Annotated in this window: 57 protein-coding genes, 2 tRNA genes and 2 pseudogenes; 20 read left to right on the top strand and 41 right to left on the bottom strand. The window is 63.2% G+C overall.

Annotated features, from left to right (window positions below; all coding sequences use genetic code 11):
• A pseudogene (locus tag AC3WK8_RS02025) lies at positions 1-188 on the top strand (LysR substrate-binding domain-containing protein); the annotation flags it as partial.
• 3 nt (positions 189-191) lie between these two features.
• Here the strand turns inward: AC3WK8_RS02025 and AC3WK8_RS02030 are convergent.
• The 5 genes from AC3WK8_RS02030 to AC3WK8_RS02050 all read right to left on the bottom strand — a co-directional run bounded on the left by AC3WK8_RS02030 (position 192) and on the right by AC3WK8_RS02050 (position 4,980).
• Positions 192-2,426, bottom strand: a complete 2,235-nt coding sequence (locus tag AC3WK8_RS02030) for an ATP-binding protein (protein WP_103324087.1) — start codon at positions 2,424-2,426, stop codon at positions 192-194.
• Positions 2,423-3,037: a biliverdin-producing heme oxygenase gene (locus AC3WK8_RS02035; RefSeq protein WP_085594690.1), complete on the bottom strand. Its 615-nt coding sequence runs from the start codon at positions 3,035-3,037 to the stop codon at positions 2,423-2,425. The genes AC3WK8_RS02030 and AC3WK8_RS02035 overlap by 4 nt, the downstream gene beginning before the upstream one ends.
• Before the next feature lie 252 nt (positions 3,038-3,289).
• The gene (locus AC3WK8_RS02040) at positions 3,290-3,685 is read right to left on the bottom strand and encodes a cupin domain-containing protein (RefSeq protein ID WP_085594692.1); all 396 of its coding nucleotides are present in this window, start codon (positions 3,683-3,685) and stop codon (positions 3,290-3,292) included.
• A 79-nt stretch (positions 3,686-3,764) separates the two neighbouring features.
• Positions 3,765-4,571: an AraC family transcriptional regulator gene (locus AC3WK8_RS02045; protein WP_085594694.1), complete on the bottom strand. Its 807-nt coding sequence runs from the start codon at positions 4,569-4,571 to the stop codon at positions 3,765-3,767.
• 73 nt (positions 4,572-4,644) lie between these two features.
• Entirely contained in the window at positions 4,645-4,980 is a 336-nt protein-coding gene (locus AC3WK8_RS02050) for a DUF190 domain-containing protein (protein ID WP_085594696.1), read from the bottom strand.
• Positions 4,981-5,159: 179 nt separating this feature from the next.
• Here AC3WK8_RS02050 and AC3WK8_RS02055 point away from each other — a divergent pair, with 179 nt between their 5' ends.
• Genes AC3WK8_RS02055 through AC3WK8_RS02065 form a run of 3 tightly spaced genes read left to right on the top strand, consistent with a single transcriptional unit; the run spans position 5,160 to position 7,154 of the window.
• The gene (locus tag AC3WK8_RS02055) at positions 5,160-5,639 is read left to right on the top strand and encodes a GNAT family N-acetyltransferase (RefSeq protein ID WP_053132067.1); all 480 of its coding nucleotides are present in this window, start codon (positions 5,160-5,162) and stop codon (positions 5,637-5,639) included.
• A gap of 34 nt (positions 5,640-5,673) precedes the next feature.
• Positions 5,674-6,768 (top strand): D-alanine--D-alanine ligase, encoded by a 1,095-nt coding sequence (gene ddlA / locus AC3WK8_RS02060; RefSeq protein WP_103324086.1) that lies wholly within the window; start codon positions 5,674-5,676, stop codon positions 6,766-6,768.
• Positions 6,769-6,800: 32 nt separating this feature from the next.
• Positions 6,801-7,154, top strand: a complete 354-nt coding sequence (locus AC3WK8_RS02065) for a gamma-glutamylcyclotransferase family protein (RefSeq protein ID WP_103324085.1) — start codon at positions 6,801-6,803, stop codon at positions 7,152-7,154.
• 2 nt (positions 7,155-7,156) lie between these two features.
• Here the strand turns inward: AC3WK8_RS02065 and AC3WK8_RS02070 are convergent, their stop codons facing one another.
• The 8 genes from AC3WK8_RS02070 to ggt all read right to left on the bottom strand — a co-directional run bounded on the left by AC3WK8_RS02070 (position 7,157) and on the right by ggt (position 13,500).
• Positions 7,157-7,738 (bottom strand): hypothetical protein, encoded by a 582-nt coding sequence (locus AC3WK8_RS02070; protein ID WP_103324084.1) that lies wholly within the window; start codon positions 7,736-7,738, stop codon positions 7,157-7,159.
• A gap of 96 nt (positions 7,739-7,834) precedes the next feature.
• A complete protein-coding gene (locus AC3WK8_RS02075) occupies positions 7,835-8,290 on the bottom strand; it encodes a GNAT family N-acetyltransferase (protein ID WP_103324083.1) in 456 nt (151 codons plus the stop codon).
• On the bottom strand, positions 8,287-9,003 hold the full coding sequence (locus AC3WK8_RS02080; protein WP_103324082.1) for a purine nucleoside phosphorylase YfiH/LACC1 family protein: 717 nt from the start codon (positions 9,001-9,003) through the stop codon (positions 8,287-8,289). Before AC3WK8_RS02080 ends, AC3WK8_RS02075 begins: the two co-directional genes overlap by 4 nt.
• Before the next feature lie 121 nt (positions 9,004-9,124).
• The gene (locus AC3WK8_RS02085; RefSeq protein ID WP_085594708.1) at positions 9,125-9,937 is read right to left on the bottom strand and encodes a MerR family transcriptional regulator; all 813 of its coding nucleotides are present in this window, start codon (positions 9,935-9,937) and stop codon (positions 9,125-9,127) included.
• A 78-nt stretch (positions 9,938-10,015) separates the two neighbouring features.
• Positions 10,016-10,387, bottom strand: a complete 372-nt coding sequence (locus tag AC3WK8_RS02090; RefSeq protein WP_085594710.1) for a helix-turn-helix domain-containing protein — start codon at positions 10,385-10,387, stop codon at positions 10,016-10,018.
• 5 nt (positions 10,388-10,392) lie between these two features.
• Positions 10,393-10,695, bottom strand: coding sequence for a type II toxin-antitoxin system HigB family toxin (locus AC3WK8_RS02095; protein ID WP_085594712.1), 303 nt, complete (start codon positions 10,693-10,695; stop codon positions 10,393-10,395).
• A gap of 328 nt (positions 10,696-11,023) precedes the next feature.
• Positions 11,024-11,524, bottom strand: coding sequence for a GNAT family N-acetyltransferase (locus tag AC3WK8_RS02100; protein ID WP_085594714.1), 501 nt, complete (start codon positions 11,522-11,524; stop codon positions 11,024-11,026).
• A 140-nt stretch (positions 11,525-11,664) separates the two neighbouring features.
• Entirely contained in the window at positions 11,665-13,500 is a 1,836-nt protein-coding gene (gene ggt / locus AC3WK8_RS02105) for a gamma-glutamyltransferase (protein ID WP_103324081.1), read from the bottom strand.
• Between the two features lie 231 nt (positions 13,501-13,731).
• On the opposite strand from ggt, the gene AC3WK8_RS02110 reads away from it, so the two are divergent.
• Positions 13,732-14,706 (top strand): cytochrome-c peroxidase, encoded by a 975-nt coding sequence (locus AC3WK8_RS02110; RefSeq protein ID WP_272482545.1) that lies wholly within the window; start codon positions 13,732-13,734, stop codon positions 14,704-14,706.
• A gap of 66 nt (positions 14,707-14,772) precedes the next feature.
• On the opposite strand, the gene rimJ is transcribed toward AC3WK8_RS02110, so the two are convergent.
• From rimJ to AC3WK8_RS02125, 3 genes are all read right to left on the bottom strand, one after another.
• A complete protein-coding gene (rimJ, locus tag AC3WK8_RS02115) occupies positions 14,773-15,345 on the bottom strand; it encodes a ribosomal protein S5-alanine N-acetyltransferase (RefSeq protein WP_103324079.1) in 573 nt (190 codons plus the stop codon).
• A 71-nt stretch (positions 15,346-15,416) separates the two neighbouring features.
• Entirely contained in the window at positions 15,417-16,265 is an 849-nt protein-coding gene (locus tag AC3WK8_RS02120; protein ID WP_103324078.1) for a 5'-nucleotidase, lipoprotein e(P4) family, read from the bottom strand.
• Between the two features lie 181 nt (positions 16,266-16,446).
• Positions 16,447-16,523: transfer RNA gene (locus AC3WK8_RS02125), tRNA-Met, on the bottom strand.
• A 255-nt stretch (positions 16,524-16,778) separates the two neighbouring features.
• Between AC3WK8_RS02125 and AC3WK8_RS02130 the strand changes: the two genes are divergently transcribed.
• Positions 16,779-17,996: an MFS transporter gene (locus AC3WK8_RS02130; protein WP_085594725.1), complete on the top strand. Its 1,218-nt coding sequence runs from the start codon at positions 16,779-16,781 to the stop codon at positions 17,994-17,996.
• Positions 17,997-18,050: 54 nt separating this feature from the next.
• Here AC3WK8_RS02130 and AC3WK8_RS02135 read toward each other — a convergent pair whose 3' ends face one another.
• Positions 18,051-18,944, bottom strand: a complete 894-nt coding sequence (locus AC3WK8_RS02135; protein WP_103324077.1) for a helix-turn-helix domain-containing protein — start codon at positions 18,942-18,944, stop codon at positions 18,051-18,053.
• 192 nt (positions 18,945-19,136) lie between these two features.
• Between AC3WK8_RS02135 and pobA the strand changes: the two genes are divergently transcribed.
• Both pobA and AC3WK8_RS02145 read left to right on the top strand, forming a co-directional pair.
• Positions 19,137-20,324: a 4-hydroxybenzoate 3-monooxygenase gene (gene pobA / locus AC3WK8_RS02140; RefSeq protein WP_103324076.1), complete on the top strand. Its 1,188-nt coding sequence runs from the start codon at positions 19,137-19,139 to the stop codon at positions 20,322-20,324.
• Positions 20,325-20,489: 165 nt separating this feature from the next.
• Positions 20,490-22,544: a TonB-dependent receptor domain-containing protein gene (locus AC3WK8_RS02145; RefSeq protein ID WP_103324075.1), complete on the top strand. Its 2,055-nt coding sequence runs from the start codon at positions 20,490-20,492 to the stop codon at positions 22,542-22,544.
• A 172-nt stretch (positions 22,545-22,716) separates the two neighbouring features.
• Here the strand turns inward: AC3WK8_RS02145 and ychF are convergent, their stop codons facing one another.
• The 8 genes from ychF to AC3WK8_RS02185 form a co-directional block, all read right to left on the bottom strand.
• Positions 22,717-23,817, bottom strand: a complete 1,101-nt coding sequence (gene ychF, locus AC3WK8_RS02150; protein ID WP_022640901.1) for a redox-regulated ATPase YchF — start codon at positions 23,815-23,817, stop codon at positions 22,717-22,719.
• Positions 23,818-23,839: 22 nt separating this feature from the next.
• Positions 23,840-24,424 carry an aminoacyl-tRNA hydrolase gene (gene pth, locus AC3WK8_RS02155; RefSeq protein ID WP_103324074.1) on the bottom strand — a complete coding sequence of 195 codons (585 nt, stop codon included), beginning with the start codon at positions 24,422-24,424 and terminating at the stop codon, positions 23,840-23,842.
• A 169-nt stretch (positions 24,425-24,593) separates the two neighbouring features.
• Entirely contained in the window at positions 24,594-25,193 is a 600-nt protein-coding gene (locus tag AC3WK8_RS02160) for a 50S ribosomal protein L25/general stress protein Ctc (protein WP_085594735.1), read from the bottom strand.
• Positions 25,194-25,332: 139 nt separating this feature from the next.
• Positions 25,333-26,274 (bottom strand): ribose-phosphate pyrophosphokinase, encoded by a 942-nt coding sequence (locus tag AC3WK8_RS02165; protein WP_003171603.1) that lies wholly within the window; start codon positions 26,272-26,274, stop codon positions 25,333-25,335.
• Positions 26,275-26,322: 48 nt separating this feature from the next.
• Positions 26,323-26,397: transfer RNA gene (locus tag AC3WK8_RS02170), tRNA-Gln, on the bottom strand.
• A gap of 36 nt (positions 26,398-26,433) precedes the next feature.
• Positions 26,434-27,285: a 4-(cytidine 5'-diphospho)-2-C-methyl-D-erythritol kinase gene (gene ispE / locus AC3WK8_RS02175; protein WP_085594737.1), complete on the bottom strand. Its 852-nt coding sequence runs from the start codon at positions 27,283-27,285 to the stop codon at positions 26,434-26,436.
• A gap of 1 nt (position 27,286) precedes the next feature.
• A complete protein-coding gene (gene lolB / locus AC3WK8_RS02180) occupies positions 27,287-27,904 on the bottom strand; it encodes a lipoprotein insertase outer membrane protein LolB (protein WP_085594739.1) in 618 nt (205 codons plus the stop codon).
• A gap of 4 nt (positions 27,905-27,908) precedes the next feature.
• Positions 27,909-29,633, bottom strand: coding sequence for a tetratricopeptide repeat protein (locus AC3WK8_RS02185; protein ID WP_103324073.1), 1,725 nt, complete (start codon positions 29,631-29,633; stop codon positions 27,909-27,911).
• A gap of 183 nt (positions 29,634-29,816) precedes the next feature.
• On the opposite strand from AC3WK8_RS02185, the gene hemA reads away from it, so the two are divergent.
• The 6 genes from hemA (at position 29,817) to AC3WK8_RS02215 (ending at position 35,172) form a co-directional block, all read left to right on the top strand.
• Positions 29,817-31,094: a glutamyl-tRNA reductase gene (gene hemA / locus AC3WK8_RS02190; RefSeq protein WP_031320508.1), complete on the top strand. Its 1,278-nt coding sequence runs from the start codon at positions 29,817-29,819 to the stop codon at positions 31,092-31,094.
• Complete coding sequence (prfA, locus tag AC3WK8_RS02195) at positions 31,091-32,173, top strand: peptide chain release factor 1 (RefSeq protein WP_022640893.1); 1,083 nt, start codon at positions 31,091-31,093, stop codon at positions 32,171-32,173. The genes hemA and prfA overlap by 4 nt, the downstream gene beginning before the upstream one ends.
• On the top strand, positions 32,174-33,004 hold the full coding sequence (gene prmC, locus AC3WK8_RS02200; protein WP_103324072.1) for a peptide chain release factor N(5)-glutamine methyltransferase: 831 nt from the start codon (positions 32,174-32,176) through the stop codon (positions 33,002-33,004).
• Positions 32,998-33,753, top strand: coding sequence for a molybdopterin-synthase adenylyltransferase MoeB (locus tag AC3WK8_RS02205; RefSeq protein WP_103324071.1), 756 nt, complete (start codon positions 32,998-33,000; stop codon positions 33,751-33,753). The genes prmC and AC3WK8_RS02205 overlap by 7 nt, the downstream gene beginning before the upstream one ends.
• The gene (gene murI, locus AC3WK8_RS02210; RefSeq protein ID WP_085594747.1) at positions 33,746-34,537 is read left to right on the top strand and encodes a glutamate racemase; all 792 of its coding nucleotides are present in this window, start codon (positions 33,746-33,748) and stop codon (positions 34,535-34,537) included. The genes AC3WK8_RS02205 and murI overlap by 8 nt, the downstream gene beginning before the upstream one ends.
• A 116-nt stretch (positions 34,538-34,653) precedes the next feature.
• Positions 34,654-35,172 carry an acyloxyacyl hydrolase gene (locus AC3WK8_RS02215; RefSeq protein WP_085594750.1) on the top strand — a complete coding sequence of 173 codons (519 nt, stop codon included), beginning with the start codon at positions 34,654-34,656 and terminating at the stop codon, positions 35,170-35,172.
• Positions 35,173-35,181: 9 nt separating this feature from the next.
• On the opposite strand, the pseudogene AC3WK8_RS02220 reads toward AC3WK8_RS02215, so the two are convergent.
• The 12 genes and pseudogenes from AC3WK8_RS02220 to AC3WK8_RS02275 all read right to left on the bottom strand — a co-directional run.
• Positions 35,182-35,484 (bottom strand): annotated as a pseudogene (locus AC3WK8_RS02220) (YkgJ family cysteine cluster protein); the annotation flags it as partial.
• A gap of 54 nt (positions 35,485-35,538) precedes the next feature.
• Complete coding sequence (locus tag AC3WK8_RS02225; protein WP_085594752.1) at positions 35,539-36,054, bottom strand: DUF2878 domain-containing protein; 516 nt, start codon at positions 36,052-36,054, stop codon at positions 35,539-35,541.
• Positions 36,047-37,318: an SAM-dependent methyltransferase gene (locus AC3WK8_RS02230; RefSeq protein ID WP_085594754.1), complete on the bottom strand. Its 1,272-nt coding sequence runs from the start codon at positions 37,316-37,318 to the stop codon at positions 36,047-36,049. Before AC3WK8_RS02230 ends, AC3WK8_RS02225 begins: the two co-directional genes overlap by 8 nt.
• Positions 37,305-38,120: a DUF1365 domain-containing protein gene (locus tag AC3WK8_RS02235; RefSeq protein WP_103324070.1), complete on the bottom strand. Its 816-nt coding sequence runs from the start codon at positions 38,118-38,120 to the stop codon at positions 37,305-37,307. The genes AC3WK8_RS02230 and AC3WK8_RS02235 overlap by 14 nt, the downstream gene beginning before the upstream one ends.
• Positions 38,117-39,364, bottom strand: a complete 1,248-nt coding sequence (locus AC3WK8_RS02240) for an NAD(P)/FAD-dependent oxidoreductase (protein WP_103324069.1) — start codon at positions 39,362-39,364, stop codon at positions 38,117-38,119. Before AC3WK8_RS02240 ends, AC3WK8_RS02235 begins: the two co-directional genes overlap by 4 nt.
• Positions 39,361-40,131, bottom strand: a complete 771-nt coding sequence (locus AC3WK8_RS02245; protein ID WP_085594760.1) for an SDR family NAD(P)-dependent oxidoreductase — start codon at positions 40,129-40,131, stop codon at positions 39,361-39,363. The genes AC3WK8_RS02240 and AC3WK8_RS02245 overlap by 4 nt, the downstream gene beginning before the upstream one ends.
• Positions 40,128-40,553 (bottom strand): nuclear transport factor 2 family protein, encoded by a 426-nt coding sequence (locus AC3WK8_RS02250; RefSeq protein ID WP_103324068.1) that lies wholly within the window; start codon positions 40,551-40,553, stop codon positions 40,128-40,130. The genes AC3WK8_RS02245 and AC3WK8_RS02250 overlap by 4 nt, the downstream gene beginning before the upstream one ends.
• A complete protein-coding gene (gene phrB, locus AC3WK8_RS02255) occupies positions 40,546-41,991 on the bottom strand; it encodes a deoxyribodipyrimidine photo-lyase (RefSeq protein WP_103324067.1) in 1,446 nt (481 codons plus the stop codon). Before phrB ends, AC3WK8_RS02250 begins: the two co-directional genes overlap by 8 nt.
• A gap of 13 nt (positions 41,992-42,004) precedes the next feature.
• Positions 42,005-42,928 carry a MerR family transcriptional regulator gene (locus AC3WK8_RS02260; protein ID WP_103324066.1) on the bottom strand — a complete coding sequence of 308 codons (924 nt, stop codon included), beginning with the start codon at positions 42,926-42,928 and terminating at the stop codon, positions 42,005-42,007.
• Between the two features lie 3 nt (positions 42,929-42,931).
• Complete coding sequence (locus AC3WK8_RS02265; protein WP_103324065.1) at positions 42,932-43,882, bottom strand: YbgA family protein; 951 nt, start codon at positions 43,880-43,882, stop codon at positions 42,932-42,934.
• Positions 43,883-43,999: 117 nt separating this feature from the next.
• Positions 44,000-44,215, bottom strand: a complete 216-nt coding sequence (locus AC3WK8_RS02270) for a TIGR02450 family Trp-rich protein (protein WP_085594770.1) — start codon at positions 44,213-44,215, stop codon at positions 44,000-44,002.
• Positions 44,212-45,198 (bottom strand): NAD(P)/FAD-dependent oxidoreductase, encoded by a 987-nt coding sequence (locus tag AC3WK8_RS02275; protein WP_085594772.1) that lies wholly within the window; start codon positions 45,196-45,198, stop codon positions 44,212-44,214. Before AC3WK8_RS02275 ends, AC3WK8_RS02270 begins: the two co-directional genes overlap by 4 nt.
• 194 nt (positions 45,199-45,392) lie before the next feature.
• On the opposite strand from AC3WK8_RS02275, the gene AC3WK8_RS02280 reads away from it, so the two are divergent.
• Together AC3WK8_RS02280 and hemH are read left to right on the top strand one after the other, a co-directional pair.
• Positions 45,393-46,295: a TIGR01777 family oxidoreductase gene (locus AC3WK8_RS02280; RefSeq protein WP_085594784.1), complete on the top strand. Its 903-nt coding sequence runs from the start codon at positions 45,393-45,395 to the stop codon at positions 46,293-46,295.
• 13 nt (positions 46,296-46,308) lie between these two features.
• Positions 46,309-47,331, top strand: a complete 1,023-nt coding sequence (gene hemH, locus AC3WK8_RS02285) for a ferrochelatase (RefSeq protein WP_085594785.1) — start codon at positions 46,309-46,311, stop codon at positions 47,329-47,331.
• A 54-nt stretch (positions 47,332-47,385) separates the two neighbouring features.
• On the opposite strand, the gene AC3WK8_RS02290 is transcribed toward hemH, so the two are convergent.
• Together AC3WK8_RS02290 and upp are read right to left on the bottom strand one after the other, a co-directional pair.
• On the bottom strand, positions 47,386-48,660 hold the full coding sequence (locus tag AC3WK8_RS02290) for a uracil-xanthine permease family protein (protein WP_022640874.1): 1,275 nt from the start codon (positions 48,658-48,660) through the stop codon (positions 47,386-47,388).
• Between the two features lie 2 nt (positions 48,661-48,662).
• Entirely contained in the window at positions 48,663-49,301 is a 639-nt protein-coding gene (gene upp, locus AC3WK8_RS02295; protein WP_022640873.1) for a uracil phosphoribosyltransferase, read from the bottom strand.
• 165 nt (positions 49,302-49,466) lie between these two features.
• Here upp and AC3WK8_RS02300 point away from each other — a divergent pair, with 165 nt between their 5' ends.
• From AC3WK8_RS02300 to AC3WK8_RS02315, 4 genes are all read left to right on the top strand, one after another.
• Positions 49,467-50,024, top strand: a complete 558-nt coding sequence (locus tag AC3WK8_RS02300) for a hypoxanthine-guanine phosphoribosyltransferase (protein ID WP_031320504.1) — start codon at positions 49,467-49,469, stop codon at positions 50,022-50,024.
• 3 nt (positions 50,025-50,027) lie between these two features.
• Positions 50,028-50,501: a WbuC family cupin fold metalloprotein gene (locus AC3WK8_RS02305; RefSeq protein WP_085594786.1), complete on the top strand. Its 474-nt coding sequence runs from the start codon at positions 50,028-50,030 to the stop codon at positions 50,499-50,501.
• 146 nt (positions 50,502-50,647) lie between these two features.
• Positions 50,648-51,133: a hypothetical protein gene (locus AC3WK8_RS02310; protein ID WP_103324064.1), complete on the top strand. Its 486-nt coding sequence runs from the start codon at positions 50,648-50,650 to the stop codon at positions 51,131-51,133.
• Positions 51,134-51,196: 63 nt separating this feature from the next.
• The gene (locus tag AC3WK8_RS02315) at positions 51,197-51,484 is read left to right on the top strand and encodes a PA4642 family protein (protein ID WP_085594787.1); all 288 of its coding nucleotides are present in this window, start codon (positions 51,197-51,199) and stop codon (positions 51,482-51,484) included.
• A gap of 90 nt (positions 51,485-51,574) precedes the next feature.
• Here the strand turns inward: AC3WK8_RS02315 and mqo are convergent, their stop codons facing one another.
• Together mqo and AC3WK8_RS02325 are read right to left on the bottom strand one after the other, a co-directional pair.
• Entirely contained in the window at positions 51,575-53,086 is a 1,512-nt protein-coding gene (gene mqo, locus AC3WK8_RS02320) for a malate dehydrogenase (quinone) (RefSeq protein WP_103324063.1), read from the bottom strand.
• A 744-nt stretch (positions 53,087-53,830) separates the two neighbouring features.
• On the bottom strand, positions 53,831-54,064 hold the full coding sequence (locus AC3WK8_RS02325; protein WP_103324062.1) for a hypothetical protein: 234 nt from the start codon (positions 54,062-54,064) through the stop codon (positions 53,831-53,833).
• Positions 54,065-54,164 lie beyond the last annotated feature (100 nt).

Genomic DNA, 54,164 nt, shown 5'->3' on the forward strand with positions numbered 1-54,164 from the left:
GGCTGGGGGTGGGCCTGGGCTGGGATTTCATGGCCCGCGACGGGGTGGCCAAGGGCGAGTTGCTACGGGTTGGCGACTGGGCCTTCCATACCGGCCAGGCGGACTTCCTGGTGCACCTGCGCAACCGGCGCCTGTCGGCCAGCGGCCAGTTGTTCCATGACTGGCTGGTGGCCCACGGCGCCGAGTGAAGCTCAGGCCCGGGGCACGCTGAAGCGGAATTCGCTGCCCTTGCCCACCTCGCTGTAGGCCTGGATCGTGCCGCCGTGGGCCTGGACGATGCCCTGGGTGATGTACAGCCCCAGGCCAGTGCCGTTGGGGTTGCCTTCCTTCATGGTCCAGTAGCGGTCGAAGACGAACGGCAACTGGTCGGCGGGGATACCTTCCCCGGAGTCGCGGACGCTGAACACGATCTGCTCGCCGTCGGACATCGCCACCACCCCGACCTTGCCCTGCTTGGGGGTGAACTTGATGGCGTTGCCCACCAGGTTCGACAGCACCTGGAACAGCCGCTCGGGGTCGGCGTGGATGGTCAGGTCCGGTTCGGCGTGGAAACTGATATCGATGGACTTGTCCAGGGCCAGGGGCGCCAGCAGCGAATAGGCTTCCTCGAAGATCTGCACGACGTCCAGCGGCTGGGGGGCGATGCGATACCGCCCGGCCTCGATCTTCGAGGTGTCCAGCAGGTCCTCCAGCAGGATGTTCATGCGGCTGGCGGCCTGTTGCATGGTGTCGATGGCCGAGGAGATGCGCCGCGAGGTGTGCGGGCCGTCGGAGCTGAAGGCCTTTTGCATCATGCCGCAGAGCATGGAGATCACGGTCATGGGGTTGCGCAGGTCGTGGGACACCACCGCTACCAGCTCGTCCCGGGCGCGCACTGCCTGTTGTTCGCGCAGCACCTGGCGCGCCAGGTCGTGCTCCAGGGCCGAGCGGCGCAGGTCGTTGGCGGCGAAGCGGTCGCCGTGGCTCCACTTGCTGGAGATCCCGGCCATTTCCACTTTCCAGATCTCGAACGAGGTACGCGGTCGCAGGCGCAGGCCGGCGTCGGAGTTCTCCAGGTTCAGGGGCTTTTGCGGGTTGCCGCTCCAGTTGATGTTTTCCTTCACCTCGGGCCGGAACCACAGCACGCCGTTATCCACAGGCTTGGGCAGGCTCATGGCCAGGACACCGCTGGCCACCTGTTGATAACTGGCCGCCGGCGGGTAGACGCTGGCCAGGTGGTGAGTGGCGAACACCGGTTGCCCGGACGCTTGCAACCAGCGGTGCAGGGCGCGGATCTGCTCTGGCGGCGGGCAGTTGCCGAAGCAGTGCAGCTGGCGATCCTCGATGATCGCCACGCCGCCGGCCCGGGTCAGCTCCAGCAACCGCCCGGGTTCCTGGGCCAGGCTGGCGAACACGCTGCCGCTGGCCTGCTCCATGGCCTGGTTGAGGCTGGCCAGGGTGGCGAGCTTTTCCTCACGCTGGCGGCTGACTTCCAGGGCTTCCATGGCGCTGATCTGCAGCGACAGCACCTGGCCGATGGTCTGGCAGGCGATGCGCAACTCGTGGGGTACCAGCAGTGGCTGGCGGTTGCCGCAACTGATCAGGCCCCAGAGCTGGTCGTCCTTGAGCAAGGAGATGCTCATGGACGACAGCACGCCCATGTTCTTCATGTACTGGCAGTGGATCGGCGACACGCTGCGCAAGGTGGCGAAGCTCAGGTCCAGGGCTTGGCCGGTGTCCGGGCGCAAGGTCGGCACCAGCGGCACCGGCTGGTAGTCGGCATCGGGAATGATCCGCAGCCAGTTGCTGCGGTACAGCTCGCGGGCCTGCTGGGGAATGTCCGAGGCGGGGAAGAACAGGCCGTTGAACACTTCCATGGTCGGCCGCGTAGCCTCGGCGATCACCTGGCCGTGGCCCTCTTCTTCGAAGCGATAGATCAGCACCCGGTCGTAGCCGGTCATGGCCTGGATCTCGCTGACGCTGATGGCGTACAGCTCTTGCAGGGTCTTGGCGGTCTGCAGGCGGCGCAGCAGGCGCCCGAGGTTGTCGGTGCGCTGCTTGAGCTCCGGTGCCTGGTGCTGTTCGAGCTGGTGCTCCAGTTCCAGGATCAATACGCCCTGGTGCCGGTGCAGCAAGGCTTCGAAGCGCCTGCCATGGAGCTCCAGGTACAGCGGCGTGGCATCGAGCAAGTGTTGCAGTTGCAGCCGTTGGCGAATGCTCTGGGTGTGTTCGGTGCCCAGGAGGCTGTCCAGGGGCTGCTCGACGACTTGCTCGGCGCGCTGGCCCAGCAGGGTCTCGACGTTGGCGCTGACCTGGCGGATACGCAGCCCTGGCTCGTCCAGGGTCAGCAGGACGCCGTGGGGCTGGATTGCGCCCGGGGAGCGGATGGGTTCGTTGGCGCAGTTGGCCAGCAACTGCTCGAAGGCCTGGGAATCCTGGGGGGTCATAGCAGCACCTCGCGGTTGTCGAGCCAGTGCTCGAAACAGGCAAATGTGGATTGCGCGGCGTCCACCACTTGCTGGCGGGCGCTGGTGTGGCTGGGCATGCGGCCCAGGTAGTCGAGGAAATCCTTCCAGCGCCGGCCGGTGAGGGCGCCGTAGACGTCGAGGAAGGCCCCGCCATTGCCGGCATCCAGCGCCAGGCGCCGGGCCATTTCGCGGCGCAGGATCTGCCCGCCCAGGGTCGCGCCCTCCAGCACATAGAGAGTGCCCAGGCAGGCGCCCGGAGTGTCCAGCCGGGGCAGCTGCGGGCAGCGTGGCAGGTGGTCGATCTCGGCCTGGTTCAGGCCAAGGGCCAGCAGGTCGCCGTTCAGCGCTGGAGTCTTGCGCCGCAGTTGCGGCTCGTACCCGGCCGGAATCAGCCCGCTTTGATCCAGGGCCGCCTCCAGGGGCTGGTAGAACCCGTAGTAGGCCTGGACCAGGCGCTGGTACCAGGCAGCGTCGAGCTGCTCGGAGAAAAATGGCAGGCGTTGTTCCAGGGCCACATGCAGGGTCGCGGTGCCGGCGCGCAGGTCCTGGAGCAGGAAGGAAGCGGCAGTGTCTTGATGCGGTTGGGGCATTCAGGGATCCGGGAGTCGCTGCGGTAGGTGGATGCGCCATGGGCGTCATCGAGCACCGGGACCAGGCAGTGGTCCCTGCAATGGAGCCATCGCACGGAAAAGAACAGGAACGTCACTTTACCTGTGGTTTGCCGGAGCGGCGCAGATTTTTCGTCGCTCCGGCAAACGGTCATGGGTAGTCGATCGACGGCCTACCGCAGCTCTGACTCCGACAGCACGGCATTAATTCCCTTGGCCGGCTGTCGGGCTGGGTCAGATCCAGACGTCGTTCAAGGCGGTGCGTGCGCCGCCCTTGTCACCGGTGTTGAGTACGCCCCGAGGCTCGATCAGCAGCAGCTTGACCTCCTGCTCGGACCAGGGCTTGTGTTCCACGCCCCGGGGCACGACGAACATCTCGCCGCTGGCGATGGACACCTGGCCGTCACGGAAGTCGATGTGCAGCAGGCCATCGAGGACGATGAAGGTTTCGTCGGTCTCGGCGTGGGAGTGCCAGACGAATTCGCCTTGCAGCCTGGAGATCTTGAACTGGTAGTCGTTCATCTCGGCGATCACCTTGGGGGTCCACTGTTCGCTGAACAGGCCGAGCTTCTGGGCGAAGTTGATGCTCTGGTACTGGCGTTGCGCGGTGCTGCCGGCGGGATGGTCCATGGGAACTCCATATCGTTGGTGAATGAGCGCCCAGGGTAGGCAACCCGCGGTTGTGGATTCTTGAACGATTGTGCGTGGCTCAGCGGCCGAGCATCTTCAGCCAGCGTGCCGGCGGCAGGCCATAGGCCTGGCGGAACTGGCGGGTCATGTGGCTCTGGTCGGCGAAGCCGGCAGCCAGCGCCGCGTTGGCCAGGGGCTGGCCCTGCACCAGCAGCGCCCGGACCAGGTCCAGGCGGCGCATGCTCAGGTAGCGATAGGGGCTGGTGCCGAACAGCAGGCGAAAATCCCGGGACAGGCTCCAGCGATCGCGCTGGCTGTGGGCGGCCAGCTCATCGAGGGTCAGGGTGCGGTCCAGGGCACTGTGGATGTATTCCCGGGCACGTTCGGCGGCCTGATAGTCGAAGCGTTGCCGGGGCGCCGCGACCCCGGATACCCGATTGAGCGCGTGGGCCAGGTCGAACAGGGCATCTTGCTGCTCCAGCGGGTCCAGGGGGCTGTCGATATTGTGCAGCAGGGTCTGGGTGGCGGCGAACAGCCGTGGATCGGCGGACAGGCCGCCAGCGATGAAGGGCAGGGGCTGGCCGCCGAGGATCTGCTGGATCAACGCCGGCTCGACATACAGCATGCGGTAGTGAAAGCCATCCTGGGTCCCGGCCTCGCCATCGTGGGCTTCGTCCGGATGCAGGACCATGGTTGCGCCCGGCAGGCTATGGCGCCAGCCGCCGCGATACTGGAAGCTCTGTACCCCATGCAGGGTGCGGCCGATGGCGTAGGTATCGTGGCGATGCATGTCGTAGCCATGGCCGGCGAAGTAGGCTTCGATGCGTTCCAGGCCCCGGGCGGGCGGTGCGCGGTGAACCCAGTCGGTGATGATCGGTCCGGCCATGGGGCAGTCCAGGAGCAGGTAGCTGAAACCGGCACGTTAACCCGAGGCCATGCCGGCTGTCTTGCCCGGCCCATCACGCGCTATCGAGTTGTGCCTGCCGGCCCAGGTGGCCGAACTCGATGGGGACCTTGGTGTAGAACAGCGCGAAGTCTTCCTGGGCCAGGCGTTCGAACAATTGCCGGGCTTGTGCTTCGCTGATGGCCAGGCGGATTTCCAGGGGCTGGTCGGCCAGGTCGAAAAAATGCGCCGAATGCAGTTGCCGGGAATGGCCGAAGCCTTCGACGGCGCTGGAAAGGGTGGCGCCCTGCAGGCCCATTTCCCGGGCCAGGTCGATGATCCAGTCGCCGAGCATCCGACCGTGGTAACGCCGGTTCTGCTGGGTGAAGAAGGTCACCAGGTAGCCTTGCATGATTGCCCTCCCACGACATGGCAGCCCGTTGATTGAGCATAGCTGGCGGCCGGCTCGGTGGTTGCCTGGGCGCAACGAGAGGAGTAGCGTCCACGACCTCGCTACAGGCTCATGCGGCAGCGTTTGGGGCCCATGACACGAACCCCGACCAGGACGCTACGTCCCGCAGGAGACCGAACATGGCAGTGACCTTCCGCCCGGTGGTGGACGCCGATATCCCGCGTATCTGCGGCTTTGTGCGCAGCGCCCAGGAGCTGTTCTTCTTTTTCCCCGCCGCCACCTGGCCCTTGACCCATGAGCAGTTGCGCGACTCTATCGCCCAGCGCAGCGATTCCACGGTGATCGAGCGTGACGGGCAGGTGGTGGGTTTCGCCAATTTCTATCGCTGGGAACAGGGCGGTACCTGCACCATCGGCAACGTGATCGTCGACCCGGATGTGCGCAGCGTCGGGCTGGGCGCGCAGTTGATCGGGCAGATGATCTATCTCGCCCGCAGCCGGCACCAGGCCAGCGACGTGACCCTGTCCTGCTTCAACAGCAATGTGGCGGGGCTGTTGTTCTATCCGAAGCTGGGGTTCGTGCCCTTCGCCATCGAGGAGCGCAAGGACAAGCAACACGAGCGGGTGGCGCTGATCCACCTGCGCTACAGCCCGAGCTGAGGCCGGGAATCTCTTTTCAAGACGGAAGCCATTCATGAGCAAGCTGCGGGTCGGGATTATCTTTGGTGGCCGTTCGGCCGAGCATGAAGTGTCGCTGCAATCGGCACGCAACATCATCGATGCCCTGGATCGCTCGCGTTTCGAGCCGGTGTTGATCGGTATCGACAAGCAGGGCCACTGGCACCTCAACGACACTTCGAACTTCCTGATCAACCAGGAGAACCCGGCGCTGATCGCCCTCAACCAGTCCAACCGTGAGCTCGCGGTGGTGCCGGGCAAGGCCAGCGGGCAACTGGTGGAGACCTCCAGCCAGGAGCTGCTGGGGCACGTCGATGTGATCTTCCCCATCGTCCACGGCACCCTGGGCGAAGACGGTTGCCTGCAGGGCCTGCTGCGCATGGCCGACTTGCCCTTCGTCGGCTCCGACGTGCTGGGCTCGGCGGTGTGCATGGACAAGGACATCAGCAAGCGCCTGCTGCGCGATGCCGGCCTTGCGGTGACGCCCTTCGTCACCCTGACCCGCGCCAACCGGGCGCGCCATGACTTTGCCCGGGTCCGGGCGGCGCTTGGCCTGCCGTTGTTCGTCAAGCCGGCCAACCAGGGCTCGTCGGTGGGGGTGAGCAAGGTCGAGGACGAGGCCCAGTACCACGCCGCGGTAGAGCTGGCCCTGGGCTTCGACCACAAGGTGCTGGTGGAGTCGGCGGTGCGTGGCCGGGAGATCGAGTGCGCGGTACTGGGCAACGACCAGCCTATCGCCAGTGGCTGTGGCGAGATCGTGGTCGGCAGCGGTTTCTATTCCTATGACAGCAAGTACATCGACGAGCAGGCGGCCCAGGTGGTAGTGCCGGCGGCCATCGACCATGAAGCCAGCGAGCGGGTTCGCGCCCTGGCCATCGAGGCTTTCCAGGTGCTGGGTTGCTCCGGGTTGGCGCGGGTCGATGTGTTTCTCACCGACAGTGGCCAGGTGTTGATCAACGAGGTCAACTCCTTGCCGGGGTTCACGCGCATCAGCATGTACCCCAAGCTATGGCAGGCCGCGGGCATGAGCTACAGCGAACTGGTCAGCCGGTTGATCGAGCTGGCTCTGGAGCGGCACGACGAGCGGCAGGCGCTGAAAATCACCCGCTGAAGCGGATCACAACCTTGATTGGGATACTACGGATGAGTGCGGCAACACCGGCATCGGTTTATCTTTTTTCCTACGGCACCCTGCAGGACAAGGCGGTGCAACTGGCCAACTTCGGCCGCGAACTGGAGGGTCGCCATGACGCCATGCCCGGCTACGACCAGCACTGGGTGGAAATCACCGACCCGCAAGTGCTGGCCAGTAGCGGCAAGACCCATCACCCGATCCTGCGTCCGGGGTCGGCGGACAGCGCACCGATCCCCGGCATGGTGTTTCGCCTCACTGCCGAGGAACTGGCGGCCGCCGACCGCTATGAAGTCTCGGACTACAAGCGAGTCAGCGTGACCTTGTCTTCCGGTATCCAGGCCTGGGTCTACGTCAGCGCCTGAGTTCAGCGCGCCATGACCATCATCCCCAGGCACACCACTACCAGTAGCAACGTCCCGAGCACCATGAACAGATAGTTGATCGGGGTGAAGCGGGCGTTGCTCTGGCCGTGCAAGTCGCCAGCCGCGGCATTCAGGCCGCGCTGGCCCAGCCAGGTGATCCAGGCCAGGGCCGGTATCAGCAGCAGGTTGGCGATATCCACCAGCGGAAAACCGACGTTGTTGCGCGCCAGGCTGTCCAGGACGTTGCTGGCCACCGATACGACCACGAACAGGGTCGCCAGGCCATCGTGCTCCCATTTGAAATCCTGGCCATCGCGCTTGAGCCGGGCATCGGCCTCGCGGTACAGGGCATGGGTGAAGAAGATGGCGAAAATCGCCCGGGCCACAGGCCACATTTCCTCACCGCTGTCTTGCTTGAACTGCTTCCAGTTCTTGTAGGCCCAGTACACCCGGTAGAGGCCGAAGGTGAGGATGAACAGGGTGAGGAACTTGCCCCGGGACACTACGTAGAACGGTGGCTGCTTCGCCTCCGGCAGGGAGGTGGCCAGGTCCGCCTGGGGCGGGGCATAGAGGTTGTCAGACACGAGCACTCCTTGGGTTGGGTCTGAAGGGGGAGGCAACGTTAGCTCAGGTTGTTGGCCAAGAACCAGCGTGGTCTCGCTGGTCGATCGGAACCGGGTTCAGGCCCGGGGTGGATCCGCCGGCCGAACGTAGTGAATATCCCATTCACTTTCACCCACCTGAACAAAACCCAGGCGTCGATAAAAACGATTCGAGTCACTGCCGCGCAACGCATCCAGGTGGATGGGTAGTTGTTCGTTGGCGGAGCGTTGCAAAAGCTGCTCCAGGGCCTTGGCGCCGAGGCCCCGCCCTTGGAATTGCGGTAGGACGTACAGGTGCTGCAGGCGCAGATGATCTGCGTGTGATTGGCTCCGGATAAAGCCCACAGGCTGTCCGTCACTGAGGATGAAGTGGCAGCGTTCGGCCGCGAAGCTTGCAGCAAATCGCTCTCGGGCCCGCTGAGGATCGAAGCGCCCCAGGCGCTCAAGGCTTTCGCGCATGGCCGAGATGCGCATCTGGACCAGGGTTTCCAGGTCGCTCAGGGAGTTGGGGAGTAGTGCACTCTCGAGGCTCATGTGCGACCGATCCAGGAGTACTGGAAGGTCTTTTCCTCGCCCCGATGGCCTCGGCGCCGGTAGCTGGCCAGGCTGGGGGTGGAGCAGTAGGTGCAGAGCGGGCTGATCTCGATCTGCTCGTCCGCCACGCCAGCGGCATGCAGCAGATGCACGGCGTAGCGGCTCAGGTCGAACCACAGCGAACCTTCCTGGCTGGCCGAAGGCGGAGCGATCTGCGATGGCAGCAGCGGCACGGGTTGCTCGTGGCTCCAGGGGTCCTGGCTGGCAGGCCAGGGGCGCTGCGGGTCCGCCGAGAAGGGGGCGATGAAGTCGGCGCTGACCTCATAGCAGCAAGGCTTGATCGAGGGGCCGATGGCGACCCGCACTTGGTGTGCTTCAACCCCCTTGGTCGCCAGGTGTTGCAGCACATTGGCGATGATCCCGCCGTGCAGGCCCTTCCAGCCGCCATGCACCGCCGCGACCCAGGAACCGTCGTCGCTGCTGATCAGGATCGGCAGGCAGTCGGCGGTGACCACGGCGATCGGGCGGTTGGAGCGAGTCAGTACCGCATCGCCACGGATGATCCCGCTGGGCAAGGTCGTGCTGGCCTCGATGACATCGCCGCTGTGCACCTGGGAGCAGAAGAACAGGCTGGCCGGTAGCGTCGCGCCGATGGTGGAGAACTCATGGCGGATACCTGCGATCTGCTTCAACACGTTTGCCTGGAAACTCATCGGGCTTGTGCTCGGTTACCTCGGGATTGGTGGCAGAGCATAGCGGTATCCGATGCATTTTTGCTGACCGGCAAGCCGTGGAGCGAGGGGGGTGACCAGCGGTCGCCCCGATGCCAGAGCCTCAGGAGCCGAGCGGGATGTACAACTCCACCACGCTGTCAGGGTGCATTGGGCCGAGGAAGCGTTCACCGCTGTACTCGAACTCCACCGCATCCACGGGTACCAGCCCGGCGGCGGGCAGCCATTCGCTGTAGGCGGCGCGGAAGGTTTCCGGCAGGGTTTGCACAGTGCCGTGGTGCTCCACCCGCGCGTAGTGGCGAGCGGGGATTTCCAGCTCCACCATGCCGGGTACCAGGGGCGCGTCGGCGGCCACCGGCAGGCCGGCTATGTAGCGCCATTGGCTGTCGTCCAGGGGCTGGCAGATGCCGTAGGTGCCCATGGGGTCGGCCAGGCGCTGGATCTCCTGCTCGCGGGGTTCGAAGCGTTGCCACAACTCGGGGATGGAGCCCGCATCGCCCTGCTGCCAGGCCATGCCGATGATCCGCTGCGCGCTGAGAAATACCCGTTCCGGCACCTGGGCCTTGGGGAGCTGGCGTGGGGGTTGGGCCAGGTAGCGTTGCAGCTGGCCCAGCATCTTCTGGCCGCGAGCGATCTCGCTTTCCAATTGCCGTGCCTGCTCTCGCAGCGCCTGCTCCATGGCCGGCGGGCTGTCCAGGCCGCCCTGGTCGGCCAGGGCACGGATGTCCTCCAGGGACATGCCCAACTGGCGTAGCCAGACGATCCGCCCGAGGGTGGCGATCTGCTGTGGGCCGTAGTAGCGGTAGCCGTTGTCGCGCCCGGTGAGCATGGGGGCGAACAGGCCGATGCTGTCGTAGTGGCGCAGGGTCTTGGTGGTGAGGCCGTGGCAGCGAGCCATTTGTCCGATGGTGAGCATGGAGCGTCCTGGGTGTTGTTGGGCTTGCCGGCATGTTGGGCCTTTACCTAAGGGCAAGCTCAAGCCCGGCCGTGCTGCTCAGGATGATTTTGTGGGCTTGATCAGGCTCTGGGCGGGAATGCCGAACAATTGATGCAGTTTCCAGATCATGGGCAAGGTGAGCGCGCGCTTGCCGTTGAGCACTTCATAGACGCGGTTGGTACGGCCGATGGCGGGGACCAGGTCGGCGGCGGACAGCCCGGACTGTTCCATGCGGAACTTGATCGCCTCGATCGGATTGGGCAGGTCGATGGGGAACTGCCTGGCTTCGTAAGCTTCGATCAGGGTGATCATCACGTCGAAGTAATCGCCTTCAGGGGTTCCCGGTTGTGGTTCGTTGTCGAACAGCGGCGAGACGCTCTTCAGTGCCGCGCGGTAGTCCTGGTCGGTGTGGATGGGGCGGATGTTCATGTGGGTTACTCCATGTCTACGCTGTCAGCGTCAATCGCGTCGTACTGCTGGTGAGTGCCGACGAACTTGATGTAGAGCGCACCGAAACGATAGGCCACGGCAACGATCAATCGATACTCGTTGCCCTTGATGTTGAAGACCACCCTGCGGCTTTTGAGAATGCTGGCGTTGCGGTACTGGTCCTTGATCTGCGCAGGGTTGGACCACTCTGCATTCCTTGCTTCATCGATCCAGGCCAGCAGAGGCTGTTCTGCGTCCGGGTAGCGTTTCCAGAAGGCCTTCAACTGACTGACTGCAATAATTCTCATGGCGCGATCCTAGTCCCGTCATGGGACTTAAACAAGTCGCTGAGTGAGTCGAGCGACGTACGGGCAGATCAATGGATCGGCCCGCAGACGCTACCTGGACTCAGTGACGATAAGGTCATGCGCAGAGCGTGGTGTGCACGTCGTCCATCGGTGCCTTGCCCATCTCCGCCAGGAAAGTGTGCCGCCCAAGCATAGCGGTCGCACCGGGGCTCCATGGCTGTCTCCAGGGCTTCGCTGATCTATACATCGGCCTTCACGCGAAACAGCGGATGCAGGTGTTCGCCCCATAGGGAAAAGCGGATTTCACCGTGGGTGGTCAGGGGCGTGGTTACGCGAAGGGTTGCAGGGGCTTGGCCATTTCACTGGTGGCGGCCCAGCCCAGGCCCTGGTAGAGGGGTTGGCCGGAGCGAGTGGCATGCAGGATGGCGAAACCCAGGCCACGTTGCCGGAACTCGGCATCCGCCAGTTGCATCAGCGTCGTGGCTAGGCCCCGGCGGCGGTGGCTGGGCTCGACGTAGACATTGAGCACGTAGCCGCGTTGATCCTGGGTCGGGTGAGCCGGGTGGGGCGGCCAGTCGATGTTCATCAGGCCGATGCTGGCCACGGGCTGCTCGGCTTCCAGCAGCACGAAGCCGTAGTAACGACCGTCCACCAGGCGTTGATGCAGCCAGGGACGAAAGTGTTCGGTCATGACCTGCAAGGTGGCTGGCGGGTGGCCGGCGTCGAGGAACATCGCCTGGCGGTGGGCGCACACCAGTTCCAGGTCCTGGAGGCCCAGGCGACGCACGCTCAGGCCTGGGACGGTGATATCGGCGGGGATCGGCTGCATTGTCTGTTCCTCGTTGGCAAGCGCTGATGCTAGGGCAGAACTTCCTGCCCGATCAGATACAGAGCGCTGCAAAAAACAGCATACAGGCCCACAAAAAAGGGCCGGCCTCACGGCCAGCCCTTGGGTGCAGCGCGGAACCTTCAGTCCCCCAGCGCTTCGCCTTCACGACGTGGGTCGGCGCCACCGGCCCAGGACGCCTTGCCCTTCGCATCACGCACGCGAACGATGGCCTGGGTGCCGCTGGTCATGTCGATTTCATTCACCTGGTGCCCCTGGGCCTGCAACGCCTGTTTCAGCGCTGGGCTGAACTGGCCCTGCTCCAGCTCGGTGGGGCCGTTGCGGCTGCCGAAGTTGGGCAGGCCGACGGCGGCTTGCGGGTCGAGGTTCCAGTCGAGCATGCCGATCACCGACTTGGCCACGTACTCGATGATCTGCGAGCCGCCGGGGGAGCCGACGCTGGCCAGCAGCTCGCCGCTGGCACGATCGAAGACCAGGGTCGGCGCCATGGACGAGCGCGGGCGCTTGCCCGGCTGCACGCGGTTGGCCACCGGCTGGCCGTTCTCCTCGGGAATGAAGGAGAAGTCGGTCATCTGGTTGTTGAGCATGAAGCCCTGGACCATCAGGTGCGAGCCGAACGCCGCTTCCACCGTGGTGGTCATGGACACCGCGCCGCCCTGGTCATCCACCGCCACGACCTGGGAAGTGGAGATGCGCATCGGCGAACGGTCCGGCGCATAGGCCACCTGGATGCCCCGCGGTTTGCCGGGCTCGGCCTGGCCCATGCTGCGCTCGCCGATCAGGGCGGCACGACTGGCCAGGTAGTCCGGGGCGATCAGGCCGGCCACCGGCACTGGCACGAAGTCACTGTCGGCCACGTACAGGCCGCGGTCGGCGTAGGCCAGGCGCTCGGCCTCGGCGATCAGGTGTACCGCTTGTGGCGCCGGTTCCAGGCCGGCCGGTTGTTGGGTTTTCTGCGGTTTGAGATTGGCCAGGGTGTAGCGTGGATCACGCTGCTCCAGGGCTTGCAGGGTGCCGAAGATCTGCGCCACCGCCACGCCCCCGGAGGAGGGCGGCGGCATGCCGCAGACCTGCCAGCGCTTGTAGTCGCTGCACAGTGGCGCGCGCTCCTTGGCGCGGTAGTTCTGCAGGTCGGCGAGCGACAGGCTGCCGGGGTTGGCGTGGCCCTGGACCTTGGCCACGATCTCGGCAGCGATCGGCCCCTTGTACAGCGCGTCCGGGCCTTCCTGGGCGATGCGCTTGAGCACTGCGGCCAGCTGCGGGTTCTTCAGCAGGGTGCCGACGGCCTTGGGCGTGCCGTCGGCGTTGAGGAAGTAGGCGGCCATGTCCGGCGAGCGCGGCAGGGCGCTGTCGCTGCTGATCATGGTGTGCAGCCGTGGCGAGATGGCGAAGCCTTGTTCGGCCAGGCGGATCGCCGGTTCGAACAGTTGCGCCCAGGGCAGGCGACCGTGTTGCTTGTGGGCCATCTCCAGGGCACGCAATACCCCGGGAGTGCCCACCGAGCGTCCGCCGATCTGCGCCTGGGGGAAGGGCATGGGCTTGCCGTCGGCCTGCAGGAACAGCTTCTCGGTGGCGCCTGCCGGGGCGGTTTCGCGGCCGTCATAGGTGCGCACGGCCTTGCCATCCCAAAGCACGATCATCGCCCCGCCGCCGATCCCCGAGGATTGCGGTTCCACCAGGGTCAGCACGGCCTGCATGGCGATCGCCGCATCGATGGCCGAGCCGCCCTTGCGCAGCATTTCGCGCCCGGCCTCGGCGGCCAGCGGGTTGGCGGCAGCGGCCATGTGCTTGGCGGCGTGCCGGGTCTGCATGTCGGTGCGGTAGCCCGAGGCGACTTCCGGAGCGGGGGGCAGGGCGGTGGACGCCGGTGGGTTGTGGCAGGCGGCAAGGCCCAGGGCGGCGGCGATCAGGCCGATGCCGGCCAATTGGCGATAACGGGAGGGGAGGGTCGAGAACACGCGTTGAGCTCCGTTCGCAGGGGAATTGAAGTGTCGTCCGTGGGGGCAATGTACAGCACTAGAAAGCAGCGTTGGGCTTCACCGGCCGGCAACCCCCGGCCTTGTGCGACCGCCCGGGCGCTTCAACCTGCACCGATTGACCTGTATCAGGGCACCTGGCAGCCGTTGGGCACATGGTTGGTGGCAAACCATAAAGCCTGATGAGAGGACGCCATGTACACGAGTAAGTGGTTGCTTGTTTTCGGATTGCTGTGGGGGAGCCAGGCGTGGGGAGCGCCCCCCAGCGAACCGATCCAGCCGGTGCAGCCGGCGAAGATCACGGATGTCGACAAGGTGGAGCTGGGCAAGCAATTGTTCTTCGACCCGCGCTTGTCCAAGTCCGGTTTCATTTCCTGCAACTCCTGCCACAACCTGAGCATGGGTGGCAGCGACAACCTGCCGACCTCCATCGGCCACAACTGGCACCAGGGGCCGATCAACTCGCCCACGGTGCTCAACTCGGGTCTGAGCATCGCGCAGTTCTGGGACGGCCGCGCCGCCACGCTCCAGGAGCAGGCCGGCGGCCCCATCGCCAACCCGGGGGAGATGGGCTTCACCCACGACCTGGCGGTGGACGTGCTGCGCTCCATCCCGCAGTACCGGGCCTCGTTCAAGCGGGTCTACGGTGACGATGGCATCAAGTTCGATGACGTGACCAACGCCATCGCGGCCTTCGAAGACACCCTGGTGACCCCCAACGCGCCCTTCGACCGCTGGCTGCAAGGCGACCAGGCGGCCATCAGCCCCAGCGCGCTCAAGGGCTACCAGTTGTTCAAGTCCATCGGCTGCGTGGCCTGCCACAACGGCGAGGCAGTGGGCGGTAGCTCGTTCCAGAAGATGGGCATGATCGAGCCCTACGTGACCAAGAACCCGGCCCAGGGCGTTGCCGGGCTGACCGGCAAGGACGCCGACCGGATGCGCTTCAAGGTCCCGACCCTGCGCAACGTGGCGCTGACCTATCCCTACTTCCACGACGGTGCCTACTGGACCCTGGACGAGGCGGTGGACGTCATGGCCCGCCTGCAACTGGGACGCAAGCTGGACACCTCGCAGGTCAGCCAGATCGTCGCGTTCCTGGAGACCCTGACCGGCGACCAGCCGGACTTCAAGCTGCCGATGCTGCCACCTTCCTCGGCACAGACTCCACGGCCACAGCCATTCAACTGACCATGAAAAAAACCGCAGCTGGCTGCGGTTTTTTTTGCGTTGCGCTCCTGTTGATGGATGGCCGACCTACATCGGCCGAGGGTTGATCAACGCGGTCAGCACATGGTCGGCCCATTCACCGTTGATCTTCAGGTAGGCGCGGGCCCGGCCCTCTTGTTCGAAGCCCAGGCGCGCAAGCAGTTGGGCACTGCGCAGGTTCTCGGGGCGGTGGTTGGCCATGATCCGATGCAGTTGCAACTCATCGAAGGCATGGCCGATGGCCGCTTGCAGGGCTTCGTGCATCAGGCCCCGGCCCTGGGCGTGTCGGGCCAGGGCGAAACCCAGGTGGCAGGCCTGGAACGCACCTCGCACGATGTTGGTGAAATTGCAGGCGCCCAGCACTCGCTGCTCGGCGCGATCGAACAGCAGCCAGTGCCGGGCCTCTTGTGTGGCGACTTTGCCTGCCATGTCCCCTAGCCGCTGGGCCACCGCTGCAAGCTGGAAGTACTCCTCGTCGCGCAGCGGTTCCCAGGGCGCGAGGTGCTCGCGGTTATCCAGGAGGTAACGCTGCAGGGCCGGGGCTTGGGCTTGATCGGCGCTGCGCAGGACCAGGCGCTGGGTATGCAGGGGCAGGGGAGTCGCGGTTTCGGAAGCGTTCATATCTACCGCCTGCGGGATTGGGGAAGGGCGCAACCATGGCCCGGGCGAGCCATGGTGGATGGGCTGGAAGCCTAAGGCTTGGCGGTCTTTTGCTGCCAGGCGTTCGCGGCGGCCGCGGCCTTGAACTTGGCGCGGTTCTCCGGGGTGGCCGGCGGTTCGGAGTCGCCGAAGATCGCCTTCAGCCAATGGCCGTCGGTGGGGTTGGGGAAGAGGATGAACTTGCGCCCGAACTGCTCGCGGTCTTCGTTCATCAGTTGGCTGCGCTGCTGGACGTCGGCTACGTAGTACTTGCGTTTGAAGTCGTTGAGGTTGTCGCCGAGCATCACCACCACGTTGTGGTCCTTGGCGATTTCCTGCTGGCGTGGCTCCTTGTTGGAGCTGTCGCGATACACCGTCAGGTGCTGCTTGTCGGCGAACGGCAGCTGGTTGTGGCGCAGGTTGGCCAGGGCATATTCGTAGGTCTTTTCGCCTTGGTCGCGGCTGGTGACGTAGAACACTTCGACGCCCTTGGACTGGGCGTACTTGAGGAACTCCACCGCGCCCGGGGTGGCGACCGGGCCGTTGTCGGCGACCCACTGGTCCCAGGCGGCGTCGTCGAAGAACTCCTTGTCCGAGTTGATCAGGTAGCCCCAGTAGCTGTTGCTGCTGAGCACGGTGTCGTCGATATCGCTGATGATCGCCAGCGGGCGGTCGCCGGCCTTGCGTTGTTGCAGGGCCTGGTCCAGTTGCATCCTAGCCACGTTGAAGCCCTGGTAGTACAGCGCCTGGAACTCGGCGGCGGTCTGTCGCCAGGCCACGGCGGCGGTCAGCAGGTTGGAAGATGGCGCGCTGGCCTGGTCGGCGAAGGCCGGGGCACAGGTCATGGCCAGAAGCGAGAACAGCCAGGGGGCGAGGGAAGTCCCGGTGGTTTTTATTGTCATGGTCGAGCCCTAGAAGTGAGGATTGCGCAGCTCTCACGAACACTGCCCGGGTGTTCTATCCCAGGCTGCGCCGGCGCTCAATGCGGGTGTCGCGATTGTGGATCAATGAGGCGTAATCCCAGGTACTTTTTCGTGGGCATAAAAAAACGGCCTACCTTGCGGTAAGCCGTTTTTCGGTACTTGGTGGCTACACAGGGACTTGAACCCCGGACCCCAGCATTATGAATGCTATGCTCTAACCAACTGAGCTATGTAGCCAAGTGGCGCGCATTATTCGCTCAGAACGAACATGCGTCAAGCGTTTTTTTCAAAAAAATATCCACGCTATCAACCGCTTATCAAAATCCCCGCTTTGCTGGCATTCCCGGGTCGCAACCTGCGGCTCGAGATGCAGGGATGCATTGCGAGCGAAACAGGTCGTTAGCAAGCTAAGGGGATGGCATGAGTGCCGGTAAAAGTGGCACATTGACGCACCTGCCCCTGTGCATCCACCCGTTGTACGGAAACAATCCTATGGCTATCAGCAATGCCCAGCCTGTCGCAACGACGGCTTCTCCTGCTTCCCAAGGCAGCCCGCTGGTCCTGCGCATCATTGGCGCGGTGGCGCTCGCGCACCTGATCAACGACCTGATCCAGGCGGTGATGCCGGCGATCTATCCGATGCTCAAGGCCAACTATGGCCTGACCTTCACCCAGGTGGGCCTGATCACCCTGACCTTCCAGCTCACGGCATCGTTGCTGCAGCCCTGGGTGGGCTACTACACCGACCGTCGGCCCCAGCCGTTCCTGCTACCGGCGGGAATGATCTGCACCCTGGTCGGCATCCTGATGATGTCCCAGGTGGGCAGCTTCGGCTTGATCCTGCTGGCTTCGGGGTTGATCGGCATCGGCTCCTCGACCTTCCACCCGGAGGCTTCCCGGGTGGCGCGGCTGGCGTCTGGCGGTCGCTATGGCCTGGCGCAATCGAGCTTCCAGGTAGGTGGCAATGCTGGCACCGCGTTCGGTCCGTTGCTGGCGGCGGCGATCATCATTCCCTATGGCCAGGGCAACGTGGCCTGGTTCGGCCTGTTCGCGCTCTTCGCCCTGGTGGTGCTGTATGCCATCAGTCGCTGGTACGCCAACCACCTGCGCCTGTACCAGCTCAAGCAGGGACAGGCAGCGACCCACGGGCTCTCCAGGGAGCGAGTGGTCAGTGCCCTGGTGGTGCTGGGGCTGTTGGTGTTCTCCAAGTATTTCTACATGGCCAGCTTCACCAGCTATTTCACTTTCTACCTGATCGAGAAGTTCGACCTGTCGGTGGCCAGTTCACAGTTGCACTTGTTCCTGTTCCTGGGAGCGGTGGCGGCGGGGACCTTCTTCGGTGGTCCCATCGGCGACAAGATCGGGCGCAAGGCGGTGATCTGGTTCTCGATCCTCGGGGTGGCGCCGTTCACCCTGCTGCTGCCCCATGTGGACCTGTTCTGGACCAGCGTACTGAGCGTGGTGATCGGCTTCATCCTGGCCTCGGCGTTCTCGGCCATCGTGGTCTACGCCCAGGAACTGGTGCCAGGAAAGGTGGGCATGATCGCCGGGATATTCTTCGGCCTGATGTTCGGTTTTGGCGGGATCGGTGCAGCGCTGCTGGGGCACCTGGCGGACCTGCACGGTATCGAGCATGTGTATTTCCTGTGCTCGTTCCTGCCGCTGTTCGGCGTATTGGCGATCTTCCTGCCCAGGACCCGCAAGGCCTGATGCCACATGCTGTCGGACACGCCCGGGCCATGCCCGGGCGTTGTGTTTGTGGGCCTAGCAATTGTTTTGGCGTTGGCGTGCACAATCTTGTCGGAAGGCATTGGGCGACTGGCCGCAAAGGCGCTTGAAGAACCGCGAGAAGTAGGTGGGATCGTTGAAACCTAGCTGATCCGCTAGCTGGCTGATACCGATGTTGCTGTACACCAGGCTGCGCTTGGCCTCCAGCATCAGGCGCTGGTGGATGATCTGCAGGGCGGTCTGCCCGGCCAGTTCCCGGCACAGGGTATTGAGGTACACGCTGGACAGGCCGATGCGGTGGGCCAGGGATTCCACTGTAGGGTGTTCTCGGTAGTGCTGTTCCACCAGCCTGATGAAATATCCCAGCAACTGCTGGTGACGCTCGTTGCGGTTGCCGGGCATGGCGTTCCGCTGACTGCGGCGGGCGATCCAGATCATCAGCACGTTGACCAGTGATTGCAGCAGCAGATCCCGGGCCGAGGCGCTACCTTCGTACTCATGCAGCAGCGTCTTGAACAGGGTGTCGAGACTGCGCCGGTCGGACCCCACCGAGTAGCAGCCAGAAGATGCCAGCACTGCCAGTGGAGCGCCCAACTGCGTTTCCAGCTGGGCGACCAGGGGGGCCGCCAGGGTCAGCACGTAGCCCTGGATATCGGCGCTGAACTGGAAGCCATGGACCATCAGCGGCGGTATGACCTGGACCGCCGTCTCCTGTACTTCTCGGCGCTGGCCTTCGACTTCTACCATGGCCTGGCCACGCTGCACGTACAGCAACTGGTAAAGGTCTGCGTGGCGATGGGGCTTGATCTCCCAGTGGTGCAGGCTGCTGCGTTCGGGGATGGATTCGCAGTGCAGCAGGTCCGGGGTCGGCCAGGCCTGGTTCTCGCCATAGAGCTTGAAGACCGGGATGCTGGAGAGGCTGGCTTTCATGGGCTCTGGACCTTTACGAGGAGAGGGATGGGCTGCTCGATAATCGAACGCTGTTTGTAAAAGTGCATTTTTTGTGGCGGTTTATCACCATTTTTTGCGTTTTTTGTCAGTAAAAATGCAGGGTAGAACAATAACCATAAATTCCGATCGAGGCCTGTGGCCCGCATCGGAACACCCTGTGAGACGACGACAATGAAGACTCAGGTTGCGATTATCGGTGCCGGCCCATCCGGACTGCTGTTGGGCCAATTGCTGCACCGGGCTGGTATCGACACGGTGATCCTCGAGCGCCAGGCCCCGGACTACGTCCTGGGTCGCATCCGTGCCGGAGTATTGGAGCAAGGCACGGTGGACCTATTGCGCGAAGCCGGCGTTGCCCGGCGCATGGACGCCGACGGGCTGGTCCACGAAGGCGTGGAGCTGTTGCTGGGCGGGCGGCGGGTACGTATCGATCTCAAGGCCCTTACCGGTGGCAAGACCGTGATGGTCTACGGCCAGACCGAAGTCACCCGCGACCTGATGCAGGCCCGAGCGGCCTGCGGTGCAGTGACGCTCTATTCGGCAAGCCAGGTGCAACTGCATGACCTGCAAGGCGAGCGGCCTTACGTCACTTGTGAGCAAGACGGTCAGTCATTGCGGATCGACTGTGACTACATCGCCGGGTGCGACGGCTTCCATGGCGTGGCCCGGCAAAGCATTCCCCAGGAGTTACTCACACACTATGCACGTGAGTATCCCTTTGGCTGGTTGGGGCTGCTGGCCGATACTCCACCGGTCAACCCTGAGTTGATCTATGCACAGCACGACCGGGGTTTCGTGCTGTGTAGTCAACGTTCCCTGACTCGCAGTCGTTACTACCTGCAAGTGCCTTTGGGCGACAAGCTCGAAGATTGGTCTGATCGGCGTTTCTGGGAGGAACTCAAGGTGCGCCTGCCTGCTGACTTGGCTCAGCGCCTGGTGACCGGCCCATCGCTGGAAAAGAGCATCGCCCCCCTGCGCAGTCATGTGGTGGAGCCGATGCAGCACGGCAAGCTGTTCCTGGTAGGGGACGCGGCTCACATCGTCCCGCCCACCGGGGCCAAGGGGCTGAATCTGGCGGCGTCCGATGTGCACTACCTGTACCGCATCCTGGTCAAGGTCTACCGGCAGGGACGGATCGATCTGCTGTCCAGGTATTCCGAACTGGCCCTGCGCCGGGTTTGGAAAGGCGAAAGGTTCAGCTGGTTCATGACCAATCTCATGCATGATTTCGGCGAGCATCAGGATGCCTGGGCACACAAGATGCAACAGGCCGACCGTGAGTATTTCCTCCATTTCCCTGCGGGCCAGTTGAGCATCGCCGAGAACTACGTGGGGCTGCCCTACGAGGAGGTGGGCTGAACAATGGCAGCGCGCAACGCACGCGCAGGAGCTCGATTCAGACGCGGCTGAATATGTCGGTTCTGTAACTTTCTCGTATCTAAATGATAATCATTAGTATTACACTCCGGTCCCCATCCCTTAGCGCACCGTTAAGGTGCATTGGTTCGACAAGGATTGCGTGTAATGAAACTCAGCTCCTGCCTGTTCAACTCCCTCCTATTGAGTGCCGGTGTCGGCTTGCTTGGGCCGCTGGCACAGGCCGCCGAGACCGGTGACGACTCCAAGCCGACATCGCTGGAATTGGATACCGCCTTCGTCACGGCCAGTGGTGGTGCCACTGATCTCAAGGATGCGCCGGCCAGCGTCAGCGTCATCACCCGTGAGGAAATCGAACGTCAGCCGGTCTATGACCTCAACACCTTGCTGCGCCGGGTGCCGGGCGTGACGGGCGGTTTCGGCCCGGTGGGCGAGCAGTCGAAGATCAAGCTGCGGGGGCTGGACGACAAGTACACGCTGATCCTGGTGGACGGCAAGCGGGTCGGTAGCTCCGGGGATATCAGCTACCGCCGTGACCTGGCGCGCCAGGACCTGAACTGGATCTCGCCGAACATGATCGAGCGCATCGAGATCGTCCGTGGGCCGATGTCCTCGCTTTATGGCTCGGATGCCATGGGAGGGGTGATCAATATCATCACCCGCAAGGTGTCGCGGACCTGGAGCGGTTCGGCCAGCACCAATATCACCGTGCCCAAGGATTCCGACCGCGGCCAGACCACCCAGTACAGTGCCAACCTGTCCGGTCCGCTGACCGAATCCCTGGGTCTGCGCCTAGGGGCCAACGTGACCCGGCGCGCGGCGGACGAGGTCGAGGCCCGTCTCGATTCGAAGGGCGAGTTCATGTATGGCGACGGGGCTGGAGGCTCCAAGGACCAGAGCCTGAATGCCTTGCTGGACTGGCAGATCAATGATGAGCAGAGCCTGTCCTTCGAGGCTGTGCATGGCGTAGAGCGCGCCTGGTCCTCGAAGAAGACCTTCGGTGATTGGGATGAAACCATTGGCGGAGCCTTTGGCCCCAGCCGCCTGACCCGCGACAGCTACATCCTGTCCCATGTCGGGGAGTGGAGCTTCGGTACCTCGAAACTCGATGCCTACCTGAACAAGTACCGCAACGATATCGACTGGGGCAAGGCCAGTTCCGAAGAGAAGATCGTCGAGGGCAGCCTGAACATGCCGTTCGAGTTGCTGGTGGACCAGCGCCTGACCGTCGGTGGGCAATGGAAGCGTGAAGAGCTGACCAACACCGACACCCTGGGCACGGTGCCGGTGGACTACAAGGGCGCGCCAGTCAGTGGCTCGACCCTGAAGGGCGATTATTCGGCGGCCTTCATCGAGGATGAGCTATTCCTCCTGGACAACCTGTCCCTGACCCTGGGCAACCGCTTCGACCACAGCGACAAATATGGCAACCACAACAGCCCGCGGGCCTATGTGGTCTACCACCCGCATGCGGACTGGACGGTGCGCGGCGGGGTGTCCAAGGGCTTTCGTGCGCCGAGCCTGAAGGAGGGCAGCGCCGGCGCGGCGACCGAGTCCGGTGGCCGTGGCTGCGGCTCGCTCAAGCCCCTGGGATACAAGGAGGGTAGTTGCTGGATGGCCGGTAACCCGGACCTGACGCCCGAAACCAGCACCAACAAAGAGATCGGCGTGTCCTTCAACCATGACGACTGGGAGCTGGGCCTGACCTACTTCCATACCGACTTCACCGACAAGATCGAATATGGTCCGCTGGGTCAGTTCCAGGGGCGTTGGTGGACCATGCTGGAAAATATCGACAAGGCCCGGACCCGCGGCTGGGAAGGCACCACCCGGATCCCGCTGGGCGACTCGGTGAACTGGCGCACCAACGCCACCTACATGCTGGAAAGCCGCAACTTATCCACCGGCGAGGACCTGATCAGTGCGCCCAAGCTCTCGCTGTTCAGTGCGCTGGACTGGCAGGTCAACGATCGCTTGAGTACCGAACTGTCGGCGCAGCATGTGGGCAAGCAGCGAGGGATACGCAATGACTTCGTACAGTCCTATACCACCTACGACTTGACGGCCAACCTGGCCCTGACCAAGTGGCTGACCTTGAATGGCGGGGTACAGAACCTGCTGGACAAGGACCTGCGGGACGGCTCGACCAACTTCTATGTGCCTGGCAGGGCGTTCTTCGCGGGGGCGACCACCTACTTCTGAGGTTACAACAGGGTCATCCCTTTGCCTGGCAGTGGGGCGGCCCTGTTGCTAGGAGTATGTCTAGACTTGGCATTGCGCCAGGGCGGGCGAGAGGCTGGCAAAACAGAGGGCATAAAAAACAAACCCCCGTGCATCCTGGGGATGTACGGGGGTCGCTGTCGTCCGGTGGGGATCAGACGTTGAAGCGGAAGTGCATCACGTCGCCATCCTTGACGATGTACTCCTTGCCTTCCAGGCGCCACTTGCCGGCTTCCTTGGCACCGGCTTCACCCTTGAACTGGATGAAGTCGTCATAGGCCACCACTTCGGCGCGGATGAAGCCTTTTTCGAAGTCGGTGTGGATCACGCCCGCAGCTTGCGGTGCGGTGGCGCCGACGCGAACGGTCCAGGCCCGAACTTCCTGCACGCCGGCAGTGAAGTAGGTCTGCAGGTTGAGCAGTTCGTAGCCTGCGCGGATCACGCGATTCAGGCCAGGCTCTTCCAGGCCCAGGGCCTCGAGGAACATGTCCTTTTCTTCACCTTCTTCCAGCTCGGCGATCTCGGCTTCGATCTTGTTGCATACCGGTACCACGACCGCGCCTTCTTCTTCGGCGATGGCCTTGACCACGTCCAGGTGCGGGTTGTTCTCGAAGCCATCCTCGGCCACGTTGGCGATGTACATCACCGGCTTGCTGGTCAGTAGGTGGAAGCCACGGATCACGGCCTTTTCTTCGGCGCTCATGTTCTTCATCAAGCTGCGTGCCGGCTTGCCTTCGGTGAAGTGCGGGATCAGCTGCTCGAGAATGGCCTTCTGGGCGAGGGCGTCCTTGTCGCCGCCCTTGGCATTGCGCGCGACCTTCTGCAGTTGTTTCTCGCAGCTGTCGAGGTCAGCGAAGATCAGTTCCAGATCGATGATCTCGATGTCGCGCTTCGGGTCGACGCTGTTGGAGACGTGAATCACGTTCTCGTCTTCGAAGCAGCGCACTACGTGGGCGATGGCATCGGTCTCGCGGATGTTGGCGAGGAACTTGTTGCCCAGGCCTTCACCCTTGGATGCACCTGCCACCAGGCCGGCGATGTCGACGAATTCCATGGTGGTCGGCAGGACGCGGTTCGGCTTGACGATCTCGGCCAGGGCATCCAGGCGCGCGTCGGGCATCGGCACGATGCCGCTGTTGGGCTCGATGGTGCAGAAGGGGAAGTTCTCCGCCGCGATGCCGGACTTGGTCAGGGCGTTGAACAGGGTGGACTTGCCGACGTTGGGCAGGCCGACGATGCCGCAATTGAATCCCATGGTGTTTCCCCTCGGGTAAGAGTCAGGCCTTCTGGCTGTGCAGGTTTTTCATCGCGCGGTTCCATTCACCGGCGAAGATATCCGGCAGCACGCCGAGGGCAAAATCGATGCTGGCATCGAGTTTTTCCTGTTCGGCGCGTGGCGCACGACCCAGGACAAAGTTCGAAACCATGCTGGCGACGCCCGGGTGGCCGATGCCGAGCCGCAGGCGGTGAAAGGTATTCTGGTTGCCGAGCTGCGCGATGATGTCCCGCAGTCCGTTGTGCCCGCCGTGTCCGCCGCCGGTCTTGAGCTTGGCGACGCCGGGAGGCAAGTCTAGTTCGTCATGGGCCACCAGGATTTCTTCGGGCTTGATGCGGAAGAAACCCGCAAGCGCCGCCACGGCCTGGCCGCTGCGGTTCATGTAGGTGGTGGGAATCAGCAGACGAATGTCCTGACCCTGGTGACTGAAGCGCCCGGTCAGGCCGAAATATTTGCGATCGGCCACAAGGTTCACACCTTGTTTGTCGGCGATGCGCTCAACAAAAAGGGCCCCTGCGTTATGCCGGGTCTGTTCGTATTCAGGGCCTGGATTACCCAGGCCGACGATCAGTTTTATGGCAGTCACGATAGGGGCCCTTCTCTGGAGTTGTGGATAACATCGCCGCGCAGCTTGGCAGCGGCGAAAGTGGACGACGACAGCTCATTTACCATGATGCGTAAACTTCGCGTTCTCGCCCGCTTTCTCGCTACGTCACTGTCCGCGATGTTTCCGCTACTCCGGCGTCAGAGTGAAATTACTCTGCAGCGCCTTCAGCAGCTTCTGGAGCAACACGTGGAGCGTGGACGTTGGCTACTGCCAGGTCGTTGCCGTGTGCCAGGGCCACGAACTCAACGCCTTTAGGGGCCTTGATGTTGGACAGGTGAACGATGGTGCCGATTTCAGCGTCAGCCAGGTCGACTTCGATGAACTCAGGCAGATCTTTCGGCAGGCAGGAAACTTCGATTTCCGACACTACGTGGGAGATCTCGCCGCCTTTCTTCACAGGTGCAGATTCGTTGATGAAGTGGACTGGAACGATGGCGGTCAGTTTCTGGCCGGCAACTACGCGAACGAAGTCAGCGTGCAGCACGTGGCCTTTGGCTGGGTGACGTTGCAGGGCCTTGATCACGACGTTCTGCTTGGTGCCACCGACGTTCAGTTCGATGATGTGGCTGTAGGCAGCTTCGTTTTCCAGCAGCTTGGCAATTTCCTTGGCCAGCATGCTGATGGATTCAGGGGCTTTGTCGCCACCGTAAACAACAGCTGGAACCAGGCTGGCGAGACGACGCAGGCGGCGGCTCGCACCTTTCCCCAGGTCGGAACGCACTTCAGCATTCAGGGTAAAATCGTTCATTTTGTATCTCCAAAATAACCTCGTTCGCCTTGGCGTTTGCGACCAGCGCCAAGGGCGATACGGGCAAAAAAGCCCCGTCCCAACCTAGGTTGGGACGGGGCGCTTTTCGTCATCGAGATGTTTTGCCAGGGACTAGCCCTTAGCGGAACATCGCGCTGATCGATTCTTCGTTGCTGATACGGCGAACCGCTTCGGCAACTACCGGTGCGATATCCAGTTGGCGGATACGTGCACAGGCTTGTGCTGCTGCGGACAGCGGGATGGTGTTGGTCACCACCAGCTCGTCCAGCACGGAATTTTCGATGTTCTCGATGGCCCGGCCCGACAGCACAGGGTGTGTGCAGTAGGCGAAGACCTTGGCGGCGCCATGCTCTTTCAGGGCCTTGGCCGCGTGGCACAGGGTGCCGGCGGTATCGACCATGTCGTCAACCAGAATGCAGGTGCGTCCTTCGACGTCGCCGATGATATGCATCACTTCGGAGTGATTGGCTTTCTCACGACGCTTGTCGATGATCCCGAGATCAACGCCCAGGGACTTGGCTACGGCACGTGCACGCACGACGCCGCCGATGTCCGGGGAGACGATCATCAGGTTTTCGAAACGCTGGTCTTCGATATCGTCCACCAGGACTGGGGAGCCGTAGATGTTATCTACCGGGATATCGAAGAAACCCTGGATCTGGTCAGCGTGCAGGTCAACCGTGAGAACACGGTCGATGCCGACTACGGTGAGCATGTCAGCCACGACTTTCGCGCTGATAGCCACACGTGCGGAACGCGGACGGCGATCCTGACGGGCATAACCAAAATAAGGAATAACAGCAGTGATACGAGTAGCCGAGGAACGACGGAAGGCATCAGCCATCACGACGAGTTCCATCAGGTTATCGTTGGTCGGAGCGCAGGTCGGCTGAATAATGAAGACGTCTTTACCGCGGACATTTTCATTGATCTCGGCAGTAATTTCGCCGTCGGAAAATTTTCCAACAGAAATGTCACCGAGAGGGATATGCAGCTGACGTACGACACGCCGAGCCAGATCGGGGTTGGCGTTCCCCGTAAAGACCATCATCTTGGACACGCGCAGTACCTGAAGGCTGAGGGTATACCTGGATGAGTATAAGGAAAATGGCAGGGGCGGCTGGATTCGAACCAACGCATGGCAGGATCAAAACCTGCTGCCTTACCGCTTGGCGACGCCCCTGTATCTGTTGCTTCGAGTGCCTGGCACTCGTTTCCGTTAGAGCAGTGTTTGCAGCTTGCGATGCAACATCGAAACGTTGCTTCCTTTTGCTACAAACCCTGAAAGGGTCTCTGTAAGAAGGGCCGAGACTTTATCAGCTTCAGCTTTGCTTGGGAAGCCCCCAAACACACAACTTCCAGTTCCAGTCAGTTTTGCTTCGGTAAATTTACCTAGCAAATTCAATGCGTTACGTACTTCTGGATAACGCCTTGCGACTACCGGAAGGCAGTCATTTCTGCTGTTTCCCTTGGGAACGGGGCGCACTTTAATGGGCGCGCTGTCACGTGTCAACAGCGGATCGGAAAAAATTTCTGCTGTACTTACAGAGACTTGCGGTACCAGCACGAGGTACCACGGCTCCTCGGGGTATTCGGGGCTGAGTTTTTCCCCGACGCCCTCGGCGAATGCCGCATGCCCACGGACGAAGACCGGTACGTCGGCGCCCAGGGTCAAACCCAGTGCCGCCAGGCGGTCTTCATCCCAGTCCAGCTGCCAGAGATGGTTCAGGCCCAGCAGAGTGGTGGCGGCATTGGAGCTGCCGCCACCGATGCCGCCGCCCATGGGCAGGATCTTGTCGATCCAGATGTCGACACCCAGGGTGCAGCCGGATTGTTCCTGGAGTTTCTTCGCGGCCTTGACGATCAGGTTGCTGTCGTGGGGGACGCCTTCGAACTCGGTATTCAGGCGGATCACCCCGTCATCACGTACGGCGAAAGTGATTTCGTCGCCGTAGTCGAGGAATTGGAACAGCGTCTCCAATTCGTGATAACCGTCTGCACGACGTCCCAGGATATGCAGCATCAGGTTGAGCTTGGCCGGGGAGGGCAGGGTCAGCTTTTGCACGCTCATGTCATTGCCCCAGCTTGCGTGGTTGCCATTCCTTGATCACCAGGGTGACGTCAAGGTCGCTGCCATGCAGCTTGATCCGCTCGGGTAGCCAGTAGCCGTTCTGCTGCGAGTAGCTGCTGTACTCCACTTGCCAGCCGTCCTGTTCCAGGCTCGCCAGGTGGCTGTCGCCATCCAGGGTCAGGCGGCTCTTGCTACCCGGGGCGGGCAGGCCCCGAACCCACCAGCCCAGGTGAGACACCGGCAGTTTCCAGCCCAGTTGTTCTTCCAGCAGCGACTCCGGGCTGCTGGCTTCGTAGCGGCCCTGGTTGGCCACTTCGAGGCTGACCTGGCCCGGGCGACCGGTCAGGCGTGCGGCGCCGCGGCCCAGCGGGCCGGACAGGCGGATGTCGTAGTAATCCTGGCGTTGCAGCCAGAACAGCGTGCCGCTGCCGGAGTCCTTGGGGGCACGGATGCCGATCTTGCCGTTGATCTGCCAGCCATCGAGAGCACTCAACTGGTCCTTGTGCTGGCGCCATTGCGCCGGGTTGCCCTGGCCCTGGACGGATTCGCGGGCGCCGAAACCGGCGCAGCCGGCCAGCAGGGCAATGAAGCTGAAAACGATGAAGTGGCGCACGAGCATGGTCTTAAAGAGTCTCTGATCCGGTCAGGCGTTTGATGGTCTGGCGCAGCACGGGGTTGTCCGGCTGGTCCTTGAGGAATTTGCTCCAGATCTGCCGGGCTTCGCGCTGCTTGTCGTTATGCCACAGGACTTCACCCAGGTGCGCGGCGACTTCCGGGTCGGGGAAGCGCTCCAGGGCTTGGCGCAGAAGGCGTTCGGCCTCGTCCAGGTTGCCCAGGCGGTAGTTCACCCAGCCCAGGCTGTCGAGCACCGCCGGATCGTCCGGCGTCAGCTGGTGGGCCTGTTCGATCAGGGCCTTGGCCTCGGTATAACGAGTCGTACGATCGGACAAGGTATAGCCCAGGGCGTTCAGTGCCATGGCGTTGTCCGGTTCGCGCTGTATGATCAGGCGCAGGTCCTTTTCCAGCTGCCCCAGGTCATTGCGTTTCTCGGCCTGCATGGCGCGGGTGTAGAGCAGGTTCACGTCGTCGGGATACTGCTTCAGCGCCTGCTGGATGACGCTCCAGGCGCGCGGCCCCTGGTTGTTCGCCGACAGGGTCTCGACCTCGATCAGATACAGCTGGATGGCGTAGTCGGGTTGGGCGTCGCGAGCCGCCACCAAGCGTTTTTGCGCTTCATCGGTACGGCCGTTGTTCATCAGGATGTCGGCTTGGCGCAGTTGGGCCGGCAGGTAGTCGTTGCCCGGGCCGACCAGGGCATACTCGGCCAGCGCCCCTTGCGGGTCGTTGAGCTCTTCGGCGATCCGGCCCAGGTTCAGGTGCGCGGAATCTTCATGGCTTTCCCGGGCGATCAGGTCCTCGAGGTAGCCCTTGGCCTCGTCCCAGGCCTTGGCTTCCAGGCACACCAGCGCCAGGGAGTAGCGTAGTTCGTCGTCCTCGGGGTACTGCTGGACCAGGCTCGAGAACTGTGCCTTGGCATCTTCCATGCGGTCCTGCTCCACCAGCATGCGGGCGTAGGTCAGGCGCAGGCGCTTGTCATCCGGGTATTTGCGGATGCTTTTTTCCAGCAGCGGCAGGGCTTCCTTGCCGCGATTCAGGCTTTGCAGCAGGCGGGCGCGCAACAGCAGCGGCGCCACTTCGCCGTCCTCCGGCGGATTTTCCTCCAGCAGAGCCAGGGCCTCCTTGGCGTCGCCATCCTGCTGCATCAGCAGGGCCTTGCCGAAAATCAGCTGGCTGTTGTGTGGGTGCTTTTGCAGTAAGCGGTCGAAACCTTTCATCAGGCCGTCACGGGTTTCCTGATCGGTATCGGCGGCGGACAGGGCCAGGAAGTCGAAATGGGTATCGCCCTTGCCCTGCAGGACCTTCTCCATATAAAGCATGGAATCGTCATAGCGCCCGGTGCGGGCCAGCTGGATGGCGGCCGCACGCTGCGCCTCGAGGTCGTCGGGGGCGTTTTTCGCCCAGATCAGCGATGTATCCAGGGCCGCTTGGTCGGCGCCCAGGTACTCGGCGATGCGAAAGGCCCGCTCGGAGATGCCCGGGTCCTGGGTGTTGATGGCCTGGGTCACGTAGTTGTCCAGGGCAATGTCGAAGCGATTGCGCTGGCCCGCCAGCTCGGCGCTCAGCAGGCTGAAGACGGTGTCTTCGCTGAACGAGGAGTAGACCTTGGGCTTTTCAGGGGCCGGGGTGCTGTCTTCCACCGACGACGTAGCGTCCGATGAAACAGGGGCCAGGGATTGGCATCCGCTGAGGAAGACAAGGGCGAGGAGCAACGCGGAGGATCTATTCATATAGGAAGAGGGCGACTAACCTGCGGTCGGATCATCATGACACAAGCCTTCGGCCAAACATAACCGAGACTCAACGGGATGCCAGAACAGAGGCAGTCTATTAGGACAATAGTCGGCGGGAGTTGTTCTGAATCTGTCGAAGTAGGACAATTGCCGGCTTCTCGACATCATCAGCGACCTTGAATGGCCTTCCTTGCACTTGGTATTAACCACAAGACTGCTTCTGTAGACGTCCGCGAGCGCGTGGCCTTTACCCCTGAGCAGTTGGTTGAGGCCTTGCAGCAGCTCTGCCGACTCACCGACAGCCGCGAAGCTGCGATCCTCTCCACCTGCAACCGCAGTGAGCTCTATGTAGAACAGGATCATCTTTCGGCCGATGTGGTGCTGCGCTGGCTGGCCGAATACCACCATCTGAGCCTGGACGACCTGCGCGCCAGTGCCTATGTACATGAAGACGATGCGGCAGTTCGTCACATGATGCGCGTGGCTTCCGGCCTGGACTCGCTGGTGCTGGGCGAGCCGCAGATCCTCGGGCAGATGAAGTCCGCCTATGCCGTGGCCCGGGAGGCCGGCACCGTCGGCCCCTTGCTGGGGCGGCTGTTCCAGGCGACCTTCAATGCCGCCAAGCAGGTCCGCACCGATACCGCCATCGGTGAAAACCCCGTATCCGTGGCTTTTGCCGCGGTGAGCCTGGCCAAGCAGATCTTCAGCGACCTGCAGCGCAGCCAGGCGCTGTTGATCGGCGCGGGCGAGACCATCACCCTGGTCGCTCGGCACCTGCACGAACTGGGCGTCAAGCGCATCGTGGTGGCCAACCGCACCCTGGAGCGCGCCAGCCAGCTGGCGGAACAGTTCGGCGCCCATGCGGTGCTGCTCTCGGACATCCCCCAGGAGCTGGTGCACAGCGATATCGTCATCAGTTCCACTGCGAGCCAGCTGCCGATCCTGGGTAAGGGTGCGGTGGAGAGTGCCCTGAAACTGCGCAAGCACAAGCCGATCTTCATGGTGGATATCGCCGTTCCCCGGGATATCGAGCCGGAAGTCGGCGAGTTGGACGACGTTTACCTCTATACCGTCGACGATCTTCACGAAGTGGTTGCAGAAAACCTCAAGAGTCGCCAGGGCGCGGCACAGGCGGCCGAGGAACTGGTGAACATCGGCGCCGAGGATTTCATGGTGCGCTTGCGCGAGTTGGCGGCAGTGGACGTGCTTAAGGCCTATCGTCAACAGAGCGAGCGCCTGCGTGACGAAGAGCTGCAGAAGGCCCTGCGCATGCTGACCAACGGTAGCAGTGCCGAAGACGTGCTGGCCCAGCTGGCCCGTGGCCTGACCAACAAACTGCTGCACGCACCGAGCGTGCAGTTGAAAAAGCTTTCCGCCGAAGGCCGCCTCGATGCGCTGGCCATGGCCCAAGAACTCTTTGCCCTCGGTGAGGGCTCTTCGGATAAAACCCCGCAATGAAAGCGTCACTGCTCAGTAAGCTGGACATTCTCCAGGACCGTTTCGAGGAACTGACCGCCTTGCTTGGCGATGCCGAGGTCATTTCCGACCAGGCCAAGTTCCGTGCCTATTCCAAGGAGTACGCGGAAGTCGAGCCGATCGTCGCCTCCTACAAACAGGTGCTCAAGGTCCAGGCCGACCTGGAGGGCGCCCAGGCGCTGCTCAAGGACAGCGATCCGGACCTGCGGGAGATGGCCGTGGAAGAAGTCCGCGAGGCCAAGGAACAACTGGTCGAGCTGGAAAGCAACCTGCAGCGCATGCTGTTGCCCAAGGATCCCAACGATGGACGCAACGTGTTCCTGGAAATCCGTGCCGGTACCGGTGGTGACGAGGCGGCGATCTTCTCCGGCGATCTGTTTCGCATGTATTCGCGTTATGCCGAACGGCGTGGCTGGCGCCTGGAGATTCTCTCCGAGAACGAGGGCGAGCATGGCGGCTACAAGGAAATCATCGCCCGGGTCGAGGGCGAGAACGTCTACGGCAAGCTGAAGTTCGAGTCCGGGGCGCACCGCGTACAGCGAGTGCCGGCCACCGAATCCCAGGGGCGCATCCATACCTCGGCCTGCACCGTGGCGGTACTGCCCGAACCGGATGAACAGGAAGCCATCGAGATCAACCCGGCGGACTTGCGCATCGATACCTATCGTTCTTCCGGCGCCGGCGGCCAGCACGTGAACAAGACCGACTCGGCCATCCGCATCACCCACTTGCCCACCGGCATCGTGGTGGAGTGCCAGGAAGAACGTTCCCAGCACAAGAACCGTGCGCGGGCCCTGTCCTGGTTGTCGGCCAAGCTCAATGACCAGCAGGCCAGTGCGGCGGCCAGCGCCATCGCCAGCGAGCGCAAGCTGCTGGTGGGTTCGGGCGACCGCTCCGAACGTATCCGCACCTACAACTTTCCCCAGGGGCGTGTCACTGACCACCGGGTCAACCTGACCTTGTATTCCCTGGACGAAATCATCGCCGGTGGCGTGGAAGCGGTGATCGAGCCGCTGCTGGCCGAGTACCAGGCCGACCAACTTGCCGCATTGGGTGATTGAATGACCATCATCGCCAGCCTGTTGCGCGCCGCCCAACTACCCGATTCGCCAACCCCGCGCCTGGACGCCGAGCTGCTCCTGGCCGCGGCCCTGGGCAAGCCCCGCAGCTTTCTGCATACCTGGCCGGAGCGCATCGTGCCCAGCGAAGCGGTCCTGGTGTTCAGTGAATACCTGCAACGGCGTCGCTCCGGCGAGCCGGTGGCCTACATCCTCGGCCAGCAGGGGTTCTGGAAGCTCGACCTGGAAGTGGCTCCCCATACCCTGATCCCGCGCCCCGACACCGAACTGCTGGTGGAGACCGCCTTGCAACTGTTGCCTGCCGGCCCGGCCCGGGTTCTGGACCTGGGCACCGGCAGTGGCGCCATTGCCCTGGCCCTGGCCAGCGAACGCCCGGCCTGGCAGGTCACAGCGCTGGACCGCGTGCTGGAAGCCGTGGCCCTGGCCGAACGCAACCGCCAGCGCCTGCAACTGGCCAATGTCACGGTGCTCAGCAGCCACTGGTTCGATTCGATCCAGGGCCAGCGCTTCGGCTTGATCGTCAGCAACCCGCCCTACATTGCCGAAGCCGATCCGCACCTGGCGGCCGGCGACGTGCGTTTCGAACCGGAAAGCGCCCTGGTGGCCGGCAAGGATGGTCTCGATGACCTGCGCCTGATCGTGGCCCAGGCTCCGCTGCACCTGGAAGCCGGTGGCTGGTTGATGCTGGAGCACGGCTACGACCAGGCCCCGGCGGTACGCGAGTTGCTAGCCGCACAGGGTTTCATCGAAGTCCATAGCCGGGTCGATCTCGGTGGCCATGAGCGCATCAGCCTGGGGTGCTTGCCGTGCTGACCGACGAGGAGCTGTTGCGCTATAGCCGGCAGATCCTGTTGCAGCAGGTCGACATCGACGGTCAATTGCGCCTCAAGCAGAGCCGCGTGCTGATTGTCGGCCTCGGCGGCCTTGGCGCTCCTGCGGCGCTCTACCTGGCAGCGGCCGGGGTCGGCGAGCTGCACCTGGCCGACTTCGACAGCGTCGACCTGACCAACCTGCAGCGCCAGATCATTCATGACAGCAATAGCGTCGGTTCGAGCAAGGTGGACTCGGCCATTGGCCGGCTGTCTGCCCTCAACCCGCAGATCCGCCTGGTACCCCATCCGGTGGCGCTGGACGAGGACTCCCTGGTCGCCGCCGTGGCAGGCGTGGACCTGGTGCTGGATTGCAGTGATAATTTTTCCACCCGCGAAGCGGTGAACGCCGCCTGTGTCGCCGTCGGCAGGCCCCTGGTCAGTGGTGCGGCGATTCGCCTGGAAGGACAGTTGTCGGTATTCGATCCGCGCCTTGCGCACAGTCCTTGCTATCACTGCCTGTACGGGCACGGCAGCGAGGCTGAACTGACCTGCAGCGAAGCCGGGGTCCTGGGGCCGCTGGTGGGAACCGTCGGCAGTCTGCAGGCGCTGGAAGCCTTGAAGCTGCTGGCCGGTTTCGGCGAGCCGCTGGTGGGCAGATTGTTGCTGATCGATGCCCTGGGTACGCGTTTTCGCGAGCTGCGGGTCAAGCGCGACCCAGGCTGCAAGGTCTGTGGAGGCCGGCATGAGTGAAGCGCCGGTGGCGGTCTTCGATTCCGGGGTCGGCGGTTTGTCGGTCCTGGCGGAGATCCAGCAGTTGCTGCCCAATGAGTCGCTGCTGTATCTCGGCGACTGCGGCTACATTCCCTACGGCGAAAAGACTCCTGAATTCATCCGCCAGCGCTGCGGCCTGATGGCCCGCTTCTTTCGCGAGCAAGGGGCCAAGGCCCTGGTATTGGCCTGCAATACCGCCACCGTGGCCGGCGTGGCCGACCTGCGGCGCGACTTCCCGGATTGGCCCATCGTCGGCATGGAGCCGGCGGTCAAGCCTGCCGCGGCGGCTACCCGCAGCGGCGTGGTCGGGGTCCTGGCTACCACCGGTACCCTGCAGAGCGCCAAGTTCGCCGCCTTGCTCGACCGTTTTGCCGGCGATGTGAAGGTCGTCACCCAGCCTTGTCCGGGCCTGGTGGAGATGATCGAGAACGGCGACCTGCATAGCGCGGCCTTGTGCCAATTGCTGCAGGGGTATGTCGAACCGCTGCTGGCGGCGGGCTGCGACACCATCATCCTGGGTTGCACCCACTATCCGTTTCTCAAACCCGTGCTGTCACGGATGCTGCCAGAGCACATCAGCCTGGTGGACACCGGTGCGGCGGTTGCCCGCCAACTGCAGCGCCTGCTCGACGAGGGCGACCTGCGCGCCCATGGCCCCGTGCGGGAAACCCGCTTCTGGACCAGCGGCGATGTGCCGCATTTTGCCAAGGTACTGCCCATCCTGTGGCAAGAATCCGGTAGTGTGCAGTCTTTCGATTTGTGAAAAAAACGTTAAATTCCGCTGTCGGCGCTGAACTTCTGATTAGGCGCAGACTTCTATAGCCTATCTACCAGGCGGTACAAAAACGTTCAAAATAGTTCAATAAAAGGATGTTCCTGATGAAGCGACTGTTATGTCTGGCCGCGCTTGCGGCCGCGTTGTTGGGGCCAAGTCTCTCCGCGCATGCCGCCGGGATGGAGTTTTCCGTGGGGCAGACCGGGGACTCGACGCAAGCCTACCGGCTTGGTATGCAATTCGATTGGGACAAGAGCTGGTTGCAAAGCGATGTCGGTCGCCTGACCGGTTATTGGAGCGGTGCCTACACCTACTGGGACGGTGACAAGAAGTCGAGCAACCACAGCCTGTCGTTCTCCCCAGTATTCGTCTACGAGTTCGCAGGAAACAGCGTCAAGCCCTACGTAGAGGCCGGAATCGGCGTCGCGGCGTTCGCCCACACCCAGGTGGAAGACAACAAGCTGGGTTCATCCTTCCAGTTCGAAGACCGCATCGGCTTCGGCCTGCGCTTCAACGGCGGGCATGAGATCGGCATCCGTGCCACGCACTACTCCAACGCCGGTATCAGCAGCCCCAACGATGGGGTAGAAAGCTACGCCCTGCACTACACGATGCCGCTCTGAGCCGTCCCAGCGATACGCCGTGGCGATGCCCCGGCGTTCGTTCAGGCAATCCGCCTCGCCCAATTCGAATTCGCGGCAGATCAAGGGGCGCAGCTCATAGATAGAGCAACGCATGCTGTCGCGATCCAGCGCCGCGCACCAGCCATCATCCAGGCGCCGCATCACCTCCCCACCCCAGTCGTCGATATCGATGAAGCGTTCGGGCACCCCGGTATCGGTGATCAGCATCACTTCCAGCTGGCAGCAGCAGGCGGCGCAGGTGGAGCAACTGATGGCGGGTTCGGCGATGGGGGTAACGGGAATGGTGGTCATAGGCGTGTAGTGTAAGGCCACGGGGCCGGACTGTGTGAAAGCCCAGACAGACGCTCAGCCTTCAGCGGCCAGTGGCGGAGCCTCCAGGGCCGCTTGCGCCAACACGTGCAGCAGCGGCAACAGCAGGGCCCAGAGCACTCCCAGCCCGACCAGGGTTGGCCCTGTTCCGTAGGGAAAGCTCACGCCGGCCAGTCGGCCCCCGGCGTAGTAGGACAGCGGGCCTGCCAGCGCTCCCAGCAGGCAGGCCCGCCACCAGGGGCGTGCACTCCAGGCCAGGCCGTGGCGCAAGGTGCTGGCCAGAAGGACCCAGAGCAGCATCAGCCAGAAGGGAATCAATAGACTGACTTGCTGGAACTGAAACACCCCGAGCCAATTCAGGAAGCTGTCCAGGGTGATGCCGATCAGGGCAATGCCGAGCATCATCGGACCTTCGTCGTTCCAGCGGCCGACCCAGCGAAAGTGCGCCAGTACGATCACGACTCCAAGCAATAGCCACAGGCTGTCGCCACTGAGCACGCAGGTGAACCAACCCAACTGGAACAGCAGGGCATTGAGCAGTTGCCTAGGCATCGAGGCGCCCCAGCAGTGGTTGTGGCGCCGCGGCGGGTTTGGCCAGCAGCAGTTGCGCGGTGCCGATGGTGCGTTCCAGAAAACCGCCTTCGCAGTAGCACAGGTAGAACTCCCAGAGCCGCAGGAAATAGGGGTCGTAGCCCAGCTCGCCCAGGCGGCCGTGGGCGCGGCGGAAGTTCTCGTGCCACAGGCGCAAGGTTCGGGCGTAGTGCAGGCCGAAGTCTTCCATGTGCAGCAGGTTCATGTCGGTGTCGCGACTGACCACCTCGAGCATTTTCTGCACGCAGGGCAGGGCACCGCCGGGGAAGATGTAGCGCTGGATGAAGTCCACGCTGTTCTTCGCCCGCTCGTAGCGTTGGTCGCGAATGGTGATGGCTTGCAGCAGCATCAGGCCGTTGCTCTTGAGCAAGCCCGCGCATTGCTTGAAGTAAGTGGGCAGGAAGCGGTGGCCCACGGCTTCGATCATCTCGATCGACACCAGCTTGTCGTACTGGCCACGCAGGTCGCGGTAATCCTCCAGCAGCAGGGTCACCCGGTCCTGCAAGCCGGCGGCGTCGATCCGCTGCCGGGTGTAGGCGAACTGTTCCCTGGACAGGGTGGTGGTGGTGACCCGGCAGCCATAGTGCTGCGCGGCATACAGGGCCATGCTGCCCCAGCCGGTGCCGATTTCCAGCAGGTGGTCTTGGGGGGTGAGCGCGAGCTTCTGGCAGATGCGCTGCAGCTTGTTCAACTGGGCCTGCTCCAGGCTGTCCTCGGCGCTGCGAAACTGCGCGGCGGAATACATCATGGTGGGGTCCAGGAACTGCTCGAACAGTTCATTGCCCAGGTCGTAGTGGGCAGCGATGTTTTTCTGCGCGCCCTTGCGGGTGTTGCGGTTGAGCCAGTGCAGGCCGCGAACCAGCGGCCGGCCGAACCTGGCCAGGCCGCCTTCCATGGCGTCCAGCACTTCCAGGTTGCTGACGAACACGCGGATGACCGCTGTGAGATCCGGGGTGCTCCAGTACCCATGGATGAAGGCTTCGCCGGCGCCGATGGAGCCGCTGCTGGCCACCAAGCCCCAGACGCTGCTGTCATGGACGTGGATTTCTCCCAGCAGGGCGGCGCCGCTGCTGCCGAATACCTGTCGTTCGCCGTCTTCGTGGATCACCAGTTGGCCGTGCCGGAGTTGCGCCAGTTGCCGCAGCACGCCGCGGCGCAACAGGTTGGCAGTGAGGCCGTGAGTGCTGATCAGAGTGGTTTTGGCCGAGACGCTAGAGGATTTCATGGCGGCGATCCTTGGGTGGTACGGCGGCTGTGCGAAAGGCGCCAACGGCGGCCTGATGAGGAAAAAAGCGCAGGCCCTTGGCAGCCAGGAGCAAGGCCTGCCAGTAGATCGCCAGGCAAGTCTTGGCGGTCATCCACGGAAAGCGCCGCAGATACTGGTGCAGGCTGCGGCGATCCAGGGCCTGGCGTTGCAGGTTGAGGGTGGCGTCGAACAACTTGAGCTCACCCTGCCAGTCGGCCATGTGCACGCCGAGACGCTCGGCCGGAGGGCTGAAGCTCATGCGGTACTCCAGATCCCGGGGCAGGAATGGCGACACGTGAAAGGCCTTGGCCACGGCGAAATGCTGGTACTCCGGGGACTGTGCGTTGTGCGGGCTGGCCGGCAGCACATAGTGATAGCGCTCGCGCCAGGGGGTGTTGGTGACCTCGCAGAGAATCGCCGCCAGTTGCCCATCGGCCTCGTAGCAGTAGAAGAAGCTCACCGGGTTGAAGGCCAGGCCCCAGCTGCGCACCTGGGTCAGCAGTCGCACCGCGCCAGCCGGAGCATGGCCGATGGCCTCGGCCACCTGCTGGCGTACGGCGTCGATCAGGTCCATGCCCTGGCCGGTGAAGGCCGGCAGGTAGTCGCCTTGACGAAAGGCGAAGGGCGCGAAGCGGCTCCGGCCAGCCAGGGGCGAGAGGCCCAGCACCGCGTCCTGTTCCTCCAGGTCCAGGTACAGCAAGCCGATCCGGTAGCGGAAGGCGTGGCACTTAGGGGCGAAGCGCCGGTGGCTGATCCAGCCGCTGTACAGGGCGCTGTTCACAGTTGTTCTCCGAAGGCCTGGGCCACCCGCAGGGCACTGACCACGCCGTCCTCATGGAAACCGTTAGCCCAGTAGGCGCCGCAGTAGAAGCTGTGCCGGGCGCCTTGCAGTTCGCTCCAGCGCGCTTGCGCGGCCACCGCCCCCAGGCTGTATTGCGGATGGGCGTAGGTGTAGCGGGCGAGGACCTTCGACGGATCGATGGCCGCACTCTGGTTGAGGCTGACGCAGAAGGTGGTGCTGCTTTGCAGGCCCTGGAGAATGTTCATGTCGTAGGTCACGGCAGCGGCTTTCCCGGCGCTGGCATCGAGGCGGTAGTTCCAGCTGGCCCAGGCCAGGCGACGGCGCGGTAGCAGTCGGGTATCTGTGTGCAGCACCACATCGTTGTCGGCGTAGGGCAGGGCTTGCAGAATCTCCTGTTCGGCGTGGCTAGGGCTGGCCAGCAGCCGCAGGGCCTGGTCGCTGTGGCAGGCGAACACCACCTTGTCGAAGCGCTCGCTGCCGGCGGCGCTGTGGATGACCACGCCGAGTTCGTCGCGCTCGACCCGCTGCACCGGGCAGTCCAGGCGGATGCGCTCGCGAAACGGTGCCGTCAGTGGTTCGATGTAGCGGCTTGAGCCGCCTTCGATCACGTACCACTGGGGGCGGTTGTTCACCGACAGCAAGCCGTGGTTCTTGAAGAAGCGGACAAAGAACTGCAGGGGGAAACCGAGCATCTGCCCCCGCGACATCGACCAGATCGCCGAGCCCATGGGCACGATGTAGTGCTGGATGAAGCGCTCGCCGTAGCCCTGGCTCTTCAGGTAGTCACCGAGGGTGGTCGAGGCCGTGATCCGCTGGTTTTGCAGGTCGAGCTGCGAGTGTTGGTTGAAGCGCAGGATGTCTCGCAGCATGCCCCAGAAGCCCGGCGACAGCAGATTGCGTCGCTGGGCGAACAGGCTGTTGAGGTTGTTGCCGTTGTACTCCAGGCCCGTGGCCGGATCGCACACTGAGAAGCTCATCTGGGTAGCTTTGAACTTGACGCCGATCTGTCCCAGCAGGCGGATGAAATGGGGATAGGTCCAGTCGTTGAAGACGATGAAGCCGGTGTCCACGGCCTGGGTTTCGCCATTGAGACTGACCTGCACGGTATGGGTGTGCCCGCCGATCCAGCTGCCGGCTTCGTAGACCTGGATGTCATGGCGACGGTTCAGGAGGTAGGCGCAGGTCAGGCCGGCGATGCCGCTGCCGATGATGGCGATTTTCATGGGGCATTCCCCGTGCGGGCCAGGCGCTTGGCGATGGCCAGTTGCAGGCGGCCGGGCAGCCAGGAAAGCAGCTTGAGGCCGAAGATGAACGGGGTGGGGAACGCGATTTCCAGATCCCGGCGGGGCAGGCGCTGGTGGATATGCCGAGCGGCCTTCCGGGCGCTCCAGCGCATGGGCATGGCGAAGTCGTTGCGTGCGGTCAGCGGCGTGTCGACAAAGCCCGGGCTGACCAGGGTCACATCGATGCCTTCGGCAGCCAGGTCGATGCGCAGCGATTGCAGCAGATAGCGCAGCGCTGCCTTGGAGGCGCCGTAGGCACCGGCCCGGGGCAGCGCCAGGTAGGTCACGGAGCTGGCCACACCCACCAGGTGCGGGCGATTGCCGGCGCGCAACAATGGCAATGCGGCTTCGATGCAGTAGCCGGCGGCCAGCAGGTTGGTACTCAGTACCCGTTCGATCAGCGCTGAGTCGAATTGCTGCACCTCGATGTACTCGCAGGTCCCGGCATTGAGGATCACGCTGTCCAGAGCGCCCCAGGCCTGGGCGATGCGCTTGCCGATCTCGCGCACCTGCAAGGCGTCGCCAAGGTCGCCCGGCACCACCAGCACCCGGCCCGGGTAGCGCTGGGCCAGGGCCTCCAGCGGCTCGCGCGAGCGGGCACTGAGCGCCACCTGGGCACCAGCCTCGAGCAGCTCTTCGGCCAGTGCTGCGCCGATGCCGCTGCTGGCGCCGGTGAGCCAGATCCGCCTGGGCATGGCCGCGTTCATCCAAGCCTCCTTTTCAACCAGGCGATCACTGCCCCGATCAGTGGCAGGTGTTCGTAGAGCAGGGCACCCGCGTCGAAATAGTCGCGGTGGCGATAGACCAAAGCGTCGTGCCATTGCAGGTGCGAACAGCCGGCCACCTGGATCAGGTCGCCGCCGTTGAGGCGCGGGTGGCGATAGCTCATGGTCCAGCGCAGGTAGCCCTGGCCTTCGGCGCACTGGTCGCTGCCGTGGAAGTCGAAGCGCAGTTCGCGGACGTTGGCGTACAGCTGGGCGAAGTAGTCGCGCAAACTGGCCAGTCCATGAACCTCGTGCAGAGGGTCGGTGAACTGGATGTCATCGCTGTAGAGCTGGCCCAGGCGATCGAGGTTATGGGCGCCCAGGGTGGCGAATTCCCGGGCGAAGTGGTGGAGGAAGTCACTCATCGCCGGCTCCCGCATCCAGCCGCGAGGGCAGTGCCTTGAACGCCGCCAGGGCCCGTTCCCGGGACCGTGACAGATCCACCATCGGCGCCGGGTAGTCGGCGACGCCGAACAGCCCGCCCAGGGTCGCCGGGTTGTGGATATCTTTTTTGTTCAGCCCGGCCAGTTGTGGCAGCCAGTGCTTGATGAAGCGCCCCTCGCTGTCGAATTTCTGCGATTGGCTCACCGGATTGAAGATGCGGAAGTAGGGCGCCGCATCGGTGCCGGTGGAGGCGCTCCACTGCCAGCCACCATTGTTGGCCGCCAGGTCGCCGTCGATCAGGTGACGCATGAAGAACCGCTCGCCTTCGCGCCAATCGATCAACAGGTTCTTGGTCAGGAACATCGCCACCACCATGCGCAGGCGGTTGTGCATCCAGCCGGTCTCCAGCAACTGGCGCATGGCGGCATCGATGATCGGCAGGCCGGTGCGGGCTTCTTGCCAGGCCGCCAGTTCCTCGGGAGCGTCGCGCCATTTCACGGCTTCGGTTTCCGGTCGGAAGGCGCGGTGCCGGGATACCCGTGGGTAGCCCGCCAGGATGTGCTTGTAGAAGTCGCGCCACAGCAGCTCGTTGATCCAGGTGACGGCCCCGGGGTTGCCGCTTTCGAACTCGCCCCGGTTGCTGCGCAAGGCGGCGTGCAGGCATTGGCGGGGCGAGATCACGCCGGCGGCGAGGTAGGGCGACAGCTGGCTGGTGCCGGGCTTGGCCGGAAAGTCGCGTTCACCCTGGTAGTAGTGGATCTGCTCATCGGCGAACCGCTCCAGGCGCGCTTGCGCTTCGTCTTCGCCGGCGGGCCACAGTTCGCGCAAGGCGGGCTTCGGGGTGGGGAAGCCCTCGATCTGGCCTGGCAGCGGATCGGCACTGATCGACAGCGGCATCTGCGCCCCGGGCGCGCTCACCAGCACGGGCAGCGCGGTGTGCAGGCGGCTGTAGCAGACCTTGCGGAACTGGCTGAAGACCTGGAAGTAGCCGCCGCTCTTGGTCAGCACGCTACCGGGCTTGAACAGCAGTTGATCGAAGTGGCCTTGGACGCTGATACCGGCCTTCTCCAGAACCCGGGCCACTGCTGCATCGCGACGGCTTTCGTGGATGCCGTATTCCTGGTTGAAGTGCAGCGTGCGTATCTGCAGTTGCCGGCACAGCTCCAGCAGGACCTGGGGCGCCTGGTCCCAGGTGGCGGCGCTGCGAACCAGCAGCGGGATGTTCAGCTGGCCCAGGGCGGTACTCAGCGATTGCAGGTTGCGCAGCCAGAAATCGATCTTGCAGGGCGCATCATCATGGGCCTGCCACTGCTCCGGGCTCAAAAGGTACACCGCCACGGTCGGGCCTCGCTGGGCGGCGGCGCTCAGGGCGGTGTTGTCGTGTAGGCGCAGATCGCTGCGCAGCCAGATCAATTGCATGTCGGTTTCCGAGTCAGAAAAGGCCTCGCTCGAGCAGTGCCTGGTAGGCCGCAATCGGGTCTTGGGCCAGGTACAGATCGGCGATTTCAGTGATACATGCGGACCACTCGGCGGGGTGGATGCACACCGCGGGTCCGGCGATGAATTTTTTGCAGGCGATGCCGCCCAGCAACCGCGGCAGTTGGACGGGGTTGAGCGCCTTGCTGGAGTACAGCAGCAGGCCCCGGGCTTGCAGGCGCTCGGTGGCCAGGGCCAGTTCGCCCCCGTGCAGGGGCCAGTCGAAGACCTCTACCGGGCAATCGGCGCTGCTGGCCAGCCAGGCGGTGAGCCACAGGTGGGGTTCCAGGGGCAGGTCCGATTGGTTGACCAGCAACAGCGGCGCGCCCTGCACCTGGCGGTTGTTGTGGTAGATCCGGGCGCCAAGCTTGCTGCGCAGCCATGAATAGAAGAACACCTGCTCGGACTGGCTGCCGACTTGCCCTTGCCAATGCTGTTCCAGCTCCGCCAGCAGCGGCATCAACAGCTGCTCGCACAAGGTGCGCGGTGGATACAGGGCCATGGCCTGGTTGAAGGCATCGTCGACCTTGCGCTCGGCCAGCTGGCCGATGGCTTGCCTGAGTACCTGGCGCAGGCGTTGCCAATCGTTTTGCGCCGGGACGCTGAACGCCGGGGCGTTTTCGAGCAGGTGCCTGACCTGGCTGACCGCGACGCCACGGTTGAGCCAGGTCAGGATGGTCAGCACCTGTTGCACCTGTTCCCGGGTGTACAGGCGGTGCCCCTTGGGCGTGCGGTGGGGCACGATCAGTCCGTAGCGCCGCTCCCAGGCGCGCAAGGTGACTGCATTGACGCCGGTCAGCCGGGCGATCTCGCGGATCGGCAACCACTCCTGGTCCGGGCTGCCTTGGGGAGCCGTGGCGGGCGAGAGATTGGGTTCCATGGGTTAGATCGCGTTGCGCAGGCTGAGGTTTTCCGGGTGCGGCTGCAGGTACAGCTGCCGCTCGATATAGGGATCGGGGTGTCGGCGCAAGTGATGCTTGAGCAAGGTCAGGGGTACCACCAGGGGCACGATGCCCTGGCGATACTGGCCGATGAGGTGCTGCATTTCCTGCTTGTCTTCGGCGCTGATGGCCTGCCGGAAGTAACCGCTCAGGTGCTGTAGCACATTGCTGTGGGTACCCCGGGTAGCGCATTGCCTCAAGGCGTTCATCAATTGGCTGAAATAGCGTGGGCCGACCTGTGCCGCATCCTGCCTGCCCATGCTGCCCAGCAGGTGGCCGAGGACCTTGTACTGCACCGGGTGATGGGCCATCAGCAGGTATTTGCAGCGGGCATGGAATTCGGTGAGGGCGCGGCGAGTCAGGCCTTGCTCGAGCAGGACCTGCCAGTCGCGGTAGACGTAGACCCGGGCCAGGAAGTTTTCCCGCAGCACCGGATCGTTGAGGCGTCCGGCTTCTTCCATTGGTAGGTCAGGGCGTCGCTCGCAGAAAACCCGCGCATATACACCACGGCCATCGCGCCGATGATGAGGCCCGCTGCCCTCGTAGACCTTGACCCGTTCCAGTCCGCAGGAGGGTGAATCCTGCATGAAGATGTAGCCGCACAGGTCGGTCATTTCGGCGGCCATCCGTTCGGCGTAGTCCTGTAGGGGGCGGGTGACATCCAGGGCTTGGTCCAGGGTCCCGATGGCCCGTGGCTGGTCGTTGCCCTGCACCAGTCTGATCGGTTCGCGAGGGATGCCCAGGCCGATGGCGACCTCCGGGCAAAGCGGCACCAGCTCGAAGTGCTCGGCGAGTACCCGGCTGCACAGGCGGGATTCCTTGTGGCCGCCGTTGTAGCGGACTTCGGCGCCGGCCAGGCAGGCGCTGATGGCGATTTTCGGCTTGGCGGTCATGGTTCGGCCTCCGGATACCTATACATAAAACGAAGCGTGTACAACTTTTTTCCATCATAGGTTTAAAGTTGTACAAGTCAAATTATTTGTACAGGTATTGGCGGCTACTCGCTGCGTTCAATGCCAGCCGATCCGCCATAGGCGGTCGTCTTTCAGGGCTTGCCAATCCAGGCGCTGGTTGCGGCAGCTGAGGACCGCCTGCAGCTGGACTTCCAGCACACGGCCTTCTTCATTGCAGAACAGTTTGGTGACGAGAAAATGCTTCTCGCGATGCTGCGGGTGGGCTGCTGTCCATTTCGACAGCAGCAATTTACGCGGGGCGATCCGGTTCACTGCAGGTTCGCGTGCAGTCTGCGAGCAGCCTCCTGGCCACTTAACCAGGCGCCCTCGACACGCCCGGACAGGCACCAGTCGCCGCAGGCGTACAGGCCCAGGTCGGCGTCGGCCAGGGCACCCCACTCGTGACTGGTAGCAGGCCGGGCATAGAGCCAGCGGTGCGCCAGGCTGAAGGCGGGAGCGGGCATGACGCTGTGCAGCAACTCGGCGAACGCGCCATGCAGCTGCTCGATCACGGCCTCCTTGGGCAGGTCGATGTGTTGTCGACTCCAGGTGCTGGAAGCGTGCAGGACCCAGGTGTCGAGGTGGCTATCACGCCCGGGTTTGCTGCGATTGCGGGCCAGCCAGTCCAGTGGGCTGTCCTGGACGAAACAGCCCTGCATCGGGGTTTCCAGGGGTGTTTCGAAGGCCAGGGCGACCGCCCAGGTCGGGTCCATCTTCACTCCGGCGGCGACTGCCGCCAGTTTCGGCGCGGCGGCCAGCAGGGCGGTGGCCTGTGGCGCCGGGGTGGCGATGATCACATGGCTGAACGGCCCATGGTTGGAGCCTTCGGCATCCTGCAGGTGCCAGTGCCGCTCGCCGCGAAAGACTTCGGTGATACGGCACGCGAAGTGCACTTCGAGGTCGCCGATCAGGGCGCGAGTGATGGCGCTCATGCGCGGCGCGCCGACCCAGCGGGTTTGCTCGTCGGGGGAAGGGCTGAGCTGGCCGGCATGGGAGTTGTAGAGCTGCGGTGTCCATTCGGCGACCCAGCCTTGGGCCTGCCAGCGCTGGACTTCGGTGACGAAGCGGCGATCGCGGGCGGTGAAGTACTGGGCTCCCAGGTCCAGGCTACCGGCGTCGCTGCGCTTGCTCGCCATGCGGCCACCGCTGCCATGGCTTTTGTCGAAGAGTTGGACGCAGTGCCCGGCGTCTCGAAGCGCCTGGGCGGCGGAGAGTCCGGCGATGCCGGTACCAATGATTGCAATGGGTACTGTCATAGGGGCCTCGTTTACCTTTTTGTACAGACTACGCCGCTGCCAAAACCTGTACAATGTTGTTCTTTGGTATAGCTTTCGGCGTCATCGGTTGTGCAGGTTGTCTATCGTTAAAACGCAGCCTGCCCGATTGAAAAGATCCCTGCTTATAAAAATAGACTAGGGATTCGGGTAAAACGCCACGCGAGGAACACGTCATGCATATCTTGCTGACCGGCGGTACTGGTTTGATCGGGCGGGCGTTATGTCGCCATTGGCTGGCCCAGGGGCACCAGTTGAGTGTATGGAGTCGCCAGCCCGATAAAGTTGCCGCCTTGTGCGGGCCCCAGGTACGGGCAGTCAAATCTTTGCAAGAGCTGGACCAGGCGCCGCTGGATGCGGTGATCAACCTGGCCGGCGCGCCCATAGCCGATCGTCCCTGGACCCACAAGCGCAAGGCGCTGCTGTGGGCCAGCCGCATCACCCTTACTGAAACCCTGCTGGCCTGGATCGAGAGCCGCGAGCAAAAGCCCCGGGTGCTGGTCTCCGGGTCTGCGGTGGGGTGGTATGGCGACGGTGGAGAACGGGAGCTGGCCGAGGACTCTCCGCCGGTCAGCGAAGATTTTGCCAGCCAGCTGTGCATCGCCTGGGAAGAAACCGCCCAGCGTGCAGAAGCCATGGGTGTGCGCGTGGTGCTGGTGCGCACCGGCCTGGTGCTGTCCGCCGACGGCGGCTTTTTGTCGCGCCTGCTGCTGCCGTTCAAGCTGGGCCTGGGTGGTCCGATCGGCAACGGTCGGCAGTGGATGCCGTGGATCCACATCGATGACCAAATCGCCCTGATTGATTTTCTTGTGCATCAGGATGCGGCACGGGGTCCTTATAATGCCTGCGCGCCGCAGCCCGTGCGTAACCGCGAGTTCGCCACCGCCCTGGGGCGAGTCCTGCGCCGGCCCGCATTGCTGCCGCTACCGGCCTTTGTCCTGCGCCTGGCGCTGGGCGAGTTGTCGCTGTTGCTGCTGGGAGGCCAACGTGCCGTGCCCGCGCGCTTGCTGGAAGCGGGCTTCACTTTCCAGTTCACCGATTTGCCCGCGGCCCTGGACGATGTGTCCAGCCGCCATTGAAATAGGACGTTGCATGACCGATCACGCGTTGCTTCTGGTCAATCTCGGTTCGCCGGCCTCCACCTCCGTGGCGGATGTGCGCAGCTACCTCAATCAGTTCCTCATGGACCCTTATGTGATCGACCTGCCCTGGCCGGTGCGGCGCCTGTTGGTGTCGCTGATCCTGATCAAGCGTCCGGCCCAGTCGGCCCATGCCTACCAATCGATCTGGTGGCAGGACGGTTCGCCGCTGGTGGTCATAAGCCAGCGCTTGCAGCGAGTGATGAGCGAGCAATGGAAGTGCGGGCCGGTGGAGCTGGCGATGCGCTACGGCGAGCCATCGATCGAATCGGCGCTGCTGAAATTGGCGGCCAAGGGGCAGCGCAAGATCACCCTGGCGCCGCTTTATCCCCAGTTCGCCGACAGCACCGTGACCACGGTGGTCGAAGAGGCGCGGCGGGTGATACGCGAGCACCGCCTGGATGTGCAGCTCAATGTATTGCAGCCTTTCTACGACGAACCCGAGTACATCGACGCCCTGGTCGCCAGTGTCAGGCCGCATCTGGAGCAATCCTTCGATCACCTGCTGCTGAGTTTCCACGGCTTGCCCGAGCGGCACCTGCAAAAGCTCAATCCGGGGCATAGCCTGGATGGCGCAGGTGACTGCTGCCAGGATGCCTCCCCGCAGGTGCTCGCCAAGTGTTATCGCGGCCAGTGTTTCCGCACGGCCAAGGCCTTCGCCGGGCAAATGGGCCTGGCTGACGAGCAATGGTCGGTGTCGTTCCAGTCGCGCCTGGGGCGGGCCAAGTGGATCGAGCCCTATACCGAGGCTCGGTTGGATGAGCTGGCGAAGCAGGGCGTGAAGAAGTTGCTGGTGATGTGCCCGGCCTTCGTCGCCGATTGCATCGAGACCCTGGAAGAGATCGGTGATCGTGGACGTGAGCAGTTTCGTGCCGCAGGGGGGGAGGACCTGGTGCTGGTCCCCTGCCTGAATGACGACCCGCAATGGGCCCAGGCCTTGAACGCCTTGTGCCTGCGGGCACCCCTGGCGCTATAGAGGTTTCGCCGGCCCGGCCCTCATTGATTGCAGGACCGGTCGGCGAAGGTGTTTTCAGATCAGGGGGTCGTCGGATTTCTTGTTCTTCCAGCCGTCGTTGCCCGGCAATATCAGGTTCAGGGCAATGGCGACGATGGCGCACAGGGCGATGCCCTTGAGGCCGAAGTCGTCCTGCCCGGTACCGCTACCCACCAGCATCCCGCCGATACCGAACACCAGGGTCACCGAGACGATCACCAGGTTGCGTGCCTCGCCCAGGTCGATCCTGTGGCGGATCAGGGTGTTCATGCCCACGGCGGCGATCGAACCGAACAGCAGGCAGAGGATCCCGCCCATCACCGGTACCGGGATGCTTTGCAGCAATGCGCCGAACTTGCCGATGAAGGCCAGGGAAATGGCGAATACCGCGGCCCAGGTCATGATCTTCGGGTTGTAGTTCTTGGTCAGCATCACCGCGCCCGTCACTTCGGCGTAGGTGGTATTGGGCGGGCCGCCGAACAGGCCGGCAGCGGTGGTGGCGATGCCGTCACCGAACAAGGTGCGGTGCAGGCCGGGCTTCTTCAGGTAGTCGCGACCGGTCACGCTGCCTACCGCGATCACCCCGCCGATATGCTCGATGGCCGGGGCCAGGGCCACCGGAACGATGAACAGGATTGCCTGCCAGTTGAACTCCGGTGCCGTGAAATGCGGCAACGCCAGCCACGGGGCGGCGGCGATCTTGGCGGTATCCACCACGCCGAAGTAGAACGACAGGGCGAAGCCCACCAGCACCCCGGAAATGATCGGTACCAGGCGGAAGATCCCCTTGCCGAACACCGCCACCACCAGGGTGGTGAGCAGCGCCGGCATCGAGATCATCATGGCGGTCTGGTAATGGATCAGCTCGCTGCCATCGCCCGCCTTGCCCATGGCCATGTTGGCGGCGATGGGAGCCATGGCCAGGCCGATGGAGATGATCACCGGGCCGATCACTACCGGCGGCAGCAGGCGATCGATGAAACCGGTGCCTTTGATCTTCACCGCCAGGCCGAGGAAGGTATAGACGAAGCCTGCCGCCATCACCCCGCCCATGGTCGCGGCCAGGCCGAACTGGCCCTTGGCGAGGATGATCGGGGTAATGAAGGCGAAGCTCGAAGCCAGGAACACCGGTACCTGGCGACCGGTGACCAGTTGGAACAACAGAGTCCCAAGACCCGCCGTGAACAGCGCCACGTTGGGGTCAAGACCGGTGATCAGCGGCATCAACACCAAGGCGCCAAAGGCTACGAAGAGCATCTGGGCGCCAGACAACACCTGGCGCCAGAGCGGATCGTTGAACTCATCCTGCATGATCAGGAGTCCTTCTGCTTGGTGCCGAAGATCTTGTCACCGGCATCACCCAGGCCAGGAATGATGTAGCCATGCTCGTTGAGTTTCTGGTCGATGGACGCGGTGTAGATGGTCACGTCCGGGTGAGCCTGCTGGACGACGGCGATGCCTTCGGGAGCGGCCACCAGGACCATGGCGCGGATGTCCCGGCAACCGGCTTTCTTCAGCAGGTCGATGGTGGCGACCATGGAACTGCCGGTCGCCAGCATTGGGTCGATGATCATCGCCAGGCGCTCGTCGATTTCCGGTACCAGTTTTTCCAGGTAGGTGTGGGCCTGCAGGGTTTCCTCGTTGCGGGCCACGCCCACGGCGCTGACCTTGGCGCCCGGGATCAGGCTCAGCACGCCTTCGAGCATGCCGATGCCGGCACGCAGGATAGGCACCACAGTGATCTTCTTGCCGGCGATCTTTTCCACCTGGACGGGGCCGCACCAGCCTGGAATCTCATAGCTTTCCAGGGGCAGGTCCTTGGTGGCTTCGTACGTCAGCAGGGCGCCGACTTCCTGAGCGAGTTCGCGAAAATTCTTCGTGCTAATGTCTGCGCGGCGCATAAGGCCAAGTTTATGACGGATCAGCGGATGGCGGATCTCATGGATGGGCATAGGGAAAGGCTCCGGCGGCGGGCAAAAAAACCGGCCTAGATTAATCTATCCGGGGTTGATGTCCTATAGACATGAAGTACGTTAGTCCAGAAACGCTTGATCTGACCGGGCCGGATGCGTACCTTTGCCCGCTTTTCCGAAACTGCCACCCCCCTGGAGAGCGCCATGTCCGCTGATCTCGAGCATATCCGTCAAATCATGCGCGAGGCTGACTGCCTGTACACCGAAGCTGAAGTCGAGGCGGCCATCGCCCGGATCGGTGCACAAATCACTGAAGAACTGGCTGAGCGTAATCCGGTGGTGTTCTGTGTCATGAACGGCGGGCTGATCTTCGCTGGCAAGTTGCTGACGCACCTGCGTTTTCCCCTGGAAGCCTCCTATCTGCATGCGACCCGGTATCGCAACGGAACCAGCGGTGGCGAGCTGTTCTGGAAGTCCAAGCCGGAAATCTCCTTCATCGACCGCGACGTGCTGATCATCGACGACATCCTCGACGAAGGGCACACCCTGACCGCCATCATCGATTTCTGCCACCATGCCGGCGCCCGCGCCGTGCATACCGCGGTACTGATCGACAAGGATCATGACCGCAAGGCCCGTCCCGACCTCAAGGCCAACTACATGGGCCTGCCCTGCGTCGACCGTTATGTCTTCGGCTACGGCATGGACTACAAGGGCTACTGGCGCAACGCCGCCGGCATCTATGCCGTGAAGGGCCTGTAAGACATGGCCGGGCCGAGCTTTCTCGATCAAGCGTTGTTCAGCGACCTGGCAGAGAAGGCCGCGGCCAACCCCCGTGGTCGCCAGCACCACAACTTCCACGCCATGGAAGAGCCCTGCCATCGCCTGGCGGTGGGGTTGCAGCCCTCGACCTATATCCCGCCCCATCGCCACCTGAGTGCCGATAAAGCCGAGACCTTGCTGGTGCTCAAGGGCCGCCTGGGCCTGTTGGTCTTCGACGAGGCCGGCCAGGTCCAGGACAAGCGCGAGCTGCAGGCCGGCGGCGACTGCGTTGGCGTGGATCTACCGGCTGGGGTGTTCCATGGCCTGGTGGCCCTGGAGCCCGATAGCCTGATGTTCGAATGCAAGGCCGGGCCTTATCGTGCGTTGAATGCGAACGAACAAGCGACCTGGGCGCCCCGCGAAGGCGAGCCCGGCGTAGCCGAATACCTGGCCTGGATGCGCGCGCAGTTCGACTGACCCGCCCGCGATCCTGCCAAGGGGTGAATCACTGAAGGCGGCGCTTTCCCCCGGGGAACGCCGCCTTCGGCATTGATGGCCGCCTGGTGGCTGCAATATCCGGGGAAAGCCGTGCTAGAGTGCTCGGCCCTTGCCTGGAGCCTGTCATGAGCCTGTTGATTCGCAGTAGCGCAGTCCTTCTTCTGAGCTTGAGCCTGCCCCTGGCGGCCGCCCCGGCGCCCTTGCATGGGCAGTTCCTGCCGCCGGACGACCTGACCCTGCGCGATGCGGTGCCTGAACAACAGCAACTGCTGCAGGTCACCGAATATTCGGTGGTCATCGGCAGCCAGCGCCAGTCCAACCAGCAGCCGATTCCGGTAACTTCGCCGGTCTGGGTGCGGCTCAAGGGCAAGCCCTTGAACAAGGGCGCCACCATCAGCCAGGTATTGGTCAGCTTCGATGGCGAAAGCAAAAGCCTGAAAAAACCGCAATACGATGCCCAGAGCCGAACCCTGACCCTCTATTACCCGCTGGCCCAGTACCGGGCGGTGATGGACCTGCTGCGCAACGACACCGTGTATTGCCAGTTCCTCAGCTATGCCAACGGCCACATCTGGGCCGACCTGCATACCGGCAGCGTGCGTCCGCGTTGAGGCTGGAGGCGGGCTGGAGGTAAACTGCCCGCCCTGTGAAATGTCTGCGAGCTGGAGTCGGCGATGCGTAAAGATAAGAAACAAGTGATTGGTGACGAGATCGGTGATGAGCAGGTCAAGTTGTTCCTCGATTTCGAACCGGCCGATGCCACCTCGCCGTCCCTGCACAAGCTGATCAAGGCCTATCGCGGCCTGCGTATCGATGACTTCGAGCGCTTCCTGGGCTTTTTCGTCGCCGCCGGTTACGACCTGGACGGCCGGGACGAGCAGGGCAAGACCTTCGTCGAGCTGATCCGTGACCAGCGCAACGGCGCCGACTACATCGAACTGCTGGACAAGGCCCGCGGCTGATTGCGCTTTGTCCGGTGTGCCGAAGCTATTGGCCAGGCATAAAAAAACGCCCCGTCCTGCAAAGGACGGGGCGTTTTTCATGGTCGCGGCTCAAGCGTAGCTTTCGGTTTCCTTGCTTGGCTCCACCAGCTCCAGGCGCAGATTGTTCTCGCTGTTGATCTTGCGATACAGCGCGGCGTCGGTAGCCAGGACCTTTTCCCTTGCCGGGAAGATTTCCTTGAGCTTGGCGGCCCATTCGCCGCTGGTCTTGGCCGGGAAGCAGCGTTCGATCAGTTCCAGCATGATCGATACGGTCACCGAGGCGCCAGGTGAGGCGCCCAGCAGGGCGGCCAGGGAACCGTCCTTGGCGGCCACCAATTCGGTGCCGAACTGCAGGATGCCGCCTTTTTTCGGATCCTTCTTGATGATCTGCACCCGCTGGCCGGCCACTTCCAGGCGCCAGTCCTCGGCCTTGGCTTCAGGATAGAACCGACGCAGGGATTCCAGGCGCTGCTCCATGGACTGCATGACTTCGCTGACCAGGTACTTGGTCAGGTCCATATTGTCGCGAGCTACGGCCAGCATCGGGCCGATGTTGCCGGCGCGAACCGACATCGGCAGGTCCAGGAACGAACCGTGCTTGAGGAACTTGGTAGTGAAGCCGGCATAAGGTCCGAACAGCAGGGATTTCTTGCCATCGACCACGCGGGTATCCAGGTGCGGTACGGACATCGGTGGCGAACCCACGGCGGCCTGGCTGTAGACCTTGGCCTGGTGGTGCTTGACCACTTCCGGGTTGTCGCAGCGCAGCCACTGGCCGCTGACCGGGAAGCCGCCGAAGCCCTTGCTCTCCTCGATGCCCGAAGCCTGCAGCAACGGCAGGGCCGCGCCGCCGGCGCCGAGGAAGACGAACTTGGCGTCGACTTCGCGGGTGTTGCCGCTGTTGACGTCCTTGATGCTCACGGTCCAGCCGCTGGCCTTGTTGCGCTTGAGGCCGGTGACGCGCTTGCAGTACTTGACCTGGGCGTCGGGGGCGCTGGTCAGGTGCTTGAGCAACTGGTTGGTCAGGGCGCCGAAGTTGACGTCGGTACCGTTGATGACCCGGGTGGCGGCGATGGTTTCATCCGCCGGGCGGCCCGGCATCATCAGCGGCATCCACTCGGCCATCTTGGCCTTGTCCTCGGTGTACTCCATGTCCGCGAAGGCATGGTGCTGGCTCAGCACTTCATGGCGCTTCTTGAGGTAGGCGACACCCTTGTCGCCCTGGACGAAGCTCAGGTGCGGCACCGGATTGATGAAGGACCTGGACGAGCCGAAGGTGCCTTTGCGGGTCAGGTAGGACCAGAACTGCTTCGACACCTCGAACTGGGTGTTGATGTGCACGGCTTTCTTGATATCGATGCTGCCATCGGCGGCCTGCGGCGTGTAGTTCAGCTCACAGAGGCCGGCGTGGCCGGTACCGGCGTTGTTCCACGGGTTGGAACTCTCCGCGGCACCCGAATCCATCAGCTCGACGACTTCCAGCTTGATCGCGGGGTCGAGCTCCTTGAGCAGTACAGCGAGGGTGGCACTCATGATGCCGGCCCCGACCAATACAACGTCTACTGCTTCGTTATGCGCCATTAACGCGTCTCCAAAATCTGCAGCACCAAATTGACGGCATGGCTGCCAGGAGTGACGGGGCGATTCACGTGGTGCCCCAGGTTACCCATGGCCAGGATTGCCATGTCCGAGTCTTCGCAATTCTTTGCAACTTCTGCGGACGCTACCAACCGGGCCTCAAGGTGCATATGAACGCATCTCGGGGAGCCTCGGGGCAATTCGACTTATGGTCGATACATCCGCCAGTGCAACCAAATCCGTCAGCGGACAGGCTTCAAGCTTCAGCTCTCGAGGAGCGCTCGGACCTGTGTAATCGGGCTGTTGTAGAGGCTAATGGTGCCAGTTCAGACGCAAAACTATTCATTTGCTCGCCACACTCTTGTGAAGTTGTGAAAACCCGTTTTTTCACGCTCTTTTGAAGACGTGAACCTCAAAAAGGGCTGCCTCGGCCTGGCACCTGGCCCGAGCGGTGGTACCGGCATGACAGGGGCATGCGGGCACGACGGGCGAACAGCATAAGTGTCCGAGCAATGGCAGCTCTGCAGATTCGTGAAAAGTGGAGGGTTGCAAGGTGGGACAACAGCAAGCACGCCAGCTTCACTCGATCTGTGTGGGCGGCTCTCTGTGGGCGGTGCGGGGTGCCAAGGCAGTGGCGTTGGCGGTACTGCGAGGCCCGATCAGGAGACGTCCTTATAATCGGGGGGAGATTGTAACGAAGAAATGTGCAGAAATGATCCTGTTTCGCGACTTTTATTAGGCTTTTGGTCAGGTGGCCAGTATCGGTCGCGCCCCGGTGACCACGCTGCGCGGGCTCACGCGGGCGCTGGCGGGCAGCATCTGGTGCAGCCAGTTCAGGCGGATCTCCTGGATTTCCACCCAGCCGTCGCCGACAGGTGCCTCGATACTGTGGCGAAATGCCTGGCAGCGGCCCTGGCAATCCAGCAGGGCGAAGCTACGGAACTCATGGCGTGGAGCGAACAGGGAGCGAAGGAGCTTCATGACCAGGCACCTAGTGTGTCATTGACGATAAGCATGCCGCCGAGCCGTTACATCATCGTGTATTACGGGTGAACGGCAGGTTACAGGAACCTGCTTGTAC

The organism is Pseudomonas sp. FW507-12TSA, from assembly GCF_058781435.1.

Coding starts and splice junctions, on each gene's coding strand:
- AC3WK8_RS02030 (WP_103324087.1), bottom strand. CDS start 2,426: ATGACCCCCCAGGATTCCCAGGCCTTCGAGCAGTTGCTGGCCAACTGC.
- AC3WK8_RS02035 (WP_085594690.1), bottom strand. CDS start 3,037: ATGCCCCAACCGCATCAAGACACTGCCGCTTCCTTCCTGCTCCAGGAC.
- AC3WK8_RS02040 (WP_085594692.1), bottom strand. CDS start 3,685: ATGGACCATCCCGCCGGCAGCACCGCGCAACGCCAGTACCAGAGCATC.
- AC3WK8_RS02045 (WP_085594694.1), bottom strand. CDS start 4,571: ATGGCCGGACCGATCATCACCGACTGGGTTCACCGCGCACCGCCCGCC.
- AC3WK8_RS02050 (WP_085594696.1), bottom strand. CDS start 4,980: ATGCAAGGCTACCTGGTGACCTTCTTCACCCAGCAGAACCGGCGTTAC.
- AC3WK8_RS02055 (WP_053132067.1), top strand. CDS start 5,160: ATGGCAGTGACCTTCCGCCCGGTGGTGGACGCCGATATCCCGCGTATC.
- ddlA (WP_103324086.1), top strand. CDS start 5,674: ATGAGCAAGCTGCGGGTCGGGATTATCTTTGGTGGCCGTTCGGCCGAG.
- AC3WK8_RS02065 (WP_103324085.1), top strand. CDS start 6,801: ATGAGTGCGGCAACACCGGCATCGGTTTATCTTTTTTCCTACGGCACC.
- AC3WK8_RS02075 (WP_103324083.1), bottom strand. CDS start 8,290: ATGAGCCTCGAGAGTGCACTACTCCCCAACTCCCTGAGCGACCTGGAA.
- AC3WK8_RS02080 (WP_103324082.1), bottom strand. CDS start 9,003: ATGAGTTTCCAGGCAAACGTGTTGAAGCAGATCGCAGGTATCCGCCAT.
- AC3WK8_RS02085 (WP_085594708.1), bottom strand. CDS start 9,937: ATGCTCACCATCGGACAAATGGCTCGCTGCCACGGCCTCACCACCAAG.
- AC3WK8_RS02090 (WP_085594710.1), bottom strand. CDS start 10,387: ATGAACATCCGCCCCATCCACACCGACCAGGACTACCGCGCGGCACTG.
- AC3WK8_RS02095 (WP_085594712.1), bottom strand. CDS start 10,695: ATGAGAATTATTGCAGTCAGTCAGTTGAAGGCCTTCTGGAAACGCTAC.
- AC3WK8_RS02100 (WP_085594714.1), bottom strand. CDS start 11,524: ATGCAGCCGATCCCCGCCGATATCACCGTCCCAGGCCTGAGCGTGCGT.
- rimJ (WP_103324079.1), bottom strand. CDS start 15,345: ATGAACGCTTCCGAAACCGCGACTCCCCTGCCCCTGCATACCCAGCGC.
- AC3WK8_RS02120 (WP_103324078.1), bottom strand. CDS start 16,265: ATGACAATAAAAACCACCGGGACTTCCCTCGCCCCCTGGCTGTTCTCG.
- AC3WK8_RS02130 (WP_085594725.1), top strand. CDS start 16,779: ATGGCTATCAGCAATGCCCAGCCTGTCGCAACGACGGCTTCTCCTGCT.
- AC3WK8_RS02135 (WP_103324077.1), bottom strand. CDS start 18,944: ATGAAAGCCAGCCTCTCCAGCATCCCGGTCTTCAAGCTCTATGGCGAG.
- pobA (WP_103324076.1), top strand. CDS start 19,137: ATGAAGACTCAGGTTGCGATTATCGGTGCCGGCCCATCCGGACTGCTG.
- AC3WK8_RS02145 (WP_103324075.1), top strand. CDS start 20,490: ATGAAACTCAGCTCCTGCCTGTTCAACTCCCTCCTATTGAGTGCCGGT.
- ychF (WP_022640901.1), bottom strand. CDS start 23,817: ATGGGATTCAATTGCGGCATCGTCGGCCTGCCCAACGTCGGCAAGTCC.
- AC3WK8_RS02160 (WP_085594735.1), bottom strand. CDS start 25,193: ATGAACGATTTTACCCTGAATGCTGAAGTGCGTTCCGACCTGGGGAAA.
- ispE (WP_085594737.1), bottom strand. CDS start 27,285: ATGAGCGTGCAAAAGCTGACCCTGCCCTCCCCGGCCAAGCTCAACCTG.
- lolB (WP_085594739.1), bottom strand. CDS start 27,904: ATGCTCGTGCGCCACTTCATCGTTTTCAGCTTCATTGCCCTGCTGGCC.
- AC3WK8_RS02185 (WP_103324073.1), bottom strand. CDS start 29,633: ATGAATAGATCCTCCGCGTTGCTCCTCGCCCTTGTCTTCCTCAGCGGA.
- hemA (WP_031320508.1), top strand. CDS start 29,817: ATGGCCTTCCTTGCACTTGGTATTAACCACAAGACTGCTTCTGTAGAC.
- prfA (WP_022640893.1), top strand. CDS start 31,091: ATGAAAGCGTCACTGCTCAGTAAGCTGGACATTCTCCAGGACCGTTTC.
- prmC (WP_103324072.1), top strand. CDS start 32,174: ATGACCATCATCGCCAGCCTGTTGCGCGCCGCCCAACTACCCGATTCG.
- murI (WP_085594747.1), top strand. CDS start 33,746: ATGAGTGAAGCGCCGGTGGCGGTCTTCGATTCCGGGGTCGGCGGTTTG.
- AC3WK8_RS02215 (WP_085594750.1), top strand. CDS start 34,654: ATGAAGCGACTGTTATGTCTGGCCGCGCTTGCGGCCGCGTTGTTGGGG.
- AC3WK8_RS02225 (WP_085594752.1), bottom strand. CDS start 36,054: ATGCCTAGGCAACTGCTCAATGCCCTGCTGTTCCAGTTGGGTTGGTTC.
- AC3WK8_RS02230 (WP_085594754.1), bottom strand. CDS start 37,318: ATGAAATCCTCTAGCGTCTCGGCCAAAACCACTCTGATCAGCACTCAC.
- AC3WK8_RS02240 (WP_103324069.1), bottom strand. CDS start 39,364: ATGAAAATCGCCATCATCGGCAGCGGCATCGCCGGCCTGACCTGCGCC.
- AC3WK8_RS02245 (WP_085594760.1), bottom strand. CDS start 40,131: ATGAACGCGGCCATGCCCAGGCGGATCTGGCTCACCGGCGCCAGCAGC.
- AC3WK8_RS02250 (WP_103324068.1), bottom strand. CDS start 40,553: ATGAGTGACTTCCTCCACCACTTCGCCCGGGAATTCGCCACCCTGGGC.
- phrB (WP_103324067.1), bottom strand. CDS start 41,991: ATGCAATTGATCTGGCTGCGCAGCGATCTGCGCCTACACGACAACACC.
- AC3WK8_RS02260 (WP_103324066.1), bottom strand. CDS start 42,928: ATGGAACCCAATCTCTCGCCCGCCACGGCTCCCCAAGGCAGCCCGGAC.
- AC3WK8_RS02265 (WP_103324065.1), bottom strand. CDS start 43,882: ATGACCGCCAAGCCGAAAATCGCCATCAGCGCCTGCCTGGCCGGCGCC.
- AC3WK8_RS02275 (WP_085594772.1), bottom strand. CDS start 45,198: ATGACAGTACCCATTGCAATCATTGGTACCGGCATCGCCGGACTCTCC.
- AC3WK8_RS02280 (WP_085594784.1), top strand. CDS start 45,393: ATGCATATCTTGCTGACCGGCGGTACTGGTTTGATCGGGCGGGCGTTA.
- hemH (WP_085594785.1), top strand. CDS start 46,309: ATGACCGATCACGCGTTGCTTCTGGTCAATCTCGGTTCGCCGGCCTCC.
- AC3WK8_RS02290 (WP_022640874.1), bottom strand. CDS start 48,660: ATGCAGGATGAGTTCAACGATCCGCTCTGGCGCCAGGTGTTGTCTGGC.
- upp (WP_022640873.1), bottom strand. CDS start 49,301: ATGCCCATCCATGAGATCCGCCATCCGCTGATCCGTCATAAACTTGGC.
- AC3WK8_RS02300 (WP_031320504.1), top strand. CDS start 49,467: ATGTCCGCTGATCTCGAGCATATCCGTCAAATCATGCGCGAGGCTGAC.
- AC3WK8_RS02305 (WP_085594786.1), top strand. CDS start 50,028: ATGGCCGGGCCGAGCTTTCTCGATCAAGCGTTGTTCAGCGACCTGGCA.
- AC3WK8_RS02310 (WP_103324064.1), top strand. CDS start 50,648: ATGAGCCTGTTGATTCGCAGTAGCGCAGTCCTTCTTCTGAGCTTGAGC.
- AC3WK8_RS02315 (WP_085594787.1), top strand. CDS start 51,197: ATGCGTAAAGATAAGAAACAAGTGATTGGTGACGAGATCGGTGATGAG.
- mqo (WP_103324063.1), bottom strand. CDS start 53,086: ATGGCGCATAACGAAGCAGTAGACGTTGTATTGGTCGGGGCCGGCATC.
- AC3WK8_RS02325 (WP_103324062.1), bottom strand. CDS start 54,064: ATGAAGCTCCTTCGCTCCCTGTTCGCTCCACGCCATGAGTTCCGTAGC.